Source organism: Alkaliphilus sp. B6464 (assembly GCF_018141165.1).
Taxonomy (GTDB): Bacteria; Bacillota; Clostridia; order Peptostreptococcales; family Natronincolaceae; genus Alkaliphilus_B.
In genome coordinates, this window is the sequence record NZ_CP058557.1 from 2,941,244 (window position 1) to 2,998,914 (window position 57,671).

72 protein-coding genes (2 of these 72 running past the window's edge) are annotated in these 57,671 nt (G+C 33.2%); 2 read left to right on the top strand and 70 right to left on the bottom strand.

Features of this window, described 5'->3' with window-relative positions; translation table 11 throughout:
* A protein-coding gene (locus tag HYG84_RS14845; protein WP_212378541.1) for a PLP-dependent cysteine synthase family protein crosses the window boundary here: on the bottom strand, window positions 1-370 show its 5' end (the start). The gene continues 590 nt to the left of window position 1, outside the view; only the first 370 of its 960 coding nucleotides appear in the window; its start codon is at window positions 368-370; its stop codon lies off the left edge, out of view.
* A 131-nt stretch (window positions 371-501) separates the two neighbouring features.
* On the opposite strand from HYG84_RS14845, the gene HYG84_RS14850 reads away from it, so the two are divergent.
* On the top strand, window positions 502-1,053 hold the full coding sequence (locus HYG84_RS14850) for a helix-turn-helix domain-containing protein (RefSeq protein ID WP_212378543.1): 552 nt from the start codon (window positions 502-504) through the stop codon (window positions 1,051-1,053).
* Between the two features lie 352 nt (window positions 1,054-1,405).
* On the opposite strand, the gene HYG84_RS14855 is transcribed toward HYG84_RS14850, so the two are convergent.
* The 4 genes from HYG84_RS14855 to HYG84_RS14870 form a co-directional block, all read right to left on the bottom strand.
* Window positions 1,406-3,472, bottom strand: coding sequence for an FAD-dependent oxidoreductase (locus HYG84_RS14855; protein ID WP_212378545.1), 2,067 nt, complete (start codon window positions 3,470-3,472; stop codon window positions 1,406-1,408).
* Window positions 3,473-3,553: 81 nt separating this feature from the next.
* Window positions 3,554-3,727 (bottom strand): FMN-binding protein, encoded by a 174-nt coding sequence (locus HYG84_RS14860; protein ID WP_212378547.1) that lies wholly within the window; start codon window positions 3,725-3,727, stop codon window positions 3,554-3,556.
* Window positions 3,728-3,808: 81 nt separating this feature from the next.
* Window positions 3,809-3,949, bottom strand: a complete 141-nt coding sequence (locus HYG84_RS14865; protein ID WP_212378549.1) for a NusG domain II-containing protein — start codon at window positions 3,947-3,949, stop codon at window positions 3,809-3,811.
* Between the two features lie 497 nt (window positions 3,950-4,446).
* Entirely contained in the window at window positions 4,447-5,142 is a 696-nt protein-coding gene (locus HYG84_RS14870; RefSeq protein WP_212378552.1) for a response regulator transcription factor, read from the bottom strand.
* A gap of 321 nt (window positions 5,143-5,463) precedes the next feature.
* On the opposite strand from HYG84_RS14870, the gene HYG84_RS14875 reads away from it, so the two are divergent.
* Window positions 5,464-7,254 carry a sensor histidine kinase gene (locus tag HYG84_RS14875; RefSeq protein ID WP_212378554.1) on the top strand — a complete coding sequence of 597 codons (1,791 nt, stop codon included), beginning with the start codon at window positions 5,464-5,466 and terminating at the stop codon, window positions 7,252-7,254.
* Between the two features lie 459 nt (window positions 7,255-7,713).
* On the opposite strand, the gene HYG84_RS14880 is transcribed toward HYG84_RS14875, so the two are convergent.
* From HYG84_RS14880 to HYG84_RS15195, 65 genes are all read right to left on the bottom strand, one after another.
* Complete coding sequence (locus tag HYG84_RS14880) at window positions 7,714-7,938, bottom strand: hypothetical protein (protein ID WP_212378556.1); 225 nt, start codon at window positions 7,936-7,938, stop codon at window positions 7,714-7,716.
* Between the two features lie 115 nt (window positions 7,939-8,053).
* The gene (locus HYG84_RS14885) at window positions 8,054-8,494 is read right to left on the bottom strand and encodes a hypothetical protein (RefSeq protein ID WP_212378558.1); all 441 of its coding nucleotides are present in this window, start codon (window positions 8,492-8,494) and stop codon (window positions 8,054-8,056) included.
* A 460-nt stretch (window positions 8,495-8,954) separates the two neighbouring features.
* Complete coding sequence (locus HYG84_RS14890) at window positions 8,955-9,434, bottom strand: flavodoxin domain-containing protein (RefSeq protein ID WP_212378560.1); 480 nt, start codon at window positions 9,432-9,434, stop codon at window positions 8,955-8,957.
* Window positions 9,435-9,455: 21 nt separating this feature from the next.
* Window positions 9,456-9,842 (bottom strand): FMN-binding protein, encoded by a 387-nt coding sequence (locus tag HYG84_RS14895; RefSeq protein ID WP_212378563.1) that lies wholly within the window; start codon window positions 9,840-9,842, stop codon window positions 9,456-9,458.
* 14 nt (window positions 9,843-9,856) lie between these two features.
* Entirely contained in the window at window positions 9,857-10,486 is a 630-nt protein-coding gene (locus tag HYG84_RS14900) for a TetR/AcrR family transcriptional regulator (protein WP_212378566.1), read from the bottom strand.
* A gap of 374 nt (window positions 10,487-10,860) precedes the next feature.
* A complete protein-coding gene (gene ppdK / locus HYG84_RS14905; RefSeq protein ID WP_334301080.1) occupies window positions 10,861-13,488 on the bottom strand; it encodes a pyruvate, phosphate dikinase in 2,628 nt (875 codons plus the stop codon).
* Window positions 13,489-13,579: 91 nt separating this feature from the next.
* Window positions 13,580-14,413 (bottom strand): pyruvate, water dikinase regulatory protein, encoded by an 834-nt coding sequence (locus tag HYG84_RS14910; protein ID WP_212378570.1) that lies wholly within the window; start codon window positions 14,411-14,413, stop codon window positions 13,580-13,582.
* Window positions 14,414-14,423: 10 nt separating this feature from the next.
* Complete coding sequence (locus tag HYG84_RS14915; RefSeq protein ID WP_212378572.1) at window positions 14,424-15,062, bottom strand: helix-turn-helix transcriptional regulator; 639 nt, start codon at window positions 15,060-15,062, stop codon at window positions 14,424-14,426.
* A gap of 283 nt (window positions 15,063-15,345) precedes the next feature.
* Window positions 15,346-16,734: a glycine--tRNA ligase gene (locus tag HYG84_RS14920; protein WP_212378574.1), complete on the bottom strand. Its 1,389-nt coding sequence runs from the start codon at window positions 16,732-16,734 to the stop codon at window positions 15,346-15,348.
* A gap of 341 nt (window positions 16,735-17,075) precedes the next feature.
* Entirely contained in the window at window positions 17,076-17,621 is a 546-nt protein-coding gene (locus HYG84_RS14925; RefSeq protein ID WP_212378576.1) for a DUF4342 domain-containing protein, read from the bottom strand.
* An 18-nt stretch (window positions 17,622-17,639) separates the two neighbouring features.
* Window positions 17,640-18,380, bottom strand: a complete 741-nt coding sequence (gene recO, locus HYG84_RS14930) for a DNA repair protein RecO (protein WP_212378578.1) — start codon at window positions 18,378-18,380, stop codon at window positions 17,640-17,642.
* Between the two features lie 88 nt (window positions 18,381-18,468).
* Window positions 18,469-18,627, bottom strand: coding sequence for a YqzL family protein (locus tag HYG84_RS14935; protein ID WP_212378580.1), 159 nt, complete (start codon window positions 18,625-18,627; stop codon window positions 18,469-18,471).
* 157 nt (window positions 18,628-18,784) lie between these two features.
* Window positions 18,785-19,672: a GTPase Era gene (gene era / locus HYG84_RS14940; protein WP_212378582.1), complete on the bottom strand. Its 888-nt coding sequence runs from the start codon at window positions 19,670-19,672 to the stop codon at window positions 18,785-18,787.
* On the bottom strand, window positions 19,662-20,084 hold the full coding sequence (locus HYG84_RS14945) for a cytidine deaminase (protein ID WP_212378584.1): 423 nt from the start codon (window positions 20,082-20,084) through the stop codon (window positions 19,662-19,664). The genes era and HYG84_RS14945 overlap by 11 nt, the downstream gene beginning before the upstream one ends.
* Before the next feature lie 19 nt (window positions 20,085-20,103).
* Window positions 20,104-21,162 carry a DUF3048 domain-containing protein gene (locus tag HYG84_RS14950; protein ID WP_212378586.1) on the bottom strand — a complete coding sequence of 353 codons (1,059 nt, stop codon included), beginning with the start codon at window positions 21,160-21,162 and terminating at the stop codon, window positions 20,104-20,106.
* 60 nt (window positions 21,163-21,222) lie between these two features.
* Window positions 21,223-21,819, bottom strand: a complete 597-nt coding sequence (locus HYG84_RS14955) for a DUF502 domain-containing protein (RefSeq protein WP_212378588.1) — start codon at window positions 21,817-21,819, stop codon at window positions 21,223-21,225.
* 22 nt (window positions 21,820-21,841) lie between these two features.
* A complete protein-coding gene (locus HYG84_RS14960) occupies window positions 21,842-22,540 on the bottom strand; it encodes a diacylglycerol kinase (protein WP_212378590.1) in 699 nt (232 codons plus the stop codon).
* Between the two features lie 15 nt (window positions 22,541-22,555).
* Window positions 22,556-23,014: an rRNA maturation RNase YbeY gene (ybeY, locus tag HYG84_RS14965; RefSeq protein ID WP_212378592.1), complete on the bottom strand. Its 459-nt coding sequence runs from the start codon at window positions 23,012-23,014 to the stop codon at window positions 22,556-22,558.
* Window positions 22,998-25,079 (bottom strand): HD family phosphohydrolase, encoded by a 2,082-nt coding sequence (locus HYG84_RS14970; RefSeq protein ID WP_212378594.1) that lies wholly within the window; start codon window positions 25,077-25,079, stop codon window positions 22,998-23,000. Before HYG84_RS14970 ends, ybeY begins: the two co-directional genes overlap by 17 nt.
* Window positions 25,080-25,120: 41 nt before the next feature.
* Window positions 25,121-26,110 carry a PhoH family protein gene (locus tag HYG84_RS14975; RefSeq protein WP_212378596.1) on the bottom strand — a complete coding sequence of 330 codons (990 nt, stop codon included), beginning with the start codon at window positions 26,108-26,110 and terminating at the stop codon, window positions 25,121-25,123.
* A gap of 3 nt (window positions 26,111-26,113) precedes the next feature.
* Window positions 26,114-27,283 (bottom strand): sporulation protein YqfD, encoded by a 1,170-nt coding sequence (yqfD, locus tag HYG84_RS14980; RefSeq protein ID WP_249168644.1) that lies wholly within the window; start codon window positions 27,281-27,283, stop codon window positions 26,114-26,116.
* Between the two features lie 39 nt (window positions 27,284-27,322).
* Window positions 27,323-27,598 carry a sporulation protein YqfC gene (gene yqfC / locus HYG84_RS14985; RefSeq protein ID WP_212378600.1) on the bottom strand — a complete coding sequence of 92 codons (276 nt, stop codon included), beginning with the start codon at window positions 27,596-27,598 and terminating at the stop codon, window positions 27,323-27,325.
* A 188-nt stretch (window positions 27,599-27,786) separates the two neighbouring features.
* On the bottom strand, window positions 27,787-28,338 hold the full coding sequence (locus tag HYG84_RS14990; RefSeq protein ID WP_212378602.1) for a group II intron maturase-specific domain-containing protein: 552 nt from the start codon (window positions 28,336-28,338) through the stop codon (window positions 27,787-27,789).
* A gap of 118 nt (window positions 28,339-28,456) precedes the next feature.
* Window positions 28,457-29,701, bottom strand: coding sequence for a group II intron reverse transcriptase/maturase (gene ltrA, locus HYG84_RS14995; protein ID WP_212376060.1), 1,245 nt, complete (start codon window positions 29,699-29,701; stop codon window positions 28,457-28,459).
* A gap of 515 nt (window positions 29,702-30,216) precedes the next feature.
* The gene (locus HYG84_RS20695; RefSeq protein ID WP_334301081.1) at window positions 30,217-30,702 is read right to left on the bottom strand and encodes a reverse transcriptase domain-containing protein; all 486 of its coding nucleotides are present in this window, start codon (window positions 30,700-30,702) and stop codon (window positions 30,217-30,219) included.
* Window positions 30,703-30,786: 84 nt separating this feature from the next.
* Window positions 30,787-31,065, bottom strand: coding sequence for a hypothetical protein (locus tag HYG84_RS20700; RefSeq protein WP_330655493.1), 279 nt, complete (start codon window positions 31,063-31,065; stop codon window positions 30,787-30,789).
* Between the two features lie 442 nt (window positions 31,066-31,507).
* On the bottom strand, window positions 31,508-31,984 hold the full coding sequence (locus tag HYG84_RS15005) for a hypothetical protein (protein ID WP_212378604.1): 477 nt from the start codon (window positions 31,982-31,984) through the stop codon (window positions 31,508-31,510).
* A gap of 35 nt (window positions 31,985-32,019) precedes the next feature.
* Complete coding sequence (floA, locus tag HYG84_RS15010; protein WP_212378606.1) at window positions 32,020-33,021, bottom strand: flotillin-like protein FloA; 1,002 nt, start codon at window positions 33,019-33,021, stop codon at window positions 32,020-32,022.
* 10 nt (window positions 33,022-33,031) lie between these two features.
* The gene (locus HYG84_RS15015; RefSeq protein WP_212378608.1) at window positions 33,032-34,327 is read right to left on the bottom strand and encodes an NfeD family protein; all 1,296 of its coding nucleotides are present in this window, start codon (window positions 34,325-34,327) and stop codon (window positions 33,032-33,034) included.
* A gap of 118 nt (window positions 34,328-34,445) precedes the next feature.
* Complete coding sequence (locus HYG84_RS15020) at window positions 34,446-35,126, bottom strand: endonuclease/exonuclease/phosphatase family protein (RefSeq protein ID WP_212378610.1); 681 nt, start codon at window positions 35,124-35,126, stop codon at window positions 34,446-34,448.
* Between the two features lie 397 nt (window positions 35,127-35,523).
* Window positions 35,524-35,967 (bottom strand): GatB/YqeY domain-containing protein, encoded by a 444-nt coding sequence (locus HYG84_RS15025; protein WP_212378612.1) that lies wholly within the window; start codon window positions 35,965-35,967, stop codon window positions 35,524-35,526.
* Between the two features lie 40 nt (window positions 35,968-36,007).
* Window positions 36,008-36,187 carry a 30S ribosomal protein S21 gene (gene rpsU, locus HYG84_RS15030; protein ID WP_212378614.1) on the bottom strand — a complete coding sequence of 60 codons (180 nt, stop codon included), beginning with the start codon at window positions 36,185-36,187 and terminating at the stop codon, window positions 36,008-36,010.
* A 130-nt stretch (window positions 36,188-36,317) separates the two neighbouring features.
* On the bottom strand, window positions 36,318-36,665 hold the full coding sequence (locus tag HYG84_RS15035; RefSeq protein WP_212378616.1) for a histidine triad nucleotide-binding protein: 348 nt from the start codon (window positions 36,663-36,665) through the stop codon (window positions 36,318-36,320).
* A 73-nt stretch (window positions 36,666-36,738) separates the two neighbouring features.
* Window positions 36,739-38,025, bottom strand: coding sequence for a tRNA (N(6)-L-threonylcarbamoyladenosine(37)-C(2))-methylthiotransferase MtaB (mtaB, locus tag HYG84_RS15040; protein ID WP_249168767.1), 1,287 nt, complete (start codon window positions 38,023-38,025; stop codon window positions 36,739-36,741).
* 390 nt (window positions 38,026-38,415) lie between these two features.
* Window positions 38,416-38,985, bottom strand: coding sequence for a replication-relaxation family protein (locus HYG84_RS15045; protein WP_212378620.1), 570 nt, complete (start codon window positions 38,983-38,985; stop codon window positions 38,416-38,418).
* Window positions 38,978-40,264, bottom strand: coding sequence for an FtsK/SpoIIIE domain-containing protein (locus tag HYG84_RS15050; RefSeq protein WP_212378622.1), 1,287 nt, complete (start codon window positions 40,262-40,264; stop codon window positions 38,978-38,980). Before HYG84_RS15050 ends, HYG84_RS15045 begins: the two co-directional genes overlap by 8 nt.
* A 115-nt stretch (window positions 40,265-40,379) precedes the next feature.
* Window positions 40,380-40,544 (bottom strand): hypothetical protein, encoded by a 165-nt coding sequence (locus HYG84_RS15055; RefSeq protein ID WP_212378624.1) that lies wholly within the window; start codon window positions 40,542-40,544, stop codon window positions 40,380-40,382.
* Between the two features lie 88 nt (window positions 40,545-40,632).
* Complete coding sequence (locus tag HYG84_RS15060; protein ID WP_212378626.1) at window positions 40,633-40,926, bottom strand: hypothetical protein; 294 nt, start codon at window positions 40,924-40,926, stop codon at window positions 40,633-40,635.
* Window positions 40,927-41,712, bottom strand: a complete 786-nt coding sequence (locus HYG84_RS15065) for a glycoside hydrolase family 25 protein (RefSeq protein ID WP_212378628.1) — start codon at window positions 41,710-41,712, stop codon at window positions 40,927-40,929.
* Window positions 41,713-41,714: 2 nt separating this feature from the next.
* A complete protein-coding gene (locus HYG84_RS15070) occupies window positions 41,715-41,999 on the bottom strand; it encodes a hypothetical protein (RefSeq protein ID WP_212378630.1) in 285 nt (94 codons plus the stop codon).
* A gap of 81 nt (window positions 42,000-42,080) precedes the next feature.
* A complete protein-coding gene (locus tag HYG84_RS20540; protein ID WP_256442548.1) occupies window positions 42,081-42,215 on the bottom strand; it encodes a hypothetical protein in 135 nt (44 codons plus the stop codon).
* Window positions 42,216-42,258: 43 nt separating this feature from the next.
* On the bottom strand, window positions 42,259-42,630 hold the full coding sequence (locus HYG84_RS15080) for a hypothetical protein (protein WP_212378635.1): 372 nt from the start codon (window positions 42,628-42,630) through the stop codon (window positions 42,259-42,261).
* An 11-nt stretch (window positions 42,631-42,641) separates the two neighbouring features.
* Window positions 42,642-43,832: a hypothetical protein gene (locus tag HYG84_RS15085; protein WP_212378637.1), complete on the bottom strand. Its 1,191-nt coding sequence runs from the start codon at window positions 43,830-43,832 to the stop codon at window positions 42,642-42,644.
* Window positions 43,822-44,922 carry a hypothetical protein gene (locus tag HYG84_RS15090; RefSeq protein ID WP_212378639.1) on the bottom strand — a complete coding sequence of 367 codons (1,101 nt, stop codon included), beginning with the start codon at window positions 44,920-44,922 and terminating at the stop codon, window positions 43,822-43,824. Before HYG84_RS15090 ends, HYG84_RS15085 begins: the two co-directional genes overlap by 11 nt.
* Before the next feature lies 1 nt (window position 44,923).
* A complete protein-coding gene (locus tag HYG84_RS15095; protein WP_212378641.1) occupies window positions 44,924-45,139 on the bottom strand; it encodes a hypothetical protein in 216 nt (71 codons plus the stop codon).
* A complete protein-coding gene (locus tag HYG84_RS15100; protein WP_212378643.1) occupies window positions 45,139-45,297 on the bottom strand; it encodes a CD1375 family protein in 159 nt (52 codons plus the stop codon). Before HYG84_RS15100 ends, HYG84_RS15095 begins: the two co-directional genes overlap by 1 nt.
* On the bottom strand, window positions 45,297-45,647 hold the full coding sequence (locus tag HYG84_RS15105; protein ID WP_212378645.1) for a hypothetical protein: 351 nt from the start codon (window positions 45,645-45,647) through the stop codon (window positions 45,297-45,299). Before HYG84_RS15105 ends, HYG84_RS15100 begins: the two co-directional genes overlap by 1 nt.
* 13 nt (window positions 45,648-45,660) lie before the next feature.
* The gene (locus HYG84_RS15110; RefSeq protein WP_212378647.1) at window positions 45,661-47,664 is read right to left on the bottom strand and encodes a hypothetical protein; all 2,004 of its coding nucleotides are present in this window, start codon (window positions 47,662-47,664) and stop codon (window positions 45,661-45,663) included.
* 11 nt (window positions 47,665-47,675) lie between these two features.
* Window positions 47,676-47,858, bottom strand: coding sequence for a hypothetical protein (locus HYG84_RS15115; protein ID WP_212378649.1), 183 nt, complete (start codon window positions 47,856-47,858; stop codon window positions 47,676-47,678).
* Window positions 47,859-47,871: 13 nt separating this feature from the next.
* A complete protein-coding gene (locus HYG84_RS15120; RefSeq protein ID WP_212378651.1) occupies window positions 47,872-48,231 on the bottom strand; it encodes a DUF6711 family protein in 360 nt (119 codons plus the stop codon).
* Window positions 48,232-48,241: 10 nt separating this feature from the next.
* The gene (locus HYG84_RS15125) at window positions 48,242-50,917 is read right to left on the bottom strand and encodes a phage tail protein (RefSeq protein WP_212378653.1); all 2,676 of its coding nucleotides are present in this window, start codon (window positions 50,915-50,917) and stop codon (window positions 48,242-48,244) included.
* Window positions 50,910-51,230, bottom strand: a complete 321-nt coding sequence (locus HYG84_RS15130; RefSeq protein WP_212378655.1) for a hypothetical protein — start codon at window positions 51,228-51,230, stop codon at window positions 50,910-50,912. The genes HYG84_RS15125 and HYG84_RS15130 overlap by 8 nt, the downstream gene beginning before the upstream one ends.
* A 26-nt stretch (window positions 51,231-51,256) precedes the next feature.
* Window positions 51,257-51,583: a hypothetical protein gene (locus HYG84_RS15135; protein ID WP_212378657.1), complete on the bottom strand. Its 327-nt coding sequence runs from the start codon at window positions 51,581-51,583 to the stop codon at window positions 51,257-51,259.
* A gap of 46 nt (window positions 51,584-51,629) precedes the next feature.
* Window positions 51,630-52,058 (bottom strand): phage tail tube protein, encoded by a 429-nt coding sequence (locus tag HYG84_RS15140; protein ID WP_212378659.1) that lies wholly within the window; start codon window positions 52,056-52,058, stop codon window positions 51,630-51,632.
* A 13-nt stretch (window positions 52,059-52,071) separates the two neighbouring features.
* Complete coding sequence (gene gp17 / locus HYG84_RS15145; protein ID WP_212378661.1) at window positions 52,072-52,449, bottom strand: tail completion protein gp17; 378 nt, start codon at window positions 52,447-52,449, stop codon at window positions 52,072-52,074.
* Between the two features lie 9 nt (window positions 52,450-52,458).
* The gene (locus HYG84_RS15150; RefSeq protein ID WP_212378663.1) at window positions 52,459-52,701 is read right to left on the bottom strand and encodes a hypothetical protein; all 243 of its coding nucleotides are present in this window, start codon (window positions 52,699-52,701) and stop codon (window positions 52,459-52,461) included.
* The gene (locus HYG84_RS15155) at window positions 52,701-53,180 is read right to left on the bottom strand and encodes an HK97 gp10 family phage protein (RefSeq protein WP_212378665.1); all 480 of its coding nucleotides are present in this window, start codon (window positions 53,178-53,180) and stop codon (window positions 52,701-52,703) included. The genes HYG84_RS15150 and HYG84_RS15155 overlap by 1 nt, the downstream gene beginning before the upstream one ends.
* The gene (locus tag HYG84_RS15160) at window positions 53,180-53,500 is read right to left on the bottom strand and encodes a phage head closure protein (protein ID WP_212378667.1); all 321 of its coding nucleotides are present in this window, start codon (window positions 53,498-53,500) and stop codon (window positions 53,180-53,182) included. The genes HYG84_RS15155 and HYG84_RS15160 overlap by 1 nt, the downstream gene beginning before the upstream one ends.
* Window positions 53,501-53,508: 8 nt before the next feature.
* Complete coding sequence (locus HYG84_RS15165) at window positions 53,509-53,805, bottom strand: head-tail connector protein (RefSeq protein ID WP_212378669.1); 297 nt, start codon at window positions 53,803-53,805, stop codon at window positions 53,509-53,511.
* Window positions 53,780-53,962: a hypothetical protein gene (locus tag HYG84_RS15170; RefSeq protein ID WP_212378671.1), complete on the bottom strand. Its 183-nt coding sequence runs from the start codon at window positions 53,960-53,962 to the stop codon at window positions 53,780-53,782. The genes HYG84_RS15165 and HYG84_RS15170 overlap by 26 nt, the downstream gene beginning before the upstream one ends.
* Before the next feature lie 14 nt (window positions 53,963-53,976).
* Window positions 53,977-55,158 carry a phage major capsid protein gene (locus HYG84_RS15175; protein WP_249168645.1) on the bottom strand — a complete coding sequence of 394 codons (1,182 nt, stop codon included), beginning with the start codon at window positions 55,156-55,158 and terminating at the stop codon, window positions 53,977-53,979.
* A 2-nt stretch (window positions 55,159-55,160) separates the two neighbouring features.
* Window positions 55,161-55,754 carry an HK97 family phage prohead protease gene (locus tag HYG84_RS15180; protein ID WP_212378674.1) on the bottom strand — a complete coding sequence of 198 codons (594 nt, stop codon included), beginning with the start codon at window positions 55,752-55,754 and terminating at the stop codon, window positions 55,161-55,163.
* The gene (locus tag HYG84_RS15185; RefSeq protein ID WP_212378676.1) at window positions 55,744-56,982 is read right to left on the bottom strand and encodes a phage portal protein; all 1,239 of its coding nucleotides are present in this window, start codon (window positions 56,980-56,982) and stop codon (window positions 55,744-55,746) included. The genes HYG84_RS15180 and HYG84_RS15185 overlap by 11 nt, the downstream gene beginning before the upstream one ends.
* 12 nt (window positions 56,983-56,994) lie before the next feature.
* Entirely contained in the window at window positions 56,995-57,315 is a 321-nt protein-coding gene (locus tag HYG84_RS15190; RefSeq protein WP_212378678.1) for a hypothetical protein, read from the bottom strand.
* A 14-nt stretch (window positions 57,316-57,329) separates the two neighbouring features.
* Window positions 57,330-57,671: the final stretch of a terminase TerL endonuclease subunit gene (locus HYG84_RS15195; protein WP_212378680.1), read on the bottom strand. 1,350 nt of this gene lie beyond the right edge of the window; only the last 342 of its 1,692 coding nucleotides appear in the window; its start codon lies beyond the right edge, outside the window — the gene reads right to left on this strand; the stop codon is at window positions 57,330-57,332.

A 57,671-nucleotide genomic window follows, 5' to 3' on the forward strand; every position in this document is an offset into this window, starting at 1 on the left:
TTTTAGCTTGTGGTACTATAATAACTTCTGCTCCAAGTGCACACATCATTCTGGCTCGTTCCATAGAATTTCCTTCTGACATACAAGCGATAAAAGGATGCCCTTTTGCCTGACAGACAATTGAAAGACCTGTGCCTGTATTTCCACTTGTTAGCTCAATAACGGTCTGACCGGGCTTCAATTCACCACTTGCTTCAGCTTCCTCAATCATCTGCAAAGCAGGACGATCTTTTTTGCTGAATCCAGGATTTAAGTACTCTAATTTTGCAAAAATATTTCCCTCTACTCCGTAGTGCTTTGTAATTCTACTAAGTCGTAACATTGGAGTTTCTCCAATAGCCTCATAAATATTTTCCATCATTTTTTTCATCTTTCTTGCCTCCTTATAATAATTACGGTATAATTAATTTTAGTTTACAATTGAAAAATATAATTAACGTTAAATATATTTTAAAATTGTTAATAATATTTGTCAACAGTAATAAAGGAGGCTGAGTACTTATGAATATAAATTTAATTATTGCTGAAAATCTAAAAAGACTTCGTAACGAGCGAAATTTGAGCTTAAGTCAACTTGCAGAATTATCTGCTCTTAGTAAAGTTATACTTTCTCAAATAGAAAAAGGTGAAACTAATCCAACAATAAATACTATTTGGAAAATAGCTGCTGGATTAAATGTTCCCTATACATCATTATTAGAACGGCAACAACAGGATACTTATGTTATAAAAAAGTCGGATATAGCTTCACAAGCAGCTAATGATGGACAATATCGTCTTTATTGTTACTACTCCAATACACCTCATCGTAATTTTGAACTTTTTCAAATGGAACTTGATGAAGGATGTAGATATAGTTCTGTTGGGCACCCTGAAAAGTCTGAAGAATATCTAATGGTTTTAGAAGGACAATTAACTTTAGAAGTAAACAATGAAACCTTTATTCTGGGTGCTGATGATACCATTACTTTCTCTGCTGCTACTAAACATGTTTACTTCAATAGTGGAAAAGGTATCTTAAAAACTTCTATAGTAAATTTTTATCCTGTCTAGCAATGATTTAACTATAGAACTCCCCCATGTTATAATGATGAATACAATAAAAATTCCTTTTCTATCCTATTTCATGTTTTATAAAATTTGCTGTAACCACTTATTTTTGTCAAACAAATAGGGTACTATTTCTTAAAGTTTATAAGTAATAGTACCCTTACTTTATTCACACTGTCTTCATCTAAAGCATTATTGCTCTTTTTAAAAGTATACATTTCAACTTATAATTAACCTTATGATTTTTTCTCTTTTCTGAAATAATATAACCGTCCCTTAAACTAAGGGACGGTTTGACACAGCATCTTTTTATGCACCTTTAGTTAATCAGCTATAAGAAGAAGTGAATTTTCATTTATTTTCCGGTTGCTGCATTTATTCCAGCAATGCGTCCAAAAACAAATATATCAGTAATAGCATTTCCTCCAAGTCTGTTACCAGCATGGATTCCACCTGTAACTTCTCCTGCTGCCCATAGACCTTGAATAATATTTCCATCTTCATTTATAACACGAGCTTCCGTATCAATAACTACCCCACCCATTGTATGGTGAAGCGAAGCTTTTCTTGGGCTTATAGCAATTCCAACATTATCATTAGACTCTATATACTCAAGGTCAATAGCTCCGGATATAACATCCTTACCAAAATCTTCGTCTTTTTGAGCTGCTACATAGCTGTTATATTTTTCGATTGTAGTACGTAATTGCTCTTCCGTAAATGCAGGAGCAACACCTGCAGCAGAAGTTTTACTAGCTTCTGCTAACTCAGCAAGGGTTTTGCCGTACCATATATGCCCGCCTTCAACCATCTTTGCGATACTTTCATCATATTCAACTCCCTTTAAAAGCTCAGCAGGATTTCCAACATCCCCTCTACCTGCGTAGATAATATGGAAAATACCATCTTTAAGAGTTAATGAAGCTTTAGCAAGAACATCACGTTCTGCATATTCATCTACAAACCGATTTCCGTTACTATCAATCCAAATCTGTTCTGCTGCATCACCCCAAATACCATCTGTCATGGTTCCCTTAACTGGAGATGCAGAAGGCATCATCTGTGCAACTTCCATACCGGTTACATCAGCGCCGATTGCTTGTGCCATTACAATTCCATCACCTTCGAGAGTACCCATATTCGTTGATAAAGTTCTATCTGAAAGGTCATCTCCCCAATATTTATCATAGCTCTTAACCATTGCCGCATTTGCGCTGTATCCACCAGTAGCAAGAACGACACCCTTAGTTGTATTTATAGTAATTTGCGTACCATCTGTTTGCTCAGCTTTTGCACCGACTACCTTACCTGATGCGTCTACTAAGAGTTCAGTACCTCTAGTTTCTGTATATATAGTAACACCTTTTTCCCTTGCTACTTTCTCAAGTTGAGGAATACGTTCAGCACCAGACATAAAGCCGTGAGTCCTTGGCCACATAGCTCCAAGAACTGTACCTGTTCCAGGATGTCCGCCGTATTGAGCACTAGCACCATAGGATGCCTCAAGACCAACTTGTCCCATCCACGCAAAGGCATCAAGCGCATCAGCAGCAAACTTTCTTGCCAGTTCAATTCTTGGAGCAATCCAATCCCCATCTGTTAATTCACGAAGTCCTCCTGTATAAACATGCCACATATGTAATGCTACAGAGTCAAAACCAGGCATGTCAACGCCAGCCTCTTTTCCACGGTTTTCTGCATAAAACTCATTGATATCCGCTTTAAGCTCTGCCAATACTTCCTGCCACTCAGGATAAGTATCAAATCTCAACTTTGGATCTGCTTGGTCTAGTGCAAGGTATCCATCTAATGTATCTTTTTGAGCTTTGGACAATATCATTGTGTTCTTTTGTGCTTCAATATCAACAGCATTGTATGCCGCGCCTGCCATCATTGTATTTCCACCTAATACAGAGCCTTTTTCAATAAGGATAACGTTAGCGCCTTGTTCAACCGCATTAACTGCCGCTGCCAGACCGGCTCCTCCTCCTCCCATTACAAGAACATCTGTCTCCCATGTCTGAGGCTCCTTAGGTGTAGCAACTACTTTATTTGCCTTTAGAGCGTCAATATCTAAGCCAGCTGCTTTAGCAGCATTCGTAACCGCATTAATAATAGCATAGCTAGTTAAAGTTGCTCCGGTTACAATATCTACAGATAGGCTTTGATTTTCGATGATCTGAGTTGGTATACGTTCAAATGCTACCACTGTAACATTCGGTGTTTCAGAATTCTCCTTAAAGTCAATGTCCGCAATTTTACCGTCTTCAACAGTTATACTTACAGTTATTGGACCCTGCATACCAGCCGCAGTACCTTCATAGCTGCCGTTAATAAGTATAGTTGCCACCTCCTTGGTACATCCAACAAATGTAAAAATAATCATGCAAATACAAACTAGTAATGAAATAAGCTTCTTCATTTTTTCTCCTCCGATCTTAAATTAGTAATCTCTCAAAAACTTCGAGGGCCTTATTTATTCTGGTTCAAGGGTTCAGCATTTCTACATCACCGCAGGCCTGAACAATGCAGTCTCTAACAGCTTCCTGATAATGTTAATTGCAATGGTTGCACCGCTAACACTGTCGAAAGCTAATGTATGATCTTTAATTACTTCACCATGTATTAGCTCCAGTGCCGAATCTGTCAAGAGTGGGGTTTCCATATGCTCAGCCACTACAATTTGTGTTATAGCACTTGCTGAGAAAGCATTTCAACTTTAAGCGAACCATCTTATCGCTTTATTAATAAATTAACATCAATTATTTTTATAGCTGCTGTGTTCTTTTCCTTCTACCACTACATAGACACGATTTGGCAAACAAACAGTAATATTCCTTACTCTCCACTTAAGCCCAAACTGTATATATACTTGATCTGGACACTCTGCTTCTATCACTTCAATACCTTAATAATGTATTTTTTTGACACTGCAGCTTTTTTAAATCAGCCCATGATATAAGCTGCATAAGGGTCTTTTAGGTATCAATGTATTCAAGGCGCACACCTGATTCGGCAAATCGTAGTCATCTATACCCCAAGAACCAATGTGGTTAGGTTGTTAAAAATTTTGTTATAAAAACACTTCCTTTCTTGATTTTTTTGACTTCGATTAAATTTTAACACATTTAGAGCAGCATATTGATTAAACAGTTATTAAAATTTTATAGTGTTTTTTGATTTTAAAAGGAAAAATATTACTATTGATAAGCAATTATATTGCCTAATGCATAAAAAATCCCTAAAAATGCGCAATGAGCATTTTTAAGGATTAAGAAATCTTAATATTTATTCTGTTTAAATTAATATGTTTTTAATTTGTAGTTTCCTCTAATAGGGACGTTAAATTATCTCTTCCAACTCCCTGAAGATAAGTATGATATTTCATATTTAAACTTAATTAGCTTTTCCCTTAGGGTCAAAATAGTATCCTTGTCCCCACTCCATTTTCAAAAATCTAGGGCTGTTCGCATCTTCTTCAATTTTTTTTCTAATATTGTGTATATGAACAATTACAGTTCGTGCATCCCCGCAGCTTTTTACCCCCCAAATTTTATAATATAATTCTTTAGGGGTATAATATTTTCCTGGATTTATCATTAAGAATGACAATATCTTAAATTCAGTGGAAGATAATTTTAATTCATCTTCATCCTTAACGACAATATGACGGTTTGCATCTAATTTAAAACCTGTACATTCTAAAATATTCTTAGCTTTATTGGACAATTTGTTCGCCCTTCGCAAATTTGCTTTTATTCGTGCCTCAAGAATTTTATTATCAAAAGGCTTTACTATAAAATCGTCTCCTCCCCGCTCTAAAGCTTGAACAATTGTATCACTACAGTCAAGGCAGGAAATAAAAATAATAGGACAATCATGCCACTCTGTCAATCTGGAACAAAGGTCAACACCATTAACGTCTGGCAGTAAAATATCAAGGAGTATAACATCAAATTTATCCCTTGCATTTGCATAGGCTTCGCTGCCTGTTTCGGCCCAAATTACTTCATATGTCTCAGCTTGTTCAAGGTAGTAGAGGATTATCTTTGCTACTAATGGATCATCTTCAATTAAAAGAACCTTTATCATATAATTTCACCCCCTAAATCAATATTACCTTAATTTTTACTATTTGGACAAGGTTATTTATGTGTTTTGCAACTAAAAAATGCATAGTATAGCTTCCTATTCTGTAAATATTTGATATACTTTTAAATATTTGATATACTTTTGTCAAGGCACTTTCAACATTACTTTCATCCCCCTCGTTATTTCTTCGCAAATTCAACGATAAGGGTAGCGGTAGCAGATCTCCCCATTTTAAAGTATACCGTAAACAGATATTCAGACTATCTTGACAGACGTAATAGCTACATAATTATTATTAAGAGAACAAATAGGGGAATACATATGAAAAGAGATTATTTTAAAGCAATACTTGTATTTATAATAATATTTAGCCTAATTTTCTTTATAGGTATAAAAATAAATAATAGCTTTGGTGATTTAAAAAGCGGTGACACATTTTCTGATAAGGCAAAGAACAATATATATTGTCTTACAAATTATGATTGGGATTCAAAAACTAATACGTATTACTTTGACTTAGTTAGAAAAAATGAAGATCAACAATTGGTACTTATCTATGGAAAATTGCCATCAGAAGTTTTAATAAACGATACTATTCTAAAGGAATCTTCATTCTTTTCAAGACTATTACTTAGCTCCGATTGGTTTATAGATAACAAAATCAGAGTGGTTTTTAATACAAGTATGAATCCCTATAATACTCCTATATATGTAACCACCACATCTAGTGCTGAAACTGCACTTTCAACCTTTAATATGACATTTGCTTTCAGCCTTGGAATAACATTTTTAATGTCTATATATGGACTCTCCCTTTATCGCCGTAAACAAACAGAAAAATACCTATTATGGTTTGCTATATACACCGGTGCATTGACCTTATGGAGTGCTCTTCCACTATTTGTTGGTACAAGTATGAATTTCTTAAGATACTATGTTTTTGCCTGGTGCGTAATTCTAGATATTGTTATATGCTTTAAAATCTTTGATATTAAGCTTCCTGGACGTTTTAACATACTTCTGAGTATAAGGGGAGTTATTTCTGTTTTAGTGTTATGGTCAATTATGGAAAGTATTTTTCCTAAATTGCACAGTGAAATTTATGTTTATAGCTTGCTCTTATTTTCCATTGGAGTTCTCACATACGCCCACGCTAATAGACGAAAGGGAGCATGGCTATTGATTTCAGGCCATGCTTTAAGCCTAGGATTACGTATGGTTATACCCTTATCTTCTCTTTCATCATCAAGTGTAAGCTATCCTTTGCGTGCCTTGCAATTTTCAAAACTTTTTAATATTCCATTTGCCTTTTGCTGTATGTTATTAATAAATCATATTTTCGCTGAAAAATTTGCTGAAGCTGAAATCCTTACTAAAGAATTAGAACAAATAAACCAGAATCTAGATAAAAAAGTTTTGGAAGGTAACCAGGCTTTGCAAGAACAGATGACACGTCGGCATAGTCTTATGATGAATATCTTTCATGATTTACGCACTCCATTATTTGTTATGCAAGGCTGTACTCAAAAAATTACTAAACAGCCAGAACTACTCGATACGGAATTACCAATAATAAGGGAAAGATTAGATTTTACAAAACATCTAGTTGAAGATTTATTTTTAATGGCCAAACTTGAGGATAAGCAAGTAATTCTCGAGACAGATCGGGTTCCTATCACAGACCTAATTAAAAATGTTATAAGTGCGTGTAGTATAGAGGGAGAAAGTAAAAACATTTATATAAAGGCAGAGTTGAAATGTGATTGCATTACTTGGGGAGATGAGTATCGTCTTAAACAGGCATTTCAAAATCTTCTCCTAAATGCAATATACTATACAAAACCAAATGGCAAGGTATATGTATCTTTAAAAAAGGAAAGAAATACAGCCATTATATCCTTTACAGATACAGGTATTGGAATATCTCCACAGGATATAGATAAAATATTTGGCAGATATTATCGTATTAGTAGTAAAGAAAAGCACAAATCAACCGGCTTAGGACTTTCCATTGCACAAGAAATTATACAACAACATCAGGGAAGCATTAGCGTTGATAGTCAATTAGGATTCGGTACAACTTTCACAGTTCACCTACCCATAATCTCTTAACTAAAAGCAAGTTCCAAACCGCCCCAGTTTGCAACTTGCTTTTTTCATACAAAAAAAGGTGACTAAAGCAAGGGTTTTATCACCTTATGCGTAAAATATAACCGTCCTGAATATCCCAATGCTATATCTACACTATTTCTATTACTATTTTGTAGTCATATGCTTAACAGCCACATGAATTACACAGCACACTCTGTTATCTTATACCAACGCTATAGAGAGCAATCATTTTTGGTTATACATCTAGGTTTATGTGTATACGTCTCCAATTAAATCGGAGGACGTTGTAAATTACTAGAGATGACGTAGTGATGCATGAGTGGCAGCTATCATAATAGACCAATGGCTGTTTTTTCACATTATGGGACACTTCGTGTAATTCATAAATTGTATGGCTGCTCTGACTAACCGCACAAAATATAAAAGAAGCGTCTTAAGTTTATAAGTCATTACATTGATTTATTCTTTATTTTTATTGTAATTCATTACTGCACCTATGATTATTCCAAAAAGCATTCCAAATGCAGGCCCAAGAGCCATAACTATCGGAAATATACTATCTCCTATTAATCCAAATACAAGTCCAATAACTATCGAAAATAAACTGCCTCCTAATAATCCAAATCCCACTCCAAAACTCACATAGGAATTATTATCTTTATTAATATTATTTTTGTCAAACATATTTAATCGACTCCTTCTGACCTTAACTTTTGCTACTGCACATAAATATACTGTTTTGTTGTATTATAAGAAAATTATGGACTAATATATCTGATTGTCGATGTCCTTGGACAAGCTACTTATTTTCTAATCTCCTATTACATTGGTGTAAATCTTGAGCATCTGAGTAGTGTCTAAGGAATCTATTTGATAAGTCTTCGTCTTTGCTTAAAAATATAGTATAACTGCTATCAACGCAAATAATTTCAGCAATAGCCAGAGGATGCTGTGTATGAACATCTTCTCCTCCATATTTCCATCCTCCATCAATTGTAGGTATTACAGACAAATTAGTAATGTCTATATCTATAGATTTATCAAAAGCAGATAAAATCCCCCAAATAAACTGAATTTTATTATGTGTAACGATATCAGTGAGTTCATCTCCTGATAACAATATAATTTTTTCTTTAAAAATGTCCGAATAAGCCTCATGCTCAGTAATTAGCCAATTAGATTCTCGCTGCCGACCTTCTAAGGCATCAAATATGAGTTTTATATCTGTATGCAAAGGCATTTGTGAGGAATCTTTTATTATTAAGTTCTTATTTCACCTCCAAAATTTCATTAATTATATTAATTCATAATATCCTACTAATATTCATTATAGCATGTTTTTCTATAGGCCCACCTAATGAATAACAAAACAGGGTACTGCCTCTTAAAAATAAGTGACAATACCCTATTCCAATATTTATTTTGCCTTACTTCCATTGGTCTCTGTTGATAATAGCCGCATGAATTACAACACACCCCGTTATCTTATACCAACGCTATAGGGAGCAATCATTTTTAGTTATACATCTAGGTTTATGTGTATACGTCTTCAATTAAATTGGAGGACGTTGTCAATTAGTGAGGATGACGTAGTGATGCATGTGCTACCGCTATCAAACTAGAGCAATCACATTTTTTACTATTATGGAACACTGCTATACGATAGGATTATATCCGTATAAACTCCTTATACAAATAGATTAAATAGTATTCATCACTTGAGCAAATTTATGTATATTATTCTCCAATATATTAGATTTATTTGACGTCACCTTTGATACCTTCTTTACTATTATCTTTTCCATAAAGTTCATTTTATCAAAGATAAATTCTCCCCCAAAATGTTCCTTTACATCTGTAATTCTAATGAGCTCAGGATTAAAGTTTTGACTAAATTCAGTATTGATTATTTCTCCTTCTTGCATTCCACAAATAAATAACCCTATTCGTTTTTCTGTTAATTTATCTAAGTTCTTTGAACAGAACTCTCTTACTTCCTTTTGTATTTTACCAATATATATTGACCCGCCAATAATAATCTTTTCATATTTTGAAATATCAATATCGCTTACCCTTTTTAAATTAATTATGTCTACTTTACCAATAAGCTCTTTAGACAATAATTCTGCACATTTTTCTGCACATCCATATTTGCTTGCATACACTATCAAAGTATTCATTTAGTCACCTCACATTTCATTTTAATTATTTAACGCATTTTCTATTGATTTAAGATATGCTTTAGATGTCACTGTAGCCTGAGATACCGCATCTACTTTAGTATTCTGTGTTTCTATAACCTTACGGAATAACTCATCACTTACACCAGACTTTACAAAAGTAACATCATCTACTATATTAATTTCTGTAATTTTATGGTCCTTTACTGTAACACTAAGTTTGTTTGACCATCTTCCAGCATCATATTTCCCATTATATATCCCATCATTTAAACCTGATATTCTTATTCCGTTTAGTTTAACTTCACCTCCTCCTTTAAGTCCACGAGACAGATAAAATATTCCACTTGCACAAACCAATATAAATATAAATATTATTGAGATTAGTATTTTTAATATGGACTTCAATTTCTCTCCTCCTTCTAATTGAATGTATTACCATTAGCTATTCTTAATACTATTTCCTCTGAATAAAAATTAATCAATCTTTCTCTTTGTTCATTACCAATGTCTTTTTCTATTATGAGTTTAAAAATAAGCCCTAAAGTTGATACTACAATCATTTGAGTAGTTAATTCTATTGTATTTTCATCTATATCTTTATCCTTATATATTTCTTTTAGGCATTCGTATAGCACAAACAAAGCTTTTTTTTCTTGTGAAGCACCTTTAAATAATGAGGAAGTATGTTTTAATGCTGATTTTGATTGATTTAATTGGGCTGCTATAAATTCATCCGGCATATTTAGTGCTGCTTCTATATAATTTTTAGTCATCTGTATCAATCTTTGTTCAGGAGAGCTATCTTCCATCTTTAAAGAAGATACTGCTGATACTATTTTTTTATAGCCTCTTTGCATTACATTGTTTAATATCTCTTCCTTATCTTTAAAATAATGATAAATAATAGAAGGAGAGTATTCAATTTTTTTAGCAATTTTTCTAATTGACAGCTTATCAAATCCCTCTGAAGCAATTATATCGCTTGCTGCTAAAAGGATAAGTTCCTTCATTTCTTCTATTTCCCGTTCTCTTCTCTTTTCTGTAGTCATTATGTCGCTCCTTATTTTATTAAACAATGTTTAATAATAGAACACCGTTCAATGAAAATATAGCATTTAGCATAAATATTGTCAAGATATAAAGGAAATTTAATAAAATAAGGGTGCTATTTCTTAAACTTCATAAGAAATAACACCCTTACTTTATTTTACACTAAATCTTTGAAAGCTTTGATATGCAATGATTTTATAGTTTTATTAATACTATTTTTAAACTTTATTTAACTTACTCTTTATGTCTTATAGCCGCATGAATCACAGCACATTCCGTTATCTTATACCGATACTATAGAGAGTAATCATCTTCTGTTATACATCTAGGTTTATGTGTATACGTCTCCAATTAAATCGGAGGACGTTGTCAATTACTGAGGATGACGTAGTGATGCATGAGCTGCTGCAAGTCTTGCAATTGGCACACGGAATGGTGAGCAAGAAACATAAGCTAATCCCAGCATATGACAGAATTCAATTGAGTTTGGCTCTCCACCGTGCTCCCCACATATTCCCAGCTTAATATCTGGCCTTGTTGTCTTACCTAAATCTACTGCCATCTTCATCAGTTTTCCTACACCTTTACGGTCTATTCTTTGGAAAGGATCCTTTTCAAAGATATTTTTATCTACATATTCTCCAATAAACTTACCAGCATCGTCCCTTGAGAATCCAAAGGTCATTTGGCTTAAATCGTTTGTTCCAAAGGAGAAGAATTCTGCTTCTTTGGCAATTTCATCAGCCGTAATACAAGCTCTTGGAATTTCAATCATTGTTCCAATTAGATATGGTATCTTTATATCATTTTCTTCAAATACTTCTTCAATAACGTTAAGAATTATTCTTTTTACCTGCTCAAATTCTTTGATTTCTCCAACTAGAGGTACCATTATTTCTGGAACTATTATATATCCTGTGGTTTTATGAACATGAATAGCTGCTTCCATTATAGCCCTTGTTTGCATTGCATATATTTCTGGGTAAGTGATAGCTAAACGGCAGCCTCTATGTCCTAACATAGGGTTAAATTCTTTTAAATCATTAACTACATCTAATAAATCTTCTTTTGATACTCCCATTTCATTAGCTAATTTTATTACATCTTCTTCTTCATGAGGTAAGAATTCATGTAGTGGAGGATCTAATAATCTAATAGTAACTGGTAATCCTTTTATTGCCTCAAATAATGCAATAAAGTCTTCTCTTTGCATTGGTAATAATTTAGCTAAAGCCTTTTCCCTACCTTCTAATGTAGTAGATAATATCATTTGTCTAACAGCAAAAATTCTACTCTCTTCAAAGAACATATGCTCTGTTCTACAAAGTCCTATACCTTCTGCACCAAACTCTAATGCTTGTTTTGCATCTCTAGCAGTATCTGCATTTGTTCTAATTTTTAATCTTCTAAACTCATCAGCCCATCCCATTAAAACTGCAAAGTTTCCTAAAAGCTCTGGTGTTTGAGTTTTAATTTCACCTTTATATACAATTCCTTGACTTCCGTCTAAGGAAATATAATCGCCTTCCGCATATACATTATCTCTAACCTTCATAACTTTGTTTACTTCATCTATACGGATTTCTCCTGCACCAGCTACACAGCATTTACCCATTCCTCTCGCTACTACGGCTGCGTGTGAAGTCATACCGCCTCTTCCTGTTAATATTCCTTCTGAAGACACCATTCCTTCAATATCTTCTGGAGATGTTTCAACACGAACCAAAATTGCTCTTTCGCCTTCATTCTTTGCCTTCACTACATCCTCTGGCGTAAAGTAAATTTTACCTGTAGCAGCTCCAGCAGAAGCAGGAAGTCCTTTTGTAATAACTTCAGCTTCTTTAAGTGCAGTTTCATCAAAAGTAGGATGTAGTAATTGATCTAATTGATGAGGCTCTACTCTTAGTACAGCTTCTTCCTTAGTAATTAATCCTTCATTTACCATATCTACCGCTATATTAATAGCTGCCATAGCAGTTCTTTTACCACTTCTTGTTTGAAGCATGTAAAGTTTTTCATTTTCGATTGTAAATTCAATGTCTTGCATATCTTTATAATGTTTTTCAAGTAATTTAGTCACGTTAACAAACTCTTCGTATACCTTTGGCATTTTTTCATTTAATACTTGAATTTCCTCTGGGGTACGAATTCCTGCCACTACGTCTTCTCCTTGAGCATTTAATAAAAACTCACCAAATAGCTTTTTCTCTCCTGTAGATGGATTTCTTGTAAATGCTACACCAGTTCCACATGTTTCTCCCATATTACCAAAAACCATGGATTGAATATTTACAGCAGTTCCTAAATCATCTGGAATTTCATGTAGTTTTCTATATATTTTAGCTCTTTGGTTGTTCCATGATTTAAATACTGCCTCTACTGCCATAAGTAACTGCTCTTCTGTATCCTGTGGAAAATCCTTACCCCACTCTTTTTTAACAACTTTTTTAAATTCTTCTACTATATCCTTTAAATCCTCTGCTGTTAACTCTGTATCTTGCTCAATACCTCTATCATGCTTTCTTTTTTCTAAAATTGAATCGAACTTATATTTTTCTATATTAAGAACAACATCTCCAAACATCTGTATAAATCTTCTATAGCTATCATAGGCAAAACGCTCATTATTAGTAGCTTTAGCGATTCCTTTTACAGATTCATCATTTAATCCAAGATTTAGTATAGTATCCATCATGCCAGGCATAGAAAAAACTGCTCCGGATCTAACAGAAACCAGTAACGGGTTAGATATACTACCAAATTCTTTATTTGTAGTAGATTCTAGAGCCTTTAGTTCCTTTAGTATTTCTTCCTTTAATTCAGTCCATAATTGACTATTATGTTCATAGTATTGATTACAAGCCTCTGTTGTTACTGTAAATCCTGGAGGAACTGGAAGTCCTATTCTAGTCATTTCCGCTAGATTGGCTCCCTTTCCTCCTAATAATGATTTCATTTCTAAAGTTCCTTCTTGAAAAGCATAAACTAATTTTTTCAACAATGCCACCTCCATATTTTATATACACAAGTACTGAATAAATATTTATATGATGTGAAATATATCTAATATTTTCATTAAATTTAATCTTAAATTATTTACCGTTGGAAAATTTGTGACCCATGTCTTTAAAAATTTCTAAAATAATACCAGCACTTTCTTCAACAGCTTTTGATGAAACATCAATAACAGGACAACCTAGTTTTTTCATAATTCCTTCCGCATAATCCAATTCCTCAAGAATTCTTTGCATACTTGCATAGTTGGCCTCATTTTTTAATCCTAAGGCCTTTAATCTTTCTTGACGTATTTCGATTAGTTTCATTGGATTAGTAGTTAATCCTATAATTTTCTTAGGAGGAATCTCATATAACTCTCTTGGAGGTAAAACCTCTGGTACAAGAGGAACATTTGCTACCTTTAGATTTTTGTGTGCAAGGTACATACTAAGAGGAGTCTTTGATGTTCTCGAAATTCCAGTTAATACTATGTCTGCTTGTTTTATTCCCCTTGCATCTTTACCGTCATCATACTTAACGGCAAATTCAATAGCTTCTACTTTTCTAAAATACCTTTCATCTAGTTTACGAATTAAACCTGGTTCCTCTTTAGCTGGAATTTTCAATACACTTTCCATAGCGTGTAAAATAGGTGTCATTACATCAGCGCAAGGTATATTTAAAATTTTAGCCTCCTCTATTAAAACTTTTCTGAGTTCAGGAACAACAATAGTAAAAACTATTACTGCATGTTCATTTTTCGCCTCATCTAATATTTCGAAAACCTGTTGTTTTTCATTTATATATGGAAATCTTCTTACTTCATAATCTTCAATGTTAAATTGACTAACAGTAGCCTTGGCAACTTGTTCTGCTGTTTCTCCTATCGAGTCAGATATAACATAAATAACAAGATGTGAACTCCCCATTTCTCTCCTCCTATTCTTTGCATAGTTCTACAAATAACTTTGTGATATTACTTTTAGATATTCTTCCAATTACTTTAACTATATCTTGCCCATTTTCTTTTATTTTCTCGACTACTGGTAGACTATCGACTTCATGATCCATAATTTTAATAGCAGCCTCTAGAGCATTATCCTCAGGTGATACAGTAGCAATATTAGGACTCCTAGTCATAATCATACCTACAGGTACTTTATTCATATCTACTCCACCCATAGCACTCTTTAGAAAATCTTTTCGCGATACAATACCAGTAAGAGATCCTTTAGAAACAACAAAAATAGTCCCAACATCTTCTAAGAATAAAGTCACCACACCATCATAAACAGAACTTTCCTCGGTTACTATAATCGGTATCGACATAATATCTCGTACCTTCATATTTTTTACTTCTTGGGCAAAAATATTAACGCTAGATCTCCCTGAATAAAAGTAACCAACTTTAGGTCTTGCATCTAAAATACCCACCATAGTTAAAATTGCTAAATCTGGTCTTAGTGTAGCTCGTGTTACACTAAGGCTTTTAGCAATTTGTTCACTTGTAATTGGCTCATTTTCTTGTACAATTTTTATGATTTTTTTTTGTCTATTTGACAGTTCTATGGAAATCACCCCTTTTATATGTTATGCTATTTCCTAATGTGTTATATTATATATCTAATTTAGCACATTTGATATTATATTTCTATAGTTTTCCTCATTTTTAATAAAAAAAATCATCTGATGTTATCACATGATTCTTGTCACGCTTAAATTTTCAAGCTTTGTCTTTAAATTTCAAGCACTAAAAATATTGATAGCTTTCTACTTCTTTAGTATCTCTAAGTAATCACAAATTTGCTCTTTTCTAGATAGTAAAAAATTACCTAAGGCATCCCTTAGGTAATTTTCAAATTTAATATTTTAATTTTTCCTCTAAATAAGCTTCTAAATTTTCAATAGAAATTCGCTCTTGTTCCATAGTATCTCTGTGTCTAATTGTAACGCAATTGTCCTCTAATGAGTCATAATCGAAGGTAATACAGAAAGGTGTTCCTATTTCATCATGTCTTCTATATCTTTTTCCTATACTTCCTGCCTCATCATAGTCTACCACATAATTTGCAGACAGTTTTTCATAAAGTTCTAATGTCTGATCCTTTAGCTTTTTAGTAAGAGGAAGTACAGCAGCTTTGAAAGGAGCCAATGCTGGATGTAACTTTAATACTACTCTTGTGTCCTTTTCGTCAATAACTTCTTCTTCATAGGCATCAACTAAAAATGCTAACATCACACGGTCTACCCCTACAGAAGGCTCTATACAGTATGGCACATATTTTTCATTGGTAACAGGATCTTGATAAGTAAAGTCTTCACCAGAATGCTGACTATGCTGTTTAAGGTCAAAATCTGTTCTATCTGCGATACCCCAAAGTTCTCCCCATCCAAATGGGAATTTATATTCAAAGTCAGTTGTTGCTTTACTATAATGGGATAGTTCTTCTTGACCATGGTCACGAATACGAAGATTTTCTTCCTTCAAGTTTAGATTTAAAAGCCAGTTTTTACAAAAATTCTTCCAATAATCAAACCACTCTAAATCTTCTCCTGGTTTACAGAAAAATTCTAACTCCATCTGCTCGAACTCTCTTGTTCTAAATGTAAAGTTACCGGGTGTAATTTCATTTCTAAATGATTTTCCAATTTGCCCTATTCCAAATGGTACCTTTTTTCTTGATGTTCTTAAAACGTTTTTGAAGTTTACAAAGATTCCTTGTGCTGTTTCAGGTCGTAAAAATATTTCTGTACTAGAGTCTTCAGTTACCCCTTGGAATGTTTTAAACATTAGGTTAAATTGACGAATATCAGTAAAATCTTTTTCTCCACATTCAGGACAGTTAATACTTTTTTCTTCTATGTAGGATTTCATTTGTTGGTTACTCCAACCATCTACAATAGTTTCTTCATTTTGTTTTTGCATATAATCTTCTATTAACTTATCTGCTCTAAAACGAGATCTACACTTTTTACAATCCATCAATGGATCACTAAATCCTCCAATATGTCCTGAAGCTTCCCATGTTTTTGGATTCATTAAAATAGCAGAATCTAATCCAACGTTGTATGGACTTTGTTGAATAAATTTTTTCCACCATGCTTTTTTAACATTATTCTTTAATTCTACTCCCAATGGACCATAGTCCCATGTATTTGCAAGACCTCCATATATCTCTGAGCCTGGAAAAATAAATCCTCTTGATTTGGCTAGAGAAACGATTTTTTCCATTGTTTTTTGTGTTGTCATTTTTATGCCTCCTATTCAGTTTTTAGTTTAAAAAAATAAAGTCTTCCATCCCTAACTCTAAAAAGTTAGGGACGAAAGACTATTCTTCCGCGGTTCCACCCTAGTTGGCACAAGTGCCCACTTTAAATAGTATTGCTCAAAAGCGCCATTCATTAATAAACTATACTAGGCTTACACCATCCCCAGCTCGCTAATTTAGTTACATCAATTACTCCTCTTTATCACAGCAATATATTATCTAATTTATATTTTAATTTATCAAATTACAGACATTTTGTCAATATATGAAATCGCTATTAAAATTTCTATTGATTTTTTACAGCATTAATAATTTTACTTAATTAGTAATCTGCTCCATCATATAAATCGTCTAAGGTTTCGTCTTGATCTTCCTTATCTAATATAATGTCACTTTCTTTCTTCATCATATCTACATCTACACCTTTTTTTCCTCTAACCATGTTTTTAAGTTCGCTAACAGTTTCTCCAGCCATTTCATTGATATCAACAATTTCACCATTATTCTTAATTATCTCTATAGTTGTTTTAGTGGCTATTGCCGCAGAAACTCCTAACAAAGATACAATAGGTGCTAACATTACTCCAATAGCACCAGCAGTAACTGGAACATTAAGAAGGATTTCTCCATCTCTTTTTAACATAACACGAGATACATTCCCTTTTTTAATTAGATACTTTAGCTTTTCTATTACTTCGTTTCCTGCTAAAGACATAGTATTCATCCATGTTTTACCGTTTTTTTCTTCAATAGCTATTATAGATTCTACAACATCTCCATTATTTTGTTCTAAAGCTTCTTTTGCTTCTTTATAAGACACACCTGTTCTCTCTCTAACTATATCAACTTTCTCTAGATTAATATCCATAATCTCTCTCCTTCCTAATTATAATTTTTCTGCTAATTCTAAGCTCTTAAAATCGTATTTACTAACATGTGTCAATATATATTGCTTTAGTATTTTTTTTAATTCATCATTTAAATAGCTACTAATTTTTAATCTTTGTATTTCAACCATATCTCTTGTTAGTAAATATGTTGCTAGTTTAATAGTTGTACTTCCAATTTTCATTGCATAAGGATCGATACTTAAACATAAAGGACATATTATACCTCCTTCTGTAGAACTAAATTTCCAAGAAGAAGCTTCTTTGCGGTTGCAATGGACACAACCTGATAATTGTGGTTTATATCCGCTATAATTCATAAGCTTTATTTCAAAAGCACGAACTATAGTATTAACTTCCACATCATCTTTTTTTAATAAATATAATGTCTTTCCAAAAAGATTGAAAAGTCTATTATTTGTTTGTCCCTCTGTTATTACAGTCTCTACCAATTCCACTAAATAGGCAGCATAGGATAGTTTTTTTAAGTCTTCCCTTAAGGGATAAAATATCTCTTTTGCATCACATTGACTAACTGTATATAAGTTTCTACCCTTGTATAGCACAAATTCACTATAGCAGAAGGGCTGAATTCCGGCTAGCAAATTACTTTTTGGTCTACGAGCCCCTTTAGCAATAGCATTAATTTTCCCTGCTTTTCTAGTGAAAATTGTTAGTATACTATCAGTCTCTCCATATTTCTTGTTTTTTAATATAAAACCTTCAGTGGTAATTAACATTTTAAATTTTCTATTCTACCTTTCTATAGGAATGGTCTTAAACTTTCTGAAGAGTTGTAATCCATTCACCATATAATGTAAACAATTACTATATTATTGTAATCTCTTTCATCTCTAATGGTGCTTTTTTATTAACTGTATTATTATTGCTTTTATTGCTACAATGTTTATTATAATCCTTTGTATATAAATAAGCATAGATATTACCAGTTTCTTTAAAGATGTTCCACATAGTTTCATTTAGCATAAGTAGCTCCCCTTTCATTTTATAGTTTGTTATACTATTTTTTGTATTTAGGAGCCTACTATACATTGTAAATTTTGCTATTATTTTTTTGTATAATACTTTAATATATGGAATGACCTAAAATCATTTCTTATTATTTAGATATTTCCTCTATTCTTTAATCGTAGCCAAAGGTTCTTAATGTACTTTCACTATTTCTCCAGTCTTCCTTTACCTTTACCCATAACTCTAAATATACCTTTGACCCTAAAAGTTTTTCTATATCTTCCCTAGCACTTTTACCTATCCCTTTTAATTTTCTACCACCTTTACCTATAATAATACCTTTGTGGGATTTTCTTTCACAATATATTGTAGCATGAATATCAACCATATTTTTATCTTCCCTTTGCTTCATTAAGGTGGTTTCCACAGCTACTCCATGTGGAATTTCCTGATCTGTATAATGCAGAATCTTTTCTCTTATCATCTCTGCTACAATTAGACGCTCTGGCTGGTCTGTAACCATATGTTCTGGAAAATACTTTGGTCCTTCAGGTAAATATGATACTATAAGATTAATTAAGTTGTTTAAATTAGCACCCTCTAGTGCTGATATTCCTATTATATGATTAAATAGATTTGTTTCTTCATATTTATCATATAACTTATTTAAATCTTCTTGATTCATTTTATCGATTTTGTTTATTACTAAAATAATAGGAGTCTCTATACCTTCTAACTGCTCCATAATATATTGATCTCCAGGGCCAATGGAAGTACCCTCATCTACAACAAACAAAACAGCATCTACTTCTCTTAATGTATCTTTTGCTATTCTAACCATATATTGACCTAGCTTATGCTTTGGTTTATGAATTCCTGGAGTATCTAAAAATACAATTTGATGGTCTTCTTGCGTATATACACATTGTATTTTATTTCTCGTAGTTTGGGGTTTATCAGACATAATAGCAATCTTTTCACCAATTATTCTATTCATTAATGTTGATTTTCCTACATTTGGTCTTCCGATAATAGTTACAAATCCAGACTTAAATCCCATTATTTATACCTCCATCCATTTTTTCAAGATCTTCAGGCGTGAATGAATGTGGTAGTAGGTCATCTATAGTATGCACTCTAAAATCATCTTCTGATTTTGCAATTATCATTTTTATTCCTTTACCAAACTCTACTATTACCTGTCTGCAAATTCCACAAGGGTATGTGTAATCATCTAAATCACTAACAACAGCAATAGCATCTATATTCCGATCACCCTCGGAAACAGCTTTAAAAATGGCTGTTCTTTCTGCACAGTTTGTTCCTCCATAAGAAGCACATTCAACATTACACCCTGTATATACTTTGCCCTCTTTAGTAAGTAAGGCTGCACCTACAGGAAATTTTGAATAGGGCACATAGGCATTGTTTTTAGCTTCTATTGCTTTTTTTACTAGTTCTTTATCTGTCAAAAATATCTCCTCCATTTGTCTATTCTGCTATAGTTACATTATCAAAGTTACGAACAACCTGAATCCAAGTTTTACCCGGATTTAAACTGAGCTCTTGTCCTGTACCATCATAGTACTTTGTAGCTCCTTCATAACTGCCCTTTTTCCATGTAATATCAATTGTTTTCCCAGTAGTTATGTATTTTCCTCTACCTTCTCCAACAGTATTCATATCTAGACGTAATTTATCATCTATTACTTTAGCAGCAACCTCTTGTATTATAATATTTGTAGCAGTAAGTGTTTCTTTTGTTGTTTCATCCTTATGTTCTATACCATTATAGTATCTGTTATAAACTTTATTTTCATCATCATAAATATATGATGGTTCGTGTCCTTTAGAATATTTAATTTTTATCTCTTGTGCAATTTCTCCCATATCCATTACTTTGAGTTCTGAATTAAATTTAAATCCATCAAATTGAGGTTCAGCTCTATAATTACTTTTTTCAGCTGCTTTTTTTAGAGCATCATAACTAGAATACATGTTATGTGGCATTTTTTTATGATTTTTTCTCCAAAAAACATCATTCCCTCTACTCATAGCATCAATATCAGCTACTTTTTTACTTTTAATATCTGCAAGAGCTTGATCACTTCCACCAACATGTACAAAATAACTGTCGAACTCTAATGCCTTTTCAATAAAATATGGTCTTGCACTTCTTATAGATCCTATTATTTCAGGCTCATTTACTAAAAATATACCTAAATATCTAGTAATATTTCCTTCAGCCAGAAATTCATATGCAACTTCTGCATCTATAAGTCCTGCCTGGGGACGAGCTCCAGATTGATTATCGAAAATAATTGCTAAAGGTCTTCTATTAATTTTCTCCTCTGGTGCATGTAGGCCACTTAAAGGTGAAACTGCACCTTCAATTTCTGGCTGTGATATTTCTTCTGCCTCCTCATTTTGTTCTGTTTCAATGGTAACATTGTTTTGTTCATCATTGCCTTTTTTACTACACCCTACCCCATTAAGTAAAATCGATGAAACTAAAAATATTATAATAGCTCTTTTCCTCCAGTTATCCATAACCCCTCATCCTTTCTGCAATACAATTAGGTTAAAATATTCTAACCAGTATAATAATTATTATAGGTCCTTATTACTTGGTTTTGCAATACCGCCAGACACAACTAGCTTAATTGCATCCTCCACACCCATATCTAGCGCAATTAGATCCTCATTCGGAACCATAACAAACATACCAGATGTAGGATTTGGTGTAGTAGGTATAAAAACACAAACTACAGATTTACCAGTTTTATCTACTACTTCTTCAATACCTTCTGAAGTAATGAAACCGATAGTATATATTCCAAATGAAGGATATTGAACTAAAACCACTCTACGAAAAGCAGTATTAGCACTACCGTAAATCGTCTCTGTAAGCTGTTTAATAGGAAAATAAATAGATCTTACTAGAGGAATTCTTTTTAAAAAATATTTAGTAGTCCCAAACAACTTATGACCTGCATAATTTGTAGCAATTATCCCAGCCAGTAAAACTATACCAATTGTAATAATAATGCCTAAACCATAAACTGTAAATCCTAATAACTCTTCTATAGGTCTTCTGAAAATGCTATCTACTTTATTTAAAAACCAAAGTATAGTATAAACTGTAATTATTAAAGGAATCATTACTAATAATCCAGTTAAAAAGGTTTTTCTAATTTCTTTCCACATTTGTATCACCTGCTCTTTTCTTTTAGCTGAATATCTGAAAAAAAATGATCGTTATTAATATACCCAAAATTCCACCTACGAGTACCTCAAAAAAATTATGAATTTTTGTCTCCACTCTACTTTGAGAAACTAATAAAGCCATAAGTGCAGATAATGTGGCTATAAACATATTTTCAGAAATAAAGGTAATAGCAGTAGCTAATGAAAAGGCAACTGCAGCATGTCCACTAGGCATTCCTCCCTGTAGTGGTGTCCCTCTACCAAAGTATGCCTTTATCGCAATAACTGTAAATATAACAACTATTAATGCGATAAAGGTAATATGTAGTGGTGATTGCCTAACATGATGAAGTACCTGTATTGTATAAGGATTAATTCTGTGAAAAAAAAGTAAGTAAGCAACAATAATAGAATTAATGGCAGCAATTAACACTGCCCCTGCTGCCACATTTTTAGCAATTTTAGCGAAAATATGGTATTTATCTGTAATTAAATCGATAGTAGACTCAATAGAAGTATTTATCATTTCGGCTACTATTACCATAGAAATTGTAAGAAATAGTATAAGAATTTCTATCCTAGTTAAGTCAAAAAATAGACTTGCAACCAATACAAGTATAGCCACAATGAAATGAATTTTCATGTTCCTCTGGGTTTTCAGTGCATAAATAATTCCCTCAAATGCGTAATTTAAGCTATCGATTAGTCTTCTAACTTTCATATCATTATTACCCCATTATTTTCTAATTAAATTTAAAGACGAAAGAACAGCCTCTTCTCTACCTCTCATATCCTTAGTATCCTCACTAGTGTCATGGTCATAGCCCATTAGATGGAACATACTATGAACTACTAAGAACCCCATCTCTCTTTCGAAGGAATGGTTATATTCTTTAGCCTGCTCCTCTGCCTTTTCTACAGATATAACAATATCACCTAGAAGCTTTTCTTTTAAGTAGATGGCTTGATCTTCATCCACTAAGGGAAAGGACAAAACATCAGTAGCATAATCCTTTCCCCTATAGATACTGTTTAGTTCCTTAATTTCATTGTTATCTACCAATGAAAGACTTACTTCGTAGTCAATGTGCCAATTTTCATAAAGTAAGCAGGCCTCAACTGCTTTTTCCAGTAATTCTATTAATTGCTCTTTAACCTCATATTTATTTTGTCTATTATCAATTAGTAGTTCCACGGGGTTTTCCTCCATCCTTCTTCTTAACATTCATATCAGGATACTCAATTCTCTCATGAAAGATGCTTAATATTACTTTTAGGAAAGTCTTTTTTATTTGATCTAAATCCTTTAAAGTAATATTACATTCATCTAGCTGTCCATCATTTAATTTATCTTGAATTATTTTTTCAACTAATGCTTCCACCTTCTCCTGTGTTGGTGAAGAAAGACTTCTAACAGCAGCCTCCACAGAATCTGCAATCATTACAATTGCTGTCTCTTTTGTTTGTGGCTTTGGTCCACCATATCTAAAGTTCTTTTCTTCTACACTATCTCCATTTTCACCAGTTTTAGCCTTATGATAAAAGTATGCTACTAAGGTATCTCCATGATGTTGCTCAATAAAGGCTCTTACTTCAACTGGTAGTTTATGTTTTTTAGCAAGCTCAATACCATCCTTAACATGATCCGTAATTATGGTGGCGCTTAATGAAGGATTTAGCTTATCATGTGGATTATCGGATGTCAATTGATTTTCTTTAAAAAAGTAAGGTCGTCTAGTTTTCCCAATATCGTGATAAAAAGCTCCTACCCTAGCTAATAAAGAGTTACCTCCTATTGCATCAACTGCAGATTCACTTAAATTTCCTACTATAATGCTATGATGATAGGTGCCTGGTGCTTCCAACAATAGTTTCTTTAACAAAGGTTGATTTGGATTTGATAATTCCAATAGCTTTAGTGGTGTTACTACGTTAAATACGGATTCCCATAGCGGTAATGACCCTACTGTGACTATAGAAGAAAATAACCCGTTTAATAGTCCATAGAAACCAAAAGTAAGCGTCTGCATTATTTCGCTACTGTTTATAAATCCAATTCCGACAATTGTAATCATATTAATTATACTTACAGCAATTCCAGATATAAAAATATTTGCTCTCTGTTGTGTATTTACAACACTAAATGCTCCAACTGTTCCGCCAATTAATGCCATGGCCATAAAAATAGTATTATTGCCTGTAATAATACTTATTAATACTGTTAGACATAGATTAATAAGCAAGGCTAATCTAGATTCAATTAAAATAGATAAAAGCATAGAGCAAGCAGCTACTGGAATTAAGTAAATGGAGATTCCTTGTATTACTTTAGATATTATTAGTGTAGAAATAAAAATGATATATATCATCAAAAGTCTTCCTGGTCTTTCTAACAAATCCTTATTAAATACAGCCATATATCCGATAATTAATAGTTCAATTACTAAAGCTATAGCTGCAATTCCTATATATAAAACAAAATCAACTTTACTTTCATCATTTAAAACCCCTAAATCTCGTAATAGTTCTAGTCTATCGAAGGTGATGACTTCCCCTTCTCTCAGAATACTATCTCCTTTTTTAATTATTATCTTATCCACATTCTCCCTTGCCATTTCTATCTTACTATTTGTAGCATCCTCATCTAGAAACTTATTTGGACGAATTGTGGCATAAACTATAGAAATAGCTAAATCCTTTAACTCAGCTTCAAATTCATTCAGATTAGTTATATATTCTTTAATACTGTTCTTTTGTTTCTGAAGATCTTCAACATCAATACCAACATTCATATTTTGTGCTACTATTTCATTAATATAGCTTTCTAAATACTTTAACTGATCTATAGGGGCAGTTATTGCAGTCTTTACATTAACTGTTCCTATATTAAGATCATTTTCAGAATTTAACTGTTCTATTTTTTCTAATTCCGTTAATTCTTCATCATTACGAAGCTTATATACTAATAAAAAGAACTTTTCAATATCCTTATTAACTTCTACACGAACACCTGGATTTAACTTATAAACTGGTTCTATTCCTTCAACTGCTTTTTGTCTTACACGCTCTGTATTAAACTTATCCTCTATATCTTTTGGAGAATATATATCTACAGGTGCTCTTTGGCCAATTACTAAGTCGAATTTTTCTGGTCTTAAGCTTGTCACTAATATAGCAAATAAACTGATAAAAAAAAGTAATGCTAGAAGAAATTTTTTAATTGATTTTTTTCGAAAAAAACCCTCAACAGAACTTCTCATATTCTTTCCCCCCTTAACACTATAATTCCAGTGTTAAAATACTATTTTTCTTTTTGTACCCTCATTTGACTTTTACTATCATATTCATCATAAGCTTTAACTATTTTTTGAACTAATTGATGTCTTACAACATCCTTTCCTGTTAAATATGAGAATCCAATTTCCTCGACATTTTTCAGAACCTGTTCAGCATGCTTCAAACCAGAATGTTTCCCTTTTGGAAGATCTATTTGGGTAATATCTCCTGTTACTATAGCCTTCGATCCAAAACCAAAGCGTGTTAAAAACATTTTCATTTGCTCCTTAGTAGTGTTTTGAGCCTCATCTAAAATAATAAAGGAGTTATCTAATGTTCGTCCTCTCATATATGCTAGTGGTGCTACTTCTATCATACCTCTCTCCATATACTTTTGAAACCTTTCAGAACCAAGAATATCAAAAAGTGCATCATATAAAGGCCTTAAATATGGATCTACCTTGTCCTTTAAATCACCAGGTAGAAAACCTAAACTTTCACCAGCCTCTACAGCAGGTCTTGTTAAAATTATTCTATTTACTTCTTCGTTTTTAAATGCTTTTACCGCCATAGTTACTGCTAAGTATGTTTTGCCAGTACCAGCGGGGCCTATACCAAAGGTTAAATCTTTAGATTGTATTTGTTCGATATATTTTTTCTGTCCTATGGTTTTTGGCTTAATAGGTTTGCCTCTATCAGTAACAAATATTACATCACTCGCTAAAGATTGTATTTTCTCATGTTCTCCATCCAATAGCAAACTTATTGCATATGATATATTTTGTATTGTAAGATGCTCGTTACGGTCTACTACCTCCATTAATTGCTCTATTAATTTCTCGCCTAATAGAACTTCTTTTTCATCTCCAATAATTAAAATATCTCCATCTCTTTGTACAATATCTACCTTTAAATGTTGTTGAACAAGCTTTATATTTTCATCGAAATTACCAAATAATTCTTTAATAAACTTTTGTTCCTTAATTTCTATCTTCTTTTGAAATTTGTTTTCCAATAATTAGTCCTCCCCAATCTGTAATGTCTTTTGCTCTGCAATATTTTCTAAAACCTCTATAATAACCTTACCATATAAAATATCATCTTGGATAGTAAAGTCAATCTGTGTATTTAAAATTTTAGCATCTAAAGGTATATCTTCTAAAAGCTTATTTATAGCCTCCTTATGAATATCATTTTTTGCCTGAATTTCATCAATTCTTTCCTCAAATTGAATTGCCTCATAATAGTCCTCTGTTATTATTTCGACAGGTAACCCTATATTCCTCCATTGAAAGGGCCTTTTAGATTTTTTTTCAACTATATAAACATTATAAGGTATATCTCCCTTATTAAAAGAAAGCTCTATGCTACCAAAATTAAAAGTCCGCTTTTTAAATTTTTGCCCTGTTTTATCTTTTTTAATCTCAATAAGGTTTTTACTTTCGGTTGTTTCGTAGTATGTTTTAGCATATACTTCTCCATAGGAATGAACAAACATAGGTTCATCCATATTTTCTCTCTGAACTACTCCATTAATCAACATATCACCTTTGGTAACAATATCTCCTTCTTCAACCACAGCGTCTCCATTTCTTGCTATTACTTTTTCAATTACTCCATTTTTCTTAGCTATAACATTGCAAGGGGTATTTTTATCTATTTTATCTGGCGCTAGTCTTTTCTCTACTATTTCTACCTTGGCTCTAATACCTCTAACTTCAATTCCAACCCAAGCTATTTGATCTACATCTAAAATCAACTCAGTTTCAATCTCCTTTAAATTAACAAGGTATTTATTTGTACCTGGCTTTAATCCTAGTTCATTTAAACTAGATATTATTTCACTCTTTTCTAATTCTTCGTTACCAATTATTTCTATGGAAAAAATAAATGTCGAAGAAAAAACTAGAATTAGGAAACAAAAAAATGCTCCTACTAAAAGCATTTTTCTTTTTTTGAGTTTGTGTACCCAAAAAGGATACCCATTTTTTTTATGTATGGACACCCTACAACCTGCTCTTTTTACGATGTTTCTCAATTCTTTAAATCCTTGAATACCTATCTTTGCTTCTAGTGTAGTGTAGTTAATCCTCTTAATATCCCATAGATAAATACCTCTGGCTATACACATATTTATAAATCTTTCTAGTGCTAAACCTTCTACTTTTACAATTACGTAGCCTCTCATATAATTCCATAACTTTAATACTAACAATGTATCCACCCCTCAATCAATAAATTCTACCTGATTGATCTCTCCTATAATAACAATCTCTTCTGTAATAATGTTTTTCAACATTAGATCTTTACCTATAATACGTAATACTCCATTTTTAGTATTAATTCTTATCCTATTATTTGTATACTCTAATATACCTTTATGATTTTCTATATATATTTGGAGATTACCAACCATTATAATTTTAGGCAAATCAAGTATAATATCCTTTGGTAACTCTAAAATTTCAGCTAGACTTTTTTTAATTTCTTCATTTTTTTTCATTTGGCATACCTCCCATATATTCAATTTTTATGCTTACAACTATTTCATTAGACCTGTTTTAAAGACAAAATTTGTCTGTTGCTACTATATAATTTATACTTTTTTAGCAATCGAGTAGGAGGAAAATAATTATTTTATTTTCCGTCCTCTCACACCACCGTACGTACGGTTCCGTATACGGCGGTTCATTAAGTTAATTGCATTTTCTGATACCTAGCCGATAGGCTCTGGTAAGAAATTGATTCGAGATATTTGTTGGTAAGACTTCTAGATAGGATTGGGCTATTGGCTATACGCCAGTAGCCTTTTCTTGTATTTCCCCATTCATAGGCCTTGTATTTAAGTACGCCTAATGATATTAGATTCTTAATCTTAGTTCTTGGCTTTTTCCATTGTTTCCATATGCACATTCTCAATCTTCTTCTTATCCATTCATCAAGTTCTTGCATAATTCCCTTTGCTTTCGCAATAGAAAAGTAGTTAACCCATCCTGTAGTAATCTGGTTGAGTCTTCTAATCCTATCTTCTATGCTTATACTATAACTTCTTGACGTGATCTTCCTAACTTTATCTTTAAATCTTTTAATAGATTTATCATGGATTCGGATATTGTATTTTCCCCATAAATTGTAGAATGAAAAACCTAAGAATTTTCTTCTAGTAGGTTTATCTACTGCACTTTTCTCTTTATTTACTTTTAACTTTAGTTTATTTTCAAGGAAATTTGTTACGCTGTCCATAACTCTTTGTCCTGCTCTTTTTGACTTTACGAATATATTACAGTGAGTAGACCTAAGGAACCTCCCCTTAAGTCCCTCTCAGAACCGTACGTGAACCTCTCAGCTCATACGGCTCCCATTATCCAGCCGATGGTAATATTCCAAACCTCCAGTGTGCAAACAGATTCTTATCACGCCTTGCTATTATACCAAGCCAATACTCAGCACGTCGCCTTGACCCTCGCTTCTTATATTTTCTACGAACCCAGTTAACAAGACATCCATTGATATACCTTAATACATCGTATATCTCTGATTTGTAGAAATGCGTGTAATAATTAATCCAACCCTGTATCTTACTATTGAACATATTTGCTATATCCCATAAATCTTTGTCAGGTTTCAGTTGCAATTTCCAACTTCGGACTTCTTTCCGTATAGATTTCTTTGCTTTCTCGCCAATAGCTGGAAGAAAGTTTGTAAAGAATTTTCCATACTTATTCTTTGCATGTCTTGGTCTGAATGTATACCCTAAAAAGTCAAAAGATGTATATTCATGATTCCCCTTTCGGTCTTCATCTTTACAATACACGGTTCTTGTCTTTTCTAAGTTCAATCCAAGTCCAAACATCAGAAATCGCTCTTCTAATCTTCGTTGAAGATACTTCGCCTGCTTTAAAGATACGCAATGTGCTATTCCATCATCTGCGTATCTTGCCCAAGGTATTGTTGGAAACTGTTTTGTCATAAAGTCATCAAATACATAGTGTAGAAACAAGTTTGAGAGTACTGGACTGATTACCCCACCTTGTGGTGTACCAGAAGTTCTTTCGATGACTGTTCCATCCTCCATTTGAAATGGTACAACCAGCCAGCGTTTAATATACATAATTATCCATGCTTCTTCTGTATGCCGACTTACCATTTCTATTAGGTAATCATGCCGTATATTATCGAAAAGACCTTTAATATCAAATTCTAACACCCAATCTTTTCTCCAACATCTTTCTCTTGTGATCTCCAATGCTTGTATCGCTGATTTATTCGGTCTATATCCATAGGAATCCTCATAGAATATTGGTTCTACACAGGGTTCAAAGTACATTTTAGCCACCATTTGTGCAACCCTATCTTCTACTGTTGGTATTCCTAAGATACGAGTCCCTCCATTTTTCTTAGGTATTGCTACTGCCCTTACAGGTTTGGGGAAGTAACTCCCTGATGACATCCTATTCCAGATTTTGTATAGATTATTATTTAGATTCTTCTCAAAATCTTCAATTGATTGTTCATCGACTCCGTATGTTCCCTTGTTTGCTTTCACCTTTTCGTAGGCTTCTTTCACTTTCCATTTTGAAATATTATATGGCTTTGTTTCTTGCATAAGCTCCTCCTCCTTTCAAAGTTGACTTATTCTTGAAACTGAATAACTCGGGTTCTTCACTCCATTCCCATTACAGAAACTTCCTCACTACTACAACCCAATCTGCCCCCATGACTGCATTGGTACTCTTATCTTGCGGTTCTTCCGCTTGATATACTCCCTTGACATCAGTCCGTGGGTTCCCACGTTCCGTACAGACGCCTGTATTAAGTTCATGCCACCTTTATGCCGCCCACCATCTAGGCAGTAAACAGGTTTCCCCTAGACTTATCCCAGATTAACGACAACCCCCTGGTTTTGATGGAATCTCTACGCTTTCGACATTTTCGTAAGTGGTTCACTTGCTCGTTCATCTCCTTAATACGCACTTGACAGTTTAGATACTGCCTTTTCCTTAACGCTCAATACCATGGCTTTTGACCACAGCACCTTAAGGTAGTTTGAAACCTCCACCTGTATGGCGATTTCGGCGGGCCTACCGCCATCATCTGCACAGCATAGCTGTCTTCAAGTAGCTACGCTACTTGGACACGCCTTCGTGGCGCACAATCATCAGCGTATCTACAGAATTTGTGTCCTCTCTTCTCCAGTTCTTTATCTAAGTCATCTAAAAGGATATTTGCTAGAAGTGGACTTAATGGCCCTCCCTGCGGGGTGCCTTCTTCGCTTCTTACAACTATTCCATTTAGCATAATACCTGACTGCAAGTAAAGTCTAATCAGTTTTAGAACTCTCTTGTCTTTGATTTTCTTGGACACTCTGTGCATTAATATGTCATGGTTAACCTTGTCAAAGAATTTCTCAAGGTCCATATCTATCGCATATTTATATCCTTGATTCATATATTCTTTCGCCTGTTTCACAGCATCATGCCCACTTCTTCCTGGTCTAAAACCAAAGCTGTTATTAGAAAAGCAAGGGTCAAATATATTCGTTAAGGTTTGTGCTATGGCTTGCTGGATTAACCTATCTAATACAGTAGGTATTCCTAAAAGTCTCATACCTCCATCTGGTTTAGGTATCTCGACTCTTCTTACAGCACTGGGTTTATATCTACCCTTTGAGATACTATCTTTAATAGATAGTCAGTTTTGTTTTAGGAAAGGTCGAAGTTCATCAACCTTCATTCTATCCACTCCGTAGCTACCTTTATTCTTTTCTACTCTTTTAAGAGCAGATAGCATATTATCTCTAGATAGTATCCTTTCCATGAGATTATCTGAAGCTGCACTGGATGTTTCATTTGTAGATGTCACTGATATACTAGGCACTCCGTGCATACCTTTAGTTTCCAACTTATTCTTTGCACTAGAGTCTTCATACGAAGTTTTCTGCTGTCGTTGTATATCTATTGAATCCTTCAAAATCTTCATCCTCCTTAATGTTCAGTCCTTCCTTATCTATTCATGACTAGATAAGTACTATGACCTCTGCTGACTTCTCAAGATTCAGCTATACATCACTATATAGGTTGTTATTTCAAAATGCATTTCCATAACATATCCTTGAGACCTCCCCAGGTAGGAGCGATAACCTTCATCTCATATATCTGCCACATTTACTCCTTGAGATTCGGGTAGTGTTGGACTTCGTTTTGAATAGCAAACTCGTCCGTCCCAAGTAAGCCTTATATGTGGTTTGTGTTCCTCAGACCAAGACTTTGCCTAGGGCTTCCTTCAGATTCCACCTCGCGATGGACACCCTTGCCTTCGGCTAGTGGTTCCCACTACCAAGCCCACAGCGGACTCTCACCGCCAAGTTATCGCCCATGCTGGGCACACTATAAAAAAAAGATAGGACTTAGTCCTATCTTCTTAAGCTCTTTGGTTTTTGCAAAATCTCTGACATTATAACTCCTTGAATAATAGATTCTCTATTAAATTCAATAGGTATTTCCTCTTTTCCTATTTCTTTACCATATATACCACCTTTATAGTCTTTAGAACCATCTTTGAAGGTAGTATTTAGAGTTTCTATCTCATTCTCTCTTTTAAGATCATCCTCGTTTATAATATTCTGTTGAGAAGTGGAAGAGGATTGCTTTTTTTCCGTATCTCCAAAATTTTTATCAAATTCTACTTTTAGTTCGTTGAATAAATCTTCTAAGCCACCTGAAAAAGTTTTTCTTCTAGTTTCACTAGTATTAGATGCCTTTTTAACAGTTCTTTGGGCAGGGCTAGGCTTATTAGGTTGTACTTGTCTCTTTGCCACCTTTTTATCTTTATTAAATAATGAGGTTATAAATATAATAGCAATAAAGCCTATTATAGATCCAAAGTCCATATAATCACTTCCTTTGTCAAGAAAAAACTAGTTTTTTATTTCATTAAATCTTTTCCTGCCCCTTTATCTTCATTTTTGCTGATTTTTGCAATAGACTCTCTCATACCGGTGTCAGCTACTACATTTTGTAGGTTATAATAGTCCATTACTCCTATTTTACCCTCTCTTAAAGCTGATGCCATTGCCTTTGGCACTTCAGCCTCTGATTCAACAACTTTAGCCTTCATTTCCTCTACAGCAGCCCTCATTTCTTGTTCCTTAGCTACTGCCATTGCCCTTCTTTCTTCTGCTTTAGCTTGAGCGATTCGTTTATCTGCCTCTGCTTGGTCTGTTTGTAATTGTGCACCAATATTTCTTCCTACATCTATGTCCGCAATATCAATAGATAAAATTTCAAATGCAGTACCCGCATCTAATCCTTTCCCTAAAACTGTTCTAGAAATTAAATCAGGGTTCTCTAACACATCTTTGTGAGATGCAGCCGAACCTACAGTTGTAACAATACCCTCACCAACTCTGGCAATAATTGTTTCTTCACCAGCTCCCCCAACAAGTCTTTCAATATTTGCTCGCACTGTTACTCTAGCCTTAACCATTACTTCGATACCATCTTTTGCAACTGCTGCTATTTTAGGAGTTTCAATAACCTTTGGATTAACACTTACTTGAACAGCTTCTAAAACATTTCTACCTGCTAGATCAATTGCAGCAGCCCTTTCAAACTCAAGGCCAAGTTCTGCTCTTTGAGCTGCTATTAATGCATCTACTAGGCTATTTACATCTCCACCAGCTAAATAATGTGCCTCAAGATTATCTATGTCTAGATTTAACCCTGCTTTAGTGGCTTTAATTAAGGGATTAACAATACGGCTTGGTTGAACCCTTCTAAATCTCATTCCAACTAAAGTGAAAATACCTACCTTAACTCCCGAGAAAAAAGCTGTGATCCATAAACCTACTGGTATAAAACTTAAAATAATTGAAAGTACAATAAATACAACTGCAATTGCAACAATTAAAAATACTATTTCTGGCATAAGACCCCTCCTAATTAATTTTTTGAACTACTATTCTGCTACCTTCTATTCTACTAATCTTTACTAAATCCTCTTTTTCTATAAATTGACCTTCAGAAACTACATCTAATAACTCTCCATCTATGGATATTGTGCCCGATGGTCTAAGTGGAGTAGTTACTATACCAGTTTGCCCTATATACTTACTATAATCCACAAATGAAGTATATCCTTTTTCTTTATCTAATTTAGTGTTTAGTACTATACGATTAAAATGCTTATTTTTAGGAGCATATTTAAAAATAAGCACCAACACAACTATAGTTAAAATCAATGAAACAAAAATAGATATTATCGCAGTAGTAACACTGCTGGATGCTAAGAAAATACTTATAGCTACACACACGATTCCACCTACACCTGCTACACCAAAACCTGGTATAAAAGCTTCTATTCCTAATAAAAGAATACCTACTAAAAATATGAAGGCAGTTATTAAACTAGTATTTCCAGCTAATATATTTCCACCAAAATATAAGGCAAAAGAGACCAAACTTACAGTCCCCCCTATACCAAAACCTGGCATAAATATTTCAACTAAAAGTCCTATAAAGCCTGCTGCTAGTAGCAAAGGTGCAATATAAACATTACTAGCAAACTTTGCTAGATGAATACTATTAGTAGTTTCTGCCATAATAATGTTACTATAGGGTAAGGATAAAGAACTTAAAATTTGGTGATAATCGCTGGCGACTATATCGGTAAATCCTAAACTTTTAGCCTCTAATGTAGTTAGATTTAGTAATCTACCTCGTTCAATAATACCAGGTATAGCTATAGATTGATCCGCCATAGCTGCTACTATATCTTCGTCCCTACCTTTTTCTTGAGCAACACTTCTGAGTATGCTAACCCAAGTAGAAAGTATCTTCTCCGTATTAGGGATAGTTTCTGCAGATCCAATAGTACTACTAGGCGCCATAGCTATAGTATCCGAAGAAATCGTTAATAAAACCCCAGCTGATTCTGCTTTCGTATTAACAAATGATATGGTAGGTATATTTGTATTTAAAATCAATTGACTTATCTTTTCAGCAGAGTCAATTCTTCCACCATAAGTATCAATTTCAAATATTACTGTAGCAGCTTTAGGATCTTTTTCTATAATGGACAGGTTATGCTCCACATATTGATATACAGCGGGAGTTATTTCTCCTTTAATTGGTATTACATATACATTCTCTCCATTTACATTTGCATTGGCCACTATAGAAAATAACAGTGTAAATATTAATATCCCTAAACAACATATTTTTTTTCTTATCATATCTCCCCTCCTCTCCTATTATATATATTCCCTTTTAATATATATTAAACTATTTTTTAACACAAAAAACAAGTTTAATAAAATTAAACCCACCTTACCATTAAATTTAGGTGGGTAATTATCTTTTAATTTTAACATCAGCAACTATCGGATAGTGATCAGATGCCCTTTCACGTATAATTCTATAGTCCTTAGCCTCTATATTTGAACTTATAAAAATATAGTCAATTCTTCTGGATACAAATGGAACTTCAAAAGTAGATATATAATTATTATTAGTTACATAACCTACATCTGTAAGCTTTTTACTTATTTCATGAACCTCTCTACTATTATACATAGCATTAAAGTCTCCAACTAAAATAACTTTGTTTGAAAGAGTGCTTAAATATTTGCTAATTGCCTGTACTTGAACTAGTCTTTCCGAAGCAGTTAATCCTAGATGGGTGTTCAAAAAGTTTATTTTTTGCTCATTTATATCTATTACTGCTGATAATAATCCCCTTTGTTCTCTCCCACTTGGTATTTTAAAATTCTCATATGATACTATTGGATATTTACTTAATATACCATTTCCATACTTTGCGCCAATTATATTTACATTATCCCCATATACATAATTCATAGATAATTTATCTGCTAAATATTTTAATTGATTTTGAAATCTCGAACGAGCAAAGTTTGAATCTACTTCTTGTAATCCAATAATATCAGCTTCACTATCTTTAATAATATTGGCTATTTGATCCAGTGTATAAATTCCTAAGAGATTTTTACCATGATGAATGTTATATGACATAATTTTCAACTCTTCTATCCCACTCTCTTTAAAAGATGTGCCTCTATCTAAATTTACTTCTTGTGTTTGTAAATTAATAAATTCAAAAGATCGCGGATGTTCTGTTTCATTATATAACGAGCTTATTAAATCTATTGAAGGCTACAGAATCCTTTGTAATGTAAAAAATATTATTATTATTCTTAGCATTATCCTCTAATCTTAGTACAGGATTTGTTAAAGAAACGGAATGAGTCATTTGTTTATTTTCATCAAATACATCAAATGTAATGCTCTTAATATTGGTTAGTGCAATAACTTCGAGATGAGATATACCTTCATCATAAACAAAGAGTGTACTATATTGGTATTTTATACAAAATAAATAAACCCGGATATAATCCGGGTTAGTCTTTTACTATTGTAAAATCTTTCTTACTATTTGATTAACTACTTTTCCATCAGTTCTGCCTTTTAATTTAGGCATTGCTGTAGCCATTATTTTTCCCATATCTTTCATAGAGGTAGCACCGGTATCGGCAATAACCTCCTTAATTATTGTTTCAATTTCTTCCTCTGACAATTGTTCAGGTAAGTATTCCATAAGCACATCTACTTCTTGTGCCGCTTGTTCAACTAAGTCTGCTCGACCACCCTTTTCAAACTCTTCAATGGAATCTCTTCGTTGTTTTGCTTGCTTAGAGATTATTTCAATAACTTCTTCATCTGTAAGCTCAACCCTTTTATCCACTTCTATTTGTTTTATGTCAGCACGAATCATTGTAATAACATTTTTTCGAAGTTGGTTTTTATTCTTCATGGCATTTTTTAATTCGTCAGCTAATCTCTCTTTGAGGGACATTTTATTTTCACCTCTACCTTAAGAAACCCTAGTCAAATAACTAGAATTTGCTTTTATTTCTTCGTGCGGCTTCAGCCTTTTTCTTACGCTTTACACTAGGCTTTTCATAGTGCTCTCTTTTTCTTACTTCTGATAAAATACCAGACTTAGCGCACTGTCTTTTAAATCTACGAAGAGCATTATCTAGTGATTCATTATCTCTTATTTTTATCTCTGACATCTTACTTTCCCTCCCTCCGCTAGCAAGCGCTGTGCTTTATCTATAGCAACATAATGGCTATATTGCAAGTGGGATTTAACAATACTTAGTTATTATACATTAAAATTTCAACTTATGCAATAGCTATTTTTTAACCTGGAGGCCACTGAAGTTGCCTTCCACCTAAAAGGTGAAAATGCAAATGGTTCACTGTTTGACCGCCGTTGCTACCGCAGTTGTTTACAATTCTAAATCCCTCTTGCTCTAAATCAAATTGCCTAGCTAAATGTCCTATAGCGGCGAAGATTTCGGGAATAATAATTTTACCATCCTCTTCCGTTACATCCATAGTAGTTGGAATATGCTTTTTAGGTACAATAAGCAGGTGTATAGGTGCTTCAGGATTAATATCCTCAAAAGCTATTACATGTTCATTTTCATAGACTAAGGTAGATGGAATTTCCCCCTCTATTATCTTACAAAAAATACAATTTGACATCAATTACACCTCCTTACTGTTCGTCTATATCTATTTTTATTCAACATAAAATTAGAAATTCCTCTTTTAAAAACTATTTCTTTTCTCCTAAAATATAATCTTGTCTTAGTTCTTTAAGGGTAACTATATCTAATTCGCCTTCTTTTACATCATTAGCAGGAGCTAGAATCTTTAAATAGTTATCAGTATATCCCTCGACATAGCCAGTAACATCTTTCGAAAGTGCTTCAAATAAAACCTTCTTATTTCTACCTATAAACATAGTACGATAATTGTCTTTTAATTGTTCCCCTAATTCAATTAATTTTTCACTACGATAGTGTTTTATTAGACCATCCACTTGATTTGTATATTTTGCCGCCGGTGTTCCAGTTCTAGGTGAATATTTGAAAACATGAATTTCACTAAATTCAATTTCTTTTACGAAATTATAAGTTATATTGAATTCTTCGTCGGTTTCTCCCGGGAAACCTACAATGATATCTGTAGTTAAGGCTACTTCAGGATATACGGTTCTAATTCTGTTAACGATTTCCTTATATTCCTCTGCTGTATACTTTCGATTCATTCTTTTCAATGTTGCATTACAGCCACTTTGAAGAGAAAGATGGAAATGTTCACATATTTTTTCAAGTTTGGAAAGCTCATTTAAAAACTCATATGTAAATAAGGTAGGTTCTAAAGAGCTTAACCTTATTCTTTTTAAACCTTTAACTTTATTTACTTCCTTTAATATATCTATAAGAGTTGATCCTGTATCTAAGTCTTTTCCATAAGATGCAACGTGGATACCAGTTAATACTACTTCTTTAAAGCCCTTCTCAACCAGAGCCTTTACTTCTTCTACTATTTCTAGTTTTCCACGACTTCTAATAGGTCCTCTAGCATATGGAATGATACAATAGGTACAGTATTGGTTGCATCCTTCTTGTATTTTTAAAAAAGCTCTAGTTTTATCTTTTACATCTGCAATAGACATTTCCTCGAAGTGTTTAACTTTCATAATATCATCTACTAAGCTAATTTTTTCATCAACTTTGCACTTTTTAACTGCTTCAACTATTTTATTTCGCTCATTTGTTCCAATAACAATATTTACTCCTTCAATAGACAAAACTTCTTTTGGAGCTGTTTGAGCATAACAACCTACAACTGCTATGATCGCCTCTGGATTATTTCTTTTTGCCCTGCGTATAAACTGCCTAGACTTTTTATCTCCAACATTAGTTACAGTGCATGTATTAATAACATAAACATCTGCAATTTCACTATCGGGTACTATATTATATCCCTCTTTTTCAAAAATCTCACCCATTGCTTGAGTTTCATATTGATTAACTTTACAACCTAATGTTAACATAGCTACGGTTTTTCGGTAGCTTTTCTTACTTTCTACATTATTACTATTATCTATATCTATTTTTATATTTTTATTTTCTGCCATAGTGACAACTTCCTCCTAAAAACAATTATTTATCTTTACTACTTATTATATACATAAATAATAATTTGTAAAAAGAAAAAAAGACTAACTAAGCTAATCTTTATATTTTTTTCATCACTCAATTATCATGAGCTTAAATTTCCATTTGTCACAAGCCGTCGCCTACTCATTTACTGACTCGCTATCGCTCCTCAGTTTCATTCGTATAAGACTTAATTATTTATGCCTTATATATTGATATTACTATATATTATTGTCGTTACGTGCGTACTAAGTAGTGTATATGCTAATACACCATATAACGTACTAATATTTACATAGTATACCTATATTTGAAAAATCTCTTTTAATATGAAATATCGATAATTCTGTTTTAGGTATGTTGTTATCTGTTACCCAAATTATTGCAGGGAATATAGGTAATACTTTTTTCCATTCTTCTGATTTATATAATTCCTCGTATTTAGTAATGTTGGGTTTGTTAGATAATTCGGTTTCAATAAACGCTATATAGTTTTTCTCTCCAATGCTATAGGCTATAAATCCATCTGGCCTTATCCCTTCAAAGAATGTAAACTCATTTTCAAACTTAACAACTTCTATTCCTAATCGTTTTATTTGTCTATAAAACTCGGTCAGTATTAGTCTGTGTTGCATTTGCTTAGTTTTTTCGATGTAATATACATACTGAAATGTAAAGTGTTCTCTTTCACGTTTTAGAACTCCGTAATCAACCAGCCTAGATAATCGTCTTTGGGCCATTCTTAAACTAGGAAAAAATAACTCTGCTATAGTATCCGTACTGGCTACTTTAAATTGTTCTATAAACTTAATTATCTCTCTATCTCTTTGCTGCTGTATCTCTCTATTAGTCATTTTTTCCACCTACCAATACTTCAAGAAAATTAAAGTCTTTTACCTCGGCTACTTTAGAAATTTCTCTTTTCTTTTCTTTAGGTTTGAATATAGCTATATTACTTGTATTTTCCTTAGTATATGTTTCTCTTACTATGTCCCTAGCTTTATTCGCTGATATATAAATACATTGCCCTTCTATTAGTTTATCTGTTTTAATTATCGTGTGACCATTCCCTTTAAGTCCCTCTAATCCTTCCTGATCTATGATTATTCTGCTGTTTATTCCATTCATGGTCTTTAAGCCAATTACGTAAGGCACGTTAGCTTTAATTCTACCATTGAGTATTTTACTATCTGGCCTTTGTGTACTGTTTATAAAATGTATTCCACATGCTCTTGCTTTTGCTAGTAATTCTTCTAATAGTGCTATGCTATCTTTTTCATTTTGGAGATCGGCAAATTCATCTATAATGCACACTTCATAATTTAACTTCTTTTTCTTAAACTTTTTATTGTATTCTACTATATCTACACAATCATTATTAAAAAATAATTCATATCTTCTTTTTACCTCTTTAAGTAAACTACTCAATGTCTTTTCGGCTTCTTCCTTACTTTTGGAGAATGTAGCAACTGTACTAGATTTTCTAAATATGCTAAACTCCACACCCTCTTTTAGATCAATTAGATGTAGTTTAATGCCATGCTTAGATTTTTTCTGTATTAAGTACGTTATTATATTTCTTAACACTGTAGATTTACCAGAACCAGTTTCTCCAGCTATAAGAATATGTGGCCCCTTTGCTATATCTATTGTTTGTAATCCACCTATACCGTAAGCTACAGGCACTTCTAATATTCCTTTAGTTTCTATATCTGAATAATCATATACATCCTTTAATCTTTCTTTATGTAACTCCAATAAAATCCATCCATTATTAAATTTAATTTTTATATCTGTAGCTCTAAAGTATTCCTTTAAAGCTACTTGGTGTTTTTCAAAATCCTTTGTACATAATCCTGTAGGAACTGAAAATCTAAGACACTCGCCATACTTAGTCTGTTTACGTTCTTTTAGTATGGGATACTCTCTGTTGTCTTTTCCTATGTATAATCCGAGTGCAGTAAATAACTTTTTATATGGATTATTTCCTTTATATACACCTTGTAGAATCGAACCTACTCCTACACCATGAAATAGGTATCCCAATAAAGGAAGTCCTGCCCAAGACATCATAATGCCACCCATGGCAATTCCACATATTCCTAACTCTGTATAACTCATTTTTTTATTCATAATGGTACGCCCCCTTATACTTTATATGGTACGTTAGATAGTACAGTATATGAAATCAAGGGGAAATAATGCCTGTCCTATTAAAAATAAATAAAAAAATAAGAGGTTTGACCTCTTAAAAGTTGTTAACCAAAATACCCATTTGATAAATGATGTATAATGCAAACGCACCACTGGCCAATATCATAAAATATGATTGCGTTTTCTTTTTCAGTTTCTCCCTTTTTTCTTTTTCATCAAAATAAATTTTAACTATATCTTCTATATCTTTCTTGTCCATAACAACCACCTCGATTAAATATATGTGCTAAAGAATAATTTTAGACATAAAAAAAGAGGGTAAAGCCTAAGCCCTACCCTCAATTTAATTACATCTTCTGTTTTTCTGCTTTTGGATCCATTATAACTTCATATCCACCCATGGAAGCTATACTTACAATTATTGCATTAATTATTGTAAGTAATATACCCTCAATGCCAAGTCCCGATCTAGCAAATACAAATGTCAATATCAGTGCAACTATGAAGGTATATAATCTTACTGCTGCATCACCGAACCTATTTTTAATTATTGTCTTTGAAAACTGTACTATTAAAGTAACTGCTGTTACAAGTCCTGCGAAAGTAGCTAACATTTCTAAAGTTATAAAATCATTATACATTTATTTATCCTCTCCTTTATATTCAATTATTATAGTGTTATCTTGCCAATCTAAACAGTATCCTAATTTTTCTAGAAATCTTACTGGAATATAGTTTGTCTTATCCTTAAAGATGCCTTCTACTTCCAATTCCTTGCCATGAAGATTTATTTTTATTGAGTCTAGTTCTTTTTCTTCCTTTGTTACTTCTTCTTTTTGCTCACCTGTGAAATAAGATAACGATTTGATTCCCATTAATCTATTTAAATCTAAGTTTCCACTATAACCGTTTAACTTGCCTTTGTCTGTGTATTGATGTATATCACAATAGTAATTAGGTTTACTGTTAGCTGTACCATCATTTCTTCCATAGTGAGGAATCCAAATGGTATCTACTTCATCTAAATTTAAATTGAATTGCTTATATAAATGATGCCCTACATAAATACCGATCTTCTTTGCTCCAAGTTCTTTAAGCCTTTTCACATATGCAGATATTCCACTTCTCATGTCGGACATGGACTGCTCTTCTACATCAAGAAACCAAATTGTAGGATTAAATTCTTTAGTTCTATTGTAGAAGTCAGTTGCTTCTACCTTCATGTCTTCTATAGAGATCCCTCTTACCCAAGCATATGCAGCTGTAGGTATTCCTCTTTTCTTAAATTCTGTATGATGTGTTTTGTAATGTTTATCTAAATGTCTAGACCCATACTGAGTCCTTATGATTACCAATTTTACTTGCTTTGCTAATTCATCATAATTAATTTTACTCGCTTCTTGCCAACTTGATATATCTATAATCATAATTACTTCTCCTTTCCGTCAATTCTACGATGTGCCGATTTTGTACTTTCCTCTACTCTGGTAACACGTTCTGTTATATCTCTTATTTGCTTTTCTTGCACTTTTAGATCTAGCTTTATATCTTCTACACCTCTTTTTATGTAGCTGATATCTGCCCTTAACTCTCCGTTTCCAACTGCATCTGTTTGTATATCTCTATTGTTAATTCTTCTCCAGTTTAAATATCCTAAAGTCATTCCTAACATAGTACTAGCAAGACCAATTAATACGCCTATTTCAATTGTCATTTAGACACCTACTTTCTCCAGTATAAAAATAAAGAAGGGCAATAAAAAAAGACTATTGTCTAGTCTATTGCCCTTTTTGGATTATTCTTCTGTAGCTAAAAATCCTAATCCACTATCCTCTAAAATCTCTTTTACTAAAGCTCTTAATGTACCTGGTACATCTTTGTATGCTGTTTTACTTAAGATTACTCTTTGTGCAAAAAACATAGCCATCATATTTTCACCTCCTTGAAATAAGATTATTACTTTATATAGAAAGTTAATCATAGACCATCATCGCCATTTCTGCGATTATATCTTCTAAAAATTCCTGTCTATCCACTAAAGCTTTATTTTGTGCCTTTAAAATATCTACTTCACTTGGTACTGTTGGGATTTCTTCCTCTATAGGTATGTTCTCAACTTTATACTTTTTAATTACCTTATCTTGTAATATCTCATATCCATCATCAATTAGGTATTGAGTTTGCTCGTCATATTCTGGAAGTATATCTTCTAATGGTAACCAACCCTCTTGTTTAAGAATTTCTTCGTCTAAAAGATGGTATCCACTTACAGTAGAACTATCTTTTAAAGTTCCTACTTTGGGTAAGTTATATTGTATTATTTCACCATTTATTACTTGTACCATGTTTGCACCTCCTATTCATACCATTTTCCTTCAAACTGTACTGATAGTTGAGTTATAGGGGATTTATTGTAAAGCATATATGCAGTCGGTGGAAACCCTTCCACATCAATACTTAAATCTTGCAAAGAAGAAGGGTCCCCATAAAGAAAATTGGTACTAAGTTGTGTAGGGGTTTTAATTGTATCCCTAAATTGCATATAATACATGTTATTACCTTGAGTAATATATACTATTGATATGTTACCACTAGTATCAACGGATATTGATGGATATACAGCTAAGAGTGTATTGACTATTTGATGAGTATTCCATGTCATACCCCCATCTGTCGACTTAGAATACCTAACTCGATTGTAGGTAGGGTATTGAGCATCTGTTCCATGCCAAGCCACATGAATAACTCCATCTGTATCTACGCAAGCAGTTGGATTAGACTGTTCTAGGCCTCTTTCTCCAGTGTAATAGATGTTTGTATGGTCCCAAGTACTCCCAGCCTTAGAATAACACAGTATTCCCCTAATATAATCGCCTGCAATACCTTTTGCAATTCCTATGCTTTTTACTATAATTACAGGACTATTGTCTTTTACTATAATTGTTGGTTGCATTATATCGAGCCAAGTATAACTGTACTCGGTAACTTGCTCTACACTACCCCAAGTTACACTACCATCTGGATTAATGATGCCCTTACAATATCTGATATTGAATGAGTTAGGATAAGTTTCAATTTTACTGCTCCAACATGCATGTAGTTCTGCTTTTTGAGTATTAATTGCTAAGGAGCAGGTATCATGAGCAGTCCCTGCCATATCTGTGTCACTAACCTGTATGCCTATTAGCGAACTCCCACGAACAACATCAATATACCCACTTATTATGAACTTATTTGACTGTCTCCATATTACATACACAGTAGTACCAGCAGATACCATAGAGTACGCCTTTCCACTAGTACCGACACTTCGTGAAGTAAGTAATGACCAAGTAGCTCCACTATCTTTACTAACATACAGATATATGCTAGTATCAGTTGAGTTAAACATGCATGCAACCAGCCATCCATTACTCAGTCTAACTAATTTTCTACCTCCATTTCCCCCTGTAGAATAAGGTTGATTAACTACCGTTACTGGAGTTGTTCTATCTATTAAATGTTTTGTTCTCCTGTAACTACTCATCCTAACTCTATCAGCTAACATTAAATTCACCACCAAACATACCAAACCATTTACCTGGTATATCATCGGTTCTAATAAAAGTAAGTAAATAAACAACATTTGCACTTGTTAACTCAGGAATTTCTCCGTTATTCCACAAAATAATTGACGGAAATATTATACTTACTGAATTTACCGCTTGTATCATTAGTGTAAACGAATGACAATTTTCATTAGTCACCTTATAATTAATTATGTCATCGATAACTAAATCATCAATTACTCCTAAGTAAAATATATTTCCTAACGATAAATCTATAGTATAATTTGATGGAGTTAAAACACTTTCGTAATGTTCGGTATAATCTTTTAACTTAGGTTGAATAACTAAATTTCTATTATGCTGCACTTCTCCTGTAAACGTTCCACCTGTTTTATCCATTTTGGTACTTATATCTGGAATATCTTCTATATTAGCTTTTGTATTTATTTTATTGTCTAGAATTTTACCTTGCGTAGCATCTAAAGCTTTACCTGCAACTTCTTCTTCTAAATTGTTTACTATTTCTATATCTGAACCAGTCTCTATAGTTACATTGCCACTTTCATCTGCTAATACGTCATTCACTGACTTTATAGGGGTGTAACCTAGTGCATTTACTATATGTGTTCTATCTAGATTTTCTATTGTTCCAGGGTCGCCTTTGTCTCCCTTATCTCCTTTTTCACCTCTTAAATCTACATAGATATATTCTGTATCTCCTTCAACTCGAACTCCTAATTGTGTTCCTTGCCAATCATATTCTAAGCCTTTTCCAGTTTCTCCTGTATCTCCTTTTAACTCTCCATCATCTAACATCTGTTGTATTTGTTCATATAGAGCAATTCTCTGCAATTCATTGCTTTTTCGTGTTTCCTCATCAATAACTGTACCTGTTAATTGGCTTAATTTATCTAGTATAGGTAGTAAGGATATGCCTGTATTTTCAGTTCCATCTGATTTAAAAACTACTACTTTATTTGCTCCTGCAATACCTTCTACTGCCTCGTACTGATCTGCATCGGGATTATAATATTGACTTATAGGATTACCGTCTTTATCTGTTATTATAGGTTTAGTGTTATAGGCCAATTCATTTCACCACCTCTATTAATTCATCTAGTTTATTTGTAATTTTATCTACTAAGTTTTGGGATACTATTTCATTTCCTTGACTGTCGTATAATATGACTCCTAACATACCATTTTTACTTTCTATAACCTCGTACTTATCTGTAGTAGAATTGAAATACTGTGGTACTGGTTTTTTATTTACATCTGTTACTATAGCTTTAGTGTGAAATGGCATTATAAACTACCTCCTAGCACTTCTATAGTTCTTTCTGCTACTTTTATATCTACTGCATTTCTAATTTTTTCGGGAACTTCTTCTATTGTTTTTTTCTCAGCTAAAACTAATATGGTATAGGCATCTATTAACTTTTGCTCTATTATAGAAAAAGACATTATAACACCTCCTCGAAAATAGTTAATATCTCTATAGTCATTTCTGCTTTTTTAATTTCTTCTCCTGAAGGTTTTAAAGTTTCAATTAAACGTTCTTCTTCGGTAAGAATTTTACGATATACAAGCATTTCTTCCTTTTCATTTTCGGGTCTTTCTACGACGATATTATCTACAACTTTAAAGTCGATTAATTTTTTTCCTCTCTCCAAAAAACTATCTTCAACCAATAAGGCCCCTAATTCTTGTATAAATGCTTTTTTATAATGTACATAGAACGTAGAAGGATCTTGCGATTCTGGAAGTAAGCCTATCAATCTTCCTGTTGTTTTATTATACACTAGCTGTTTCATGAAAAAACCTCCTCTATTCTCCTACAGCCATCATAACAAAAGTTACTGGATAATAATTGGTTTTATATGACCCTGTAGAAGCTACACGCTCACTTTCACGTATGTAACAGTCAATGTCTACATAAGGTTGAGAAACGTTAAAATTTCTATCCACTTCCTCTAAAACTAATTCAACTGTTGTTGTAAGACTAGCGACTGTTCCGCTCGACACCATGCTTCCTGGGTATATATTCCATTTTACTGAAGAAAGAATTATTTTAGTTGAACTTCCTCTTCCTCTGAATGATTGAGGCAAAGTTATCCTTACTGGTGGCGCAGGACTTGATCCATAGTAATCATCAGCTATATACATGTCTACAAAGATGTCGTTTAAATATTTTGCTTCTCCATATTGCCACTGTCTTACGAAGCCATTAGCTCTTATTTCGCTATACTGGTTAGTACCTGCGTGGTTTACTCGTATCTTGTCTTTATCTATTGTAACTACCCCTTGGCTAATCAGTAGCTGATTATTTATCCATTGAAGGGCATTTTTAAAGCTAAATGAACCATTGTCTAAATTTATATGAGTTGAGCCATCTTCCGATTGCAGCATTCCCGTCTTAATCATATTAGCTGTAACTATTCCAGCGCTTACTAATTCAGCTACAATACTTCCATCCGCTGTTATAGCTGTAGTATATGGTCCATTTACTCCGTTTTCACTGTAGCCAAATCCACCAATGCCCCACTTCCATACTTTCTGTGCTAGTTCTAAGTTTTTGTTATCTGCTATATATAAAGCTTCATCTGTTTTAATCGCATATCCGCCTAGCATATTGGCAATAAGGTCTGTAGATATTAGCATCTGTTCCTCTAGGGTAGTAAGTTTATTTCTTACCTCTTTTTCTACAACTCTTTTTATTTGTGCTATTTTTCTATTAGTAGAGCCTTTATAGCCTTTACTTATCTCCGGAAGTCCTTTAGCTTCTAATGTACTTTTGCCTCTGTATTTGAAAGTAGATTTAGTTATTAGAGTGTTATAAACTTTTCCGTCTCTGTCTATCTGTGTAATTAAATCCCCTGCCATCAAAGCAGGATTACCTTGCCATCCACTTGTATAAGGGATAAATATTGTATCCTTTACATTATTGAATATATTAGGTAGCACAGTTTCATATCCACTTTGCAAGAGTGGATTCTCCGACAAGTCTATTGCATAATCTTCTGTTCCGGCTAAATAAGTTGTATCGTCAATTGTAGCCATGATACCTTTAATTTGTACTAGATCATCGCTGGCCTTAAAGTCAAAGCGATTAGAAGGACCTAAGGTTACTCCACTAGGTTTATACCAATCTAACACGATCGCACCGTTACGATTACACTTAACAAAGCACCCTGCCAATTCACCTACATATCCTATGACATCTCTAAAGGTTAAATCTCCATCGGGCCTACTTTGTACCATATGATTCATATTAGGAAAACTAATAGTACCAGGAAGTACATCGCATACATTGCAAGTATTTACATAGATTTTATATAGATTTGCAGGATAAGATAAATTAGATAAAGAATAAGGTTTATCTAGATTAATCATATTATCTATGGCCTTAATCTCTATAGTATTTCTTAATTTATTTACACTATCTATATTAAATCTACCTAAAGGCACGTACTCCCATTCTTCTTCAAAATCCAGCATTTTACTAGGCTGTGAAGGTTGCAAGAAATGAGCGTCTGCACCTTCTTTTACTAACAAGCCTATATTACATGTAACTGTAGCTCCCATAAATTGAATGTCGTTATATTCTTCTTTATTAAGTATTGAAAAAGATATATCGCTGGCCACTGTACTTCCGATTGTAAATTCTTCGCCTGCTTGAGAGCTTTCAGTATAAATTAAATTGTCATGGACTAGGTCTTTATGATATAAAGAAAGCACCCCTTTGGAGTGCTGCACTTGAATAATTAAGTCAAATACCCTATTATTATTTTCTTGTATTTTTTCTAAAAAACTTTGTGAAACTGGATACATATATCCACCACCTATACTGTTATTACTGTTTTACCACTAATCCTGTTTTGTTTATTTATATTACTAATAACCTTTTCAACTATAACATCCTCACCTATAGTCACTTTTAGCTCGATAGGATTCCCCTCATTACTGCTAAGCTCTTTTCTCATTTCTTTTAACTCATATAATATCTCTCTTAATATTTCTTCCACCTATATTACCTCCCTAATACTCTATTAAGTTAAAACTTATATTCCATCTTATTTTGTTATAATCTTCATCATATTTAGCTATTTCTGGACCATTCCTATCTCCTGCATACATTGTTTTAGTTGTCTTTCCTGTAGGAGAAGGAAAATTCACTTGTATTTTAGCAGGTTCTATTGCAGACTCAATAACATGAATTTCTGAACTTGTTTTACCATTGAATTCTAATTCTATCTTGTAAATTCCTTGTCTAACTCTATCTCTTTGGAGTATGCCTATTTCATTTCTATTTGTATCAGAGCTATCTAAATCCGATTTTTGTATTTTAAATTTAGTAGGTGCAGGCAAGTCTACACCATTTATATTAATCAATGACATGCTGCACCTCCTACACTGTTATTACTGTTTTACCACTTATGCGATTTTGTCTATTTATATTAGATACTACTTTTTCTGTTAGTGTATCTTCTCCAACTTTAACTATTACCTGGATATCTCCACTACCTTGATTGTTTCCTGCTGCACCACTTACTGCTGATGTAATCATGCCCATTAAATCATCAAGCGGTGCAACTACCTCTCTTTGAGTTCTGTTATCTCCTACTATAGCCATGAATGGATTATTTACATCTGTTATACCGCCTGTTGCAAGTTTGGGTATTTCTGGTATTGTAGGCACTCCGATTCTAAAGCCTCCAGCTTTTCCAAAGAGTGGTATGTCAACCTCTGGAACTTCTAGTTCTATTCTGTTCCAAAAGCGTATAAAACTATTTGCAATGCCTGTTATGCCATTTATAACACCCTTAAAAATTTCTTCTAAGGAACCAATGACTCCACTGAATATTCCTTTTACACCTTCCCAAGCTCTTTGCCAATCTCCAGTAAACACTCCTACTACAAAGTCTATTATTCCGTTTAGTATTTTTAATAGATTCTTAATTATGCCAATAATTCCATTCACTACAGTACCTACTATATCCAGTATAAGATTGAAGGCATTTTTAAAAGCTGGAACTAAAACATTTAATATATCATCAACTAAAGGCTTAAATACTCCTTCCCATAGTTTCAGTATTAGATCTCCTACTCTACCAACAAATCCAAGTAATTCATCAACTAATCCTTTTAAGTTTTCATCCCATATTTTCTTTAGCCAACTCATCATAGTATCCCAAGTTGGCTTTACTAAATCGTTCCATAAATATAAGAACCATCCACCAATATCGTTTACTATGTTCATTGCACCAGCAACAATGTCCTTACCCCATGTATCCCAAAATACTTTAAGGCTGTTTAATGTATCTTCCCATACATCATTTATTAAATCCCAGGCGTCAGTGAATATTCCAAAGATGCTATCAGTAAAGTTTTGAATTTCTCCTTTATTTTCTTCTGCGAATTCTTTTACCTTGTCTGTGACTATTTCAAATGTATCTGCTACCACTGTACCAATTAACATAAAAGTATTTGAAGAATTAGTTAATGTGTCTTCTACTGCTTTCGCTATAGGCTCCTTGTACTTATTTACACTATTTAACCAAGATTGTCCTAAGTTTTCATATATCCCGGTTAAATTATTAAATCCATTGGTTATTGTATTAGAAGTTTCGTTTATCCAATCTTGTATAGGACCCTTCATATTGGTTATAAAGTTCGCCCAACCTAAAGTTATTGGCTCAAACAGATTACCAGCTATTGCAATCCCATATTTAATGCTTGTTCCAAATGCCTGCCCTGCTGCTTGAAATATAGGCTGCATAGCCATTATTGCAGTATTAGCAATCTCACCAAGTCCGCTAAATACTGTTTTGAAATTGGTCTTTATACTGTCAAAATTAATTAGATCTAGTCCATCTCTAAAACCTTTAAAGAAATCTTTTGCTCCCCAATCGTTATAAAAATCTTCAAACAATCTTTTTACTTTCCCTAGCTGGCTCTCTATTTTAGATGTATCTAAATCTAACTCTCCACTACTAGCAGTCCCTAGATCAATAGAACCGATACCACCTAGGTCGTCGGCTAGATCTCCTGCTGAACTTCCTGCTTTATCAGTTAGTTTATTAATTTCATCAAATCCAGTTGTAGCACCTTTGAGATCTTTCCCTGCTTTCTTCCCAGCCTTACCTACATCACCAAAACCATCTTCTGCATCTTCTAGACTGTCTACAGTGTAGCCTAGATTTTTAGCAGTACCCTTACTAGCCTGTGTGTCTCCAAAAATTAAAGCTGTAAATGCTCTAAAGTACTCGGCAGCTACTTGTATTTTTTTAATTAGTATATTTAATCCAGTGACTATAGGAGCAAGTATGTTAATAAAACCTTGCCCTATAGTCGCTTTTAAGGTGTTCCACTGTTCACTTAATATCTTTAACTGATGTCCCCAGTTATGTGCGTTTCTTGAAAAGTCTCCTTGCATATCACCAGTTACACTTAACAAGTAATTGTATCTAACCATAGCTTGTTCAGCTTGTGACATCTTTCTATATGCTTTATCCATTCCTTGACTCATCGCAAAGGCTTCAAGGTTTGCCACATTCATATTTATACCTAGTTCTTTAAGTGGCATGGACATTCCACTCATACCAGACATTATTTTTGTAAATACTTCATCATTACTCATATTGTGAAAACTGGCCATATCGGCGGTCAATTTAGTTAAGTCTATAGACATATCTCTTACTGCTTCACCAGCTATACCAGAACTCTTTAACATTGCTCCCATAGTAGAAGAATACTTTTTAGCAGCTAATTCCGATAGTCCGAAGTTATCCATTGCAGACTTAGAAAACTCTTCTATATCTTTAGTCATAGAACCAAAGGTAACATTTACAACGTTCTGTATTTCTGCCACATCAGAGCCCAATTTAGTAGTTTCCTTTACAAAACCAGCTATAGCTCTAACAGAAACATAACCTAACGCTATTTTAAAAGCTTTACTTATTCCAGACATGCTTTGGTTTATACTAGTTTGAAATCCATTCATCATATTTTGTGTTCTTTGCATTTCATTCCTAATGCTTGAAAAGTCAGCACCACCACGAACTATAAAATTTGAATTAGACAATAGATTTCACCTCCCCACCAAATAGCATATTTAACACCTTTACCTGCTCTAACATTTGCTCATCAGTCATTTCTTTCTTCTTCTTTTTACTTTTTAATATTTTTTCTATATCAATTTTCTTTGTCCATACCCACCTTGAGATTAGGTATGCTTGATAAATTAGTACTTCTTGCTCTAATTCAAATTTTGCCTTATATTCTTCCATTTCTAATTCTTTTCTTTTTGAATAGCCATCTGCATATATGTGAAACTCTCTTGGCGTCATTTTCATAAATTCACTTAGTTGTATTCCTATAAGGGCTGCATGTCTCAAGCATTCCGTTTCATAATCAATGTTGTTTACTTCTTCTTCGCAGCCCTCTGAGCGTTTTTTATGTCACCACCTGACTCGTCAGGACGCAACTCTTTTAGTATCAAAGGTAGTTTTTCCATAGCACCACTTATCCCGATATGCTTGTCAATTAGTTTGATAGTTTGCTCTATCGTTAACTCATCATCTTCATGTTTTAATCCAACGTAAAATATTAAAGGTATTAAATCCTCTATATCTTCCTCTTCAAAATTAACTTTCATTATACTTGTTCCATGTATTTGCTTGAATAATTGTAATGCTTCAAATCCCATTAATATTTTTCTTTCTTTATCTAATTTAACTGGTATATACATTTGATTACCTCCTAAAATATAAAAATAATAAGGCTAAGATATTATCCTAGCCTTCAACTCCTGTTGATACAGTTAAAACAGGTTTACCACTTACTTTTATAGTTGCCCCAAAGTTTATTGTTCCATCAATGTCTACATCTCCTACTTTAAAGCCTGTTACTACTCCTTTGAATGCCCATTCTGCCTTTGGAGTAGTAGGGAATGTAATTTTATAGTCCTCTGCTAATCCACTATCTAGAGAAGTCTGTAGTTCTACTTGTCCAGAAGCTTCGTCTGGATCAAAGAATCCTTCTATTGGCACCTCTCCACCATCTTTAAAGCTACCTATAAATTCTCTGTACCCTCCGTCACTTTCAAGTGTAGTTACGTCGATAGTGTCTGCGGTAATTTCTATGCCACCAATAGAAGTTAATCCTCCTATATCAGTTGAGCCTTTGGATAATTTGGTACCCAATGATCTAGTTGCTTTACCCATCTAAATTCCTCCTTTAATAATAAATTGTAAAATCTATAATCCCTCGGTTTACTCCTAAATTAAATTCGTAGCTTTCATCAATATTGTTTATGTCTATATCCTCAATAAAGATGTTTTTAATTCCTATGGTCCTCTGTGCCATATCTTTAAGCAAATCTGTAACTTGTTTTCTAACCCTAACCATATCACTATATTTAGTTGCCATAATTGAAAACATGTAACTTATATTCTCTTTATCCGTTACTCCTTCAAGGGTTTTTAATGTTTTAGTATTAATCCTTGCATAAACTAAATAAGGCCTTTGCGAGCCTTCTGGTGCATTTGTAGGGTATATAGAATTATTTAACTCTGGAATAGCTTTGGTTAACTCATGCCTTAATGCCTGTTCCATTCTTCACCCTCATTTCTTAACTTTATAGATAGGCCAACAATAACCTTCTTCATCTTTTTCGTAACCTTTCAAAATTACCTCAGCTTTTAGTTCTACAAATGGGCCTGCAAAATCCTTCTTCGCTTTACTTATAGCTTTCAATAATTCACCTTCGTTTAAAATATATTCTTTTTGGCTATCTCCGTCAAAGCGTAGCGACTCTTTTGTAAGACTGCCTTTTGTAAAACTTGGGAGTACAAGATTTTCACTCATCACTTCAACCCCACTTTCGCTATCTCTTGATCTATTTTCTTTCTCATTTCAGCTACTATAGTTCTTTCTATACTCCTAACATTGTCTTTTAAACTATCGCTTATAAATCTATATCCTGGTATATATCTGCCATTTTTAGCAAAGAAACCATATTCCTGCGATACTGGATAATATCCTATTAATTCACCAGTTTGGACGCCATCTTTTTGTCTAAACTTTTGAAACACATTATTCATTTCTCTATCAAATACTACTCTATAAACCTTCTTGCCTTTATGTTTTGATCTTTCGCCAGCTAATTTTATTCCCTTTTTAAGATTTCCAGTTTCATAAGGTGCATTAGCTTTAGAGTCCTTTAAAGCTATATTCATACCTTTTCTACTTGATGAAGTGACGTGTTTCTGCGGTACGTCTCCTAGTTTTTTAAAGCCCTTTTCTAATTGTTTCATACCTTCAATTTTAAATTTAACCTTAGCCATTAACTCACCTTTTCGGCAGTAATTTCTATACATTCATTACTAAAGTTATAATTATCTACATAGATAATGTTATAAGTTTCATTCTTAAACTCAATCTTCATAGTAGTGTCGATTACCTTTCTTGTATATCTAATTAGAAAGCTAGTAATTACCTTAGAGAAAGGAGTATCTGCCTTGAATTGCTCTGTTCCACTTTTATTTTTTATACTGGCCCAACACTTATGTAATACTATCTTTTTATCAAGTGGCTCTCCGTAATCGTCTTGTTTATCAGTATCTTTATATATAGTAATTCGCTTGTTTAATTTGCCTGGATTCATATTATCACCTACAGTAAATTCATTGAGTGCATTCCCAATATCGTATCAACTACTTTGTTTAAGTTGTTTTTATCTATATACATAGATCTGTTATCGTACATATCTTGACATAATACCATTACAACTATATAAAAATCCTCATGAGTGTCTATTTGTTCCTCAGTTAATCCGGTATAAGATTTTATGAATTTTTTAGCAGCTATTAATATATTATTTATCTCTGTTATTTCCTCTTCGGTTAAATCTTCATGTTCAAGTCTTAAATACTCTATTACTTCTTTATTTGTTACTTCGCTTACTTTCACTTGTTTTCACTTCCTTTTTAGCTTTTTCTTCTTTTACCTCTTCTATGTATCCAGCTTGGAGAAGGTCCTGGAGTATAACCTTATCACTACACTCCTTAACCTCACCTTTATACATAGAAAAAGCACCAGAGAAACTTACTAATGCCTTAACTTTCATACGATCACCTCTAATTAGGATTCTTTCATTACTAATTTAGATATTTTTTGAGCGTTTTCAACTTTTGAATCAAGTTCAATCCATCCTACTACTCCAATGGCATGTTGCGTCGCGTATTTTTCTCTAAGTACCTCTATGTTCATATCTTCAGATAGCTTAACAGCCAATCCGCTCATATCCCCGTAGTAAATAGCAGTGTTTCCTGTCACCATGGCTGGCATGTTATCAGATGTGTAAACATCTCTTCCTAGTAAGGTGTATCCCCATTTTGCGGATATATCTTTGTTTAATAGATAATTGCCTTCGTTATCTTTTAGTTTTCTTATTGCTGTTCTAGTTGACTTTTTCATAATCCAAATTGCTGATCCTTGATAAATATCTGGCACCGTTTCTTGAAGATCGATTAATTCATCTGCGATAATAGCCGTTGCACTTGCTGTTGTAACTGCCTGAGTAACCGTAGAAAGTCCTTCTATTTTATTAACTGTACCATTCAATAGTTCTTTTTCTATCCATCTATGAATGGATTCTGCCATGGCATTTATCACAAAAGGTACTATTGCAAATTGGGAATTATTGACTAGCGATTTAGAAATTTTGCTTAAAACTCCAGCTAAAAATCCTTTCAGCTCGATATTAGAAAACTTTCCGGATGTAGATTCTAATTCAACGAATTCAGTTGCATAAGCCATTTGTATGCTCTGTGTGTTTTCATCGTAGTAAGGAATATTAATAGTTCCTCCTATGTCATATCTAGTGGCTAATTGATAAATAGGCGACATGTCGTACACCTTTTTAATGATCTTGTTTGCTATAGTAGAAGGAATGACTGCTCCATTGTCTCCAGTTGTTAAATTTACATCTGCTCTTTGTTCTACTATACCTCTAACATAGTTTTCAAAAGCTCTTTCCTCTACCATTGCTCTCTCTTCTATAGTTTTATCTTTCTTCGTATCCTCTAATATTTCTAAACCTTTAGCTCTGGTTTCAGCTGCTATTGTTTCATCTAAATTTTTAATCTCTTTTTCTAAGGAAGTAAACTTCGTCATTTCCTCTTCCGTCATTGCTCTAGTTTCAGCCTTCGCAGCATCTAAAATGGACTGTAATTCTGTTACTTTATCATTTCTTTGCTCTGTTAGATTTTTTAATGTTGCTCTAAATTCTGCTACTCTTTTAATATTTTTCATCATAGTCATTGTTATTCGTCTCCTCTCAATTCTTTTATTTTATTTTCAAACTCTGAATAATCAATTGGTTTCTTAGATGATTCATCAATGATTACTGCTCTGAACTCATCACCTCTTTGTTCGGTGATAACCTCTTCGCCTGCTCTTTGCTCTATTGATGTTGCAATATAGCAAGGTGACATTCTATCATCTATAATAGATACTTCGAACAGATTTAAATCCTCTATATGCCTTCTTGGTATGTCGTTAGACCTTTCCTCTATTCGGTCCTTATTAGCAAACATTCCAAATGACCATCCTCTTAATTTCTTTTCTTTGGCCTTTTGAATAGTCTCTGGATCGGTTACAGTGGCTATTGCTCTTAGACCAATATTATCCTCAAATAATTCTAGATTACCCTCTTTAATAGAACCTAGTTTTCTATCTTTCCTATGATTTAAAAGTAAATCAACATTTTCTGCTCTTCCTAAGGCTTTATCAAAGGCTCTAGGCTCAATTCTTTCAACACACTTACCCTTTGCAGTTATAATAGGCTTTGAATCTCTATCAACTGCATTTACATAGCCATCTAGAATTACTTTATCGTTTCTAACTTCAATCCTCAATTTCCTCACCACCTTTCATTATTTTTGTTAGTTTACTTGTTTTATTGGTATTAGGAGTATATATAGTTCCTGTCTTAACATCGTAAAGAACTGCATCTAAGCCTAATTTAATCCAATTAAGTCCTAATGGCTCCCAATCTTCCATATAACGCACTTCGTCAATTTGTAAAAAGTTAGCTTCTATTCCCGCCTTATACGCTTCAAATCTTTCCTTAATATCGCCCTTTAGCATTTCTTTAGTGTCAAAGGCATAATAAAAAGAGCTCTTTTCTTTTTCAAGTAAAAACTCTCTATTTAAAGCACATTCTATTACTCTTAAAACAGGCATGACTCCCATTTTAAATCCATTTGTATATTCCTTTGATGTAGCAGTTCCTTTTATTATATTTTCAGGAATATTAATTATCTTACATATTTCGGCTGAGTTTGTTTGTTTATTTTCATTAAGCTGCATTTCTACAGAAGTATTTGAAGCCTCTTGAAAATCTAATCCTTCGTTAAGTATTACTACATTTTCGCTGTTATTACTATACAGCTTCCTCCAAGCTTCTTTTAATGCATCCATAGCCTCTGTTGTCAACTTTTTAGGAGCTTTTATGAATCCTTTTTTGTTTCCACCTTTTTTTACTAAAGTTTCCTCGTAAATTAAAGAATTGTATGCGACACTAAGTAATAAACTGTTTTCTTCAATTATACTTACTCCCTCTGCACCATCTTTTGTATTCCTAAGCAGCTTTATAAATTCATGTGGCCAATAATTTTGACCATTAACTAAGATTTGATAGGATTTAAATATTGGATCAGCATTTCTTACAGTAGATATATGAGCTTCATCTACATAATGTAGGCTACTAAAGCTATTTAAATTCTTATTAATATAGGCATAACCGCCTTTGCCAAGAAAATAGTCTGTAATTAATGCTCTCCAAAACTGAACTGCATCTAATGTGTCTTTAGTATCGTCATTTAATAATCCTATTCTTATGTCCTCTTTTATTTCCTCTGTCTTTCCGTCACTCTCTTTATAAAGTTTTATAGGTAGCATTGACACTGTATCGGCTATAAAATTAATACAGCTTTTTACACTTGGAATGTTTAGGGCCTGTTCTTTGGTTATTATTGTGCCACCAAGGAGAGCTTTTAGGAGTACATCATCGACTTTAGAACTTGTTTCTTCTGCTCTTTCTTCTTTTTGCCATGGCCATCTCAATTTCTCACCGCCTTTCATTTATGATTACGCCTAGTAATTCCAATCTATTTCACCTATAACTACAGCAAAATTAGCAATTCTAAAATAACCATCATAGAATGCACGCGACTCTGGATTTTCCCACCATTTACTACATACTATTATTAATGAATTTTTAAAATTAATCCCATCATTGCACTTGCTTCTACTCGATACTATAAATGGTTTTTCGCCTTTGTAATTTATTGCCTTGCGTATAGCATTCCAATACATTTCGCCAAGTTTTTTAGACCCTGCCAATACACATATATTCATATCTGGAAAATTAGTAATATAACTTTGTATTCTGTGCAACTCTTTTTTTAAAATCATATCGCCACCCCTCCTTATCCGACTTGTACTGCAAAATCATCTACTCCATATAACAATTCTTGTTCTAATAAATACATAGCGTTTATTAACCCAACTACCATATCCACTTTCCCAGCCGATTTCTTTTTATTAACATACTTGTTCAAATTAGTATCTTCTGTACATCTAGCATTTTGGAAGTTTATTTCTAACATTAGATTTTCTTCATATTTGAATTTTTTTCTTAATATCAACTCTTTTAATAACTTAGTTGGCATGTGTAGTACACTTGAATGTTGCTTTATTTCCACACACTCATATCCAGCTGATTCAAGTTTTTGTATTGTGCTTATAGCATTCATTCTGTCATATCCTAT

Bases quoted from the DNA above. Each gene is read 5' to 3' on its own strand.
- HYG84_RS14850 (WP_212378543.1), top strand. From the start codon at position 502: ATGAATATAAATTTAATTATTGCTGAAAATCTAAAAAGACTTCGTAAC.
- HYG84_RS14855 (WP_212378545.1), bottom strand. From the start codon at position 3,472: ATGAAGAAGCTTATTTCATTACTAGTTTGTATTTGCATGATTATTTTT.
- HYG84_RS14870 (WP_212378552.1), bottom strand. From the start codon at position 5,142: ATGATAAAGGTTCTTTTAATTGAAGATGATCCATTAGTAGCAAAGATA.
- HYG84_RS14875 (WP_212378554.1), top strand. From the start codon at position 5,464: ATGAAAAGAGATTATTTTAAAGCAATACTTGTATTTATAATAATATTT.
- HYG84_RS14880 (WP_212378556.1), bottom strand. From the start codon at position 7,938: ATGTTTGACAAAAATAATATTAATAAAGATAATAATTCCTATGTGAGT.
- HYG84_RS14885 (WP_212378558.1), bottom strand. From the start codon at position 8,494: ATGCCTTTGCATACAGATATAAAACTCATATTTGATGCCTTAGAAGGT.
- HYG84_RS14890 (WP_212378560.1), bottom strand. From the start codon at position 9,434: ATGAATACTTTGATAGTGTATGCAAGCAAATATGGATGTGCAGAAAAA.
- HYG84_RS14900 (WP_212378566.1), bottom strand. From the start codon at position 10,486: ATGACTACAGAAAAGAGAAGAGAACGGGAAATAGAAGAAATGAAGGAA.
- HYG84_RS14910 (WP_212378570.1), bottom strand. From the start codon at position 14,413: ATGGGGAGTTCACATCTTGTTATTTATGTTATATCTGACTCGATAGGA.
- HYG84_RS14920 (WP_212378574.1), bottom strand. From the start codon at position 16,734: ATGACAACACAAAAAACAATGGAAAAAATCGTTTCTCTAGCCAAATCA.
- HYG84_RS14925 (WP_212378576.1), bottom strand. From the start codon at position 17,621: ATGGATATTAATCTAGAGAAAGTTGATATAGTTAGAGAGAGAACAGGT.
- recO (WP_212378578.1), bottom strand. From the start codon at position 18,380: ATGTTAATTACCACTGAAGGTTTTATATTAAAAAACAAGAAATATGGA.
- HYG84_RS14935 (WP_212378580.1), bottom strand. From the start codon at position 18,627: ATGCTAAATGAAACTATGTGGAACATCTTTAAAGAAACTGGTAATATC.
- era (WP_212378582.1), bottom strand. From the start codon at position 19,672: ATGGGATTTAAGTCTGGATTTGTAACTATTATCGGAAGACCAAATGTA.
- HYG84_RS14950 (WP_212378586.1), bottom strand. From the start codon at position 21,162: ATGGATAACTGGAGGAAAAGAGCTATTATAATATTTTTAGTTTCATCG.
- HYG84_RS14955 (WP_212378588.1), bottom strand. From the start codon at position 21,819: ATGTGGAAAGAAATTAGAAAAACCTTTTTAACTGGATTATTAGTAATG.
- HYG84_RS14960 (WP_212378590.1), bottom strand. From the start codon at position 22,540: ATGAAAGTTAGAAGACTAATCGATAGCTTAAATTACGCATTTGAGGGA.
- HYG84_RS14970 (WP_212378594.1), bottom strand. From the start codon at position 25,079: ATGAGAAGTTCTGTTGAGGGTTTTTTTCGAAAAAAATCAATTAAAAAA.
- yqfD (WP_249168644.1), bottom strand. From the start codon at position 27,283: ATGAGAGGCTACGTAATTGTAAAAGTAGAAGGTTTAGCACTAGAAAGA.
- yqfC (WP_212378600.1), bottom strand. From the start codon at position 27,598: ATGAAAAAAAATGAAGAAATTAAAAAAAGTCTAGCTGAAATTTTAGAG.
- HYG84_RS14990 (WP_212378602.1), bottom strand. From the start codon at position 28,338: ATGGACAGCGTAACAAATTTCCTTGAAAATAAACTAAAGTTAAAAGTA.
- ltrA (WP_212376060.1), bottom strand. From the start codon at position 29,701: ATGCAAGAAACAAAGCCATATAATATTTCAAAATGGAAAGTGAAAGAA.
- HYG84_RS20695 (WP_334301081.1), bottom strand. From the start codon at position 30,702: ATGAGACTTTTAGGAATACCTACTGTATTAGATAGGTTAATCCAGCAA.
- HYG84_RS15005 (WP_212378604.1), bottom strand. From the start codon at position 31,984: ATGGACTTTGGATCTATAATAGGCTTTATTGCTATTATATTTATAACC.
- floA (WP_212378606.1), bottom strand. From the start codon at position 33,021: ATGCCAGAAATAGTATTTTTAATTGTTGCAATTGCAGTTGTATTTATT.
- HYG84_RS15015 (WP_212378608.1), bottom strand. From the start codon at position 34,327: ATGATAAGAAAAAAAATATGTTGTTTAGGGATATTAATATTTACACTG.
- HYG84_RS15020 (WP_212378610.1), bottom strand. From the start codon at position 35,126: ATGTCATATAACATTCATCATGGTAAAAATCTCTTAGGAATTTATACA.
- HYG84_RS15025 (WP_212378612.1), bottom strand. From the start codon at position 35,967: ATGTCCCTCAAAGAGAGATTAGCTGACGAATTAAAAAATGCCATGAAG.
- rpsU (WP_212378614.1), bottom strand. From the start codon at position 36,187: ATGTCAGAGATAAAAATAAGAGATAATGAATCACTAGATAATGCTCTT.
- HYG84_RS15035 (WP_212378616.1), bottom strand. From the start codon at position 36,665: ATGTCAAATTGTATTTTTTGTAAGATAATAGAGGGGGAAATTCCATCT.
- mtaB (WP_249168767.1), bottom strand. From the start codon at position 38,025: ATGTTAACATTAGGTTGTAAAGTTAATCAATATGAAACTCAAGCAATG.
- HYG84_RS15045 (WP_212378620.1), bottom strand. From the start codon at position 38,985: ATGACTAATAGAGAGATACAGCAGCAAAGAGATAGAGAGATAATTAAG.
- HYG84_RS15050 (WP_212378622.1), bottom strand. From the start codon at position 40,264: ATGAATAAAAAAATGAGTTATACAGAGTTAGGAATATGTGGAATTGCC.
- HYG84_RS15055 (WP_212378624.1), bottom strand. From the start codon at position 40,544: ATGGACAAGAAAGATATAGAAGATATAGTTAAAATTTATTTTGATGAA.
- HYG84_RS15060 (WP_212378626.1), bottom strand. From the start codon at position 40,926: ATGTATAATGATTTTATAACTTTAGAAATGTTAGCTACTTTCGCAGGA.
- HYG84_RS15065 (WP_212378628.1), bottom strand. From the start codon at position 41,712: ATGATTATAGATATATCAAGTTGGCAAGAAGCGAGTAAAATTAATTAT.
- HYG84_RS15070 (WP_212378630.1), bottom strand. From the start codon at position 41,999: ATGACAATTGAAATAGGCGTATTAATTGGTCTTGCTAGTACTATGTTA.
- HYG84_RS20540 (WP_256442548.1), bottom strand. From the start codon at position 42,215: ATGATGGCTATGTTTTTTGCACAAAGAGTAATCTTAAGTAAAACAGCA.
- HYG84_RS15080 (WP_212378635.1), bottom strand. From the start codon at position 42,630: ATGGTACAAGTAATAAATGGTGAAATAATACAATATAACTTACCCAAA.
- HYG84_RS15085 (WP_212378637.1), bottom strand. From the start codon at position 43,832: ATGTTAGCTGATAGAGTTAGGATGAGTAGTTACAGGAGAACAAAACAT.
- HYG84_RS15095 (WP_212378641.1), bottom strand. From the start codon at position 45,139: ATGCCATTTCACACTAAAGCTATAGTAACAGATGTAAATAAAAAACCA.
- HYG84_RS15100 (WP_212378643.1), bottom strand. From the start codon at position 45,297: ATGTCTTTTTCTATAATAGAGCAAAAGTTAATAGATGCCTATACCATA.
- HYG84_RS15105 (WP_212378645.1), bottom strand. From the start codon at position 45,647: ATGAAACAGCTAGTGTATAATAAAACAACAGGAAGATTGATAGGCTTA.
- HYG84_RS15110 (WP_212378647.1), bottom strand. From the start codon at position 47,664: ATGTATCCAGTTTCACAAAGTTTTTTAGAAAAAATACAAGAAAATAAT.
- HYG84_RS15120 (WP_212378651.1), bottom strand. From the start codon at position 48,231: ATGTCATTGATTAATATAAATGGTGTAGACTTGCCTGCACCTACTAAA.
- HYG84_RS15135 (WP_212378657.1), bottom strand. From the start codon at position 51,583: ATGTATATACCAGTTAAATTAGATAAAGAAAGAAAAATATTAATGGGA.
- HYG84_RS15140 (WP_212378659.1), bottom strand. From the start codon at position 52,058: ATGGGTAAAGCAACTAGATCATTGGGTACCAAATTATCCAAAGGCTCA.
- gp17 (WP_212378661.1), bottom strand. From the start codon at position 52,449: ATGGAACAGGCATTAAGGCATGAGTTAACCAAAGCTATTCCAGAGTTA.
- HYG84_RS15150 (WP_212378663.1), bottom strand. From the start codon at position 52,701: ATGAGTGAAAATCTTGTACTCCCAAGTTTTACAAAAGGCAGTCTTACA.
- HYG84_RS15155 (WP_212378665.1), bottom strand. From the start codon at position 53,180: ATGGCTAAGGTTAAATTTAAAATTGAAGGTATGAAACAATTAGAAAAG.
- HYG84_RS15160 (WP_212378667.1), bottom strand. From the start codon at position 53,500: ATGAATCCAGGCAAATTAAACAAGCGAATTACTATATATAAAGATACT.
- HYG84_RS15170 (WP_212378671.1), bottom strand. From the start codon at position 53,962: ATGAAAGTTAAGGCATTAGTAAGTTTCTCTGGTGCTTTTTCTATGTAT.
- HYG84_RS15175 (WP_249168645.1), bottom strand. From the start codon at position 55,158: ATGACTATGATGAAAAATATTAAAAGAGTAGCAGAATTTAGAGCAACA.
- HYG84_RS15185 (WP_212378676.1), bottom strand. From the start codon at position 56,982: ATGAAAGGCGGTGAGAAATTGAGATGGCCATGGCAAAAAGAAGAAAGA.
- HYG84_RS15190 (WP_212378678.1), bottom strand. From the start codon at position 57,315: ATGATTTTAAAAAAAGAGTTGCACAGAATACAAAGTTATATTACTAAT.